This is a genomic window from Actinospongiicola halichondriae (genome assembly GCF_049103745.1).
Taxonomy (GTDB): Bacteria; Actinomycetota; Acidimicrobiia; order Acidimicrobiales; family Salinilacustritrichaceae; genus Salinilacustrithrix; species Salinilacustrithrix halichondriae.
Map to the genome: position 1 here is coordinate 1,126,265 of NZ_CP171622.1, position 57,671 is coordinate 1,183,935.

The following is a 57,671-nucleotide window of genomic DNA, read 5'->3' on the forward strand; positions in this document are numbered from 1 at the left end:
TGCGCACGATCGTGCAGATGGAGCCGGGTCTGCTGCTCCCGCAGTTCGCGTTCCACCGCCTCGACGTCGTCCTCCTCCATGCCGCCGGCTTCGCCGCTCCGCACCTCGAACCCCACGTGGGCTCGTCGGCCGATGCCTGGTCCGCCGCCGAGCACCTGGTGCGCATCATCCTCTCCTACGCCATGCACCCGAGCCCGGCCGTCGACCCGTTCGACGACGCCTCGATCCGGCGCCTGGTCCGCCACCACATCCTCCCCGGTCTGACACCGGGATCCACCGTCACCGACACAGAAGGAACACCATGACCGACACCGCAAGCACCGAGAACGAGGCCATCGTCGGCCGCGAAGACCTCCACGACATCGAGGCCATCCTCTCGGTCGTCGGCACCGACGAGGGCGAGACCATCCGCGCCGTCCAGGACAACGCCGACGCCCTCTTCACCTGGAACTACGAGAAGGGCGAGCGCCCGGCGCTCAACCGCCTCTACGAGAAGTCGAAGACGTCGATGTGGAACGGCGAGACCGACCTCGACTGGTCGATCGACGTCGACCAGGAGCAGGTCGTCATGGCCAACGGTGGCGGCGCCACCGGCCTCGGCCCGGAGATGGACCTGTCCGGCACCCCGTTCGCCAAGTGGGGCGACAAGGAATGGCTGCAGGTCGGCATCGAGTCGCAGAACTGGATGCTGTCGCAGTTCATGCACGGCGAGCAGGGTGCGCTGATCTGCACCGCCAAGATCGTCGAGACCGTCCCGTGGATCGACGCCAAGTACTACGCCGCCACCCAGGTCATGGACGAGGCCCGCCACGTCGAGGTCTTCGCCAAGTACCTCGACACCAAGCTCTCGGGTCACTACCCGCTCAACGCCCACCTCGGCCTGCTCCTCGACGACATCATCGAGGACTCCCGCTGGGACATGACCTACCTGGGCATGCAGATCATGGTCGAGGGTCTCGCCCTCGCCGCCTTCGGCTTCATCCACCAGATGACGACCGAGCCGCTGCTCAAGAAGCTCCTCCGCTACGTCATGTCGGACGAGGCCCGCCACGTGGCCTTCGGTGTGCTGTCGCTCAAGGAGTACTACGAGGAGCTGTCGGACGCCGAGATGAAGGTCCGCCAGGAGTTCGCCTTCGAGGCCGCCGTCCGCATGCGTGACCGCTTCCTCCAGCAAGAGGTCTGGGCCCGCATGGGTCTCGACGTCAAGGAGGTCCTCCCGCTGGTCATGGCCGCTCCCGAGCGTGAGATGTTCCAATCGATGCTGTTCGCCAAGATCGTGCCGAACTGCAAGAAGCTGGGTCTGCTCGACCGCAACGACGGCTGGCTGCGCCAGAAGTTCACCGAGCTCGGCGTGATCCAGTTCGAGGACTGGGCCGACACCGAAGAGGAGATGGCCATCTTCCAGCTGGCCGAGGGCGAGGTCGGCGGCCAGGCCGCCACCAGCTGACCCGACCGCAGTCCAGGAGTCCTGGGCAACGATTCGTCAACGAATCGTTCCCCAGCGTTTCGTCGTGATTTCTGTGACGTGGGGCGCGCCAGAGGTGCGCTTCACGTCACGGGAACGGCGATGGCGGCAGTGATCTCGGCGAGCACGGCTGCCGTCGATCGGATCCACCGCCGGTAGGTCACCCGCAGCACGTCCCACCCGGCGAGGTGTGCGACGTTCTGACGTCGCGTGTCCCGGTCGTGCACACCGCTCCGGTCACGGTGGTCCGCACCCTCGAGTTCGAGCGCGAGCCGACACGTCGGCCAGGCGAGATCGAATTCGATCGGCCCGAAGCCGGGCACGACGATCCGATGGTGGAGCGTCCAACCGCCGACGCCCTCCGCATCGAGCCAGCGACACACGAGTCGCTCGAAGTCCGAGTCCGGCAACTCGTCGATCTCGAGATGGCGACGGAGGCGGTCGATGCCACGGCGACCCGACCGGGCATGGGTGGCGACGATCCACGGGAGCAAGGTGCGCGAAATGTCATGACGTCGTCTGGCCTCGTCGATCAGCAGCTCGATGTCCACGCCCGGTACGCCAGCGCAGTCGAGGATCGTGCGACCGACGTCGGTCACCGGGATGCCACGCACACGCCCGGGGATCACGAGGTCCAGATCCGTCGACGAACGGACCACGATTCCTGCCTTCCTCGGATTGCGGCCGCGGGGGACCGAGACTTCCGGATTCGGTGGGGCGTCGTCGACGAGGTCCCACAGCTTCGCCGCCGAGCGGTGGGAGACCATCGCCCCGTCACCGGCAGCGAGGACCTTGGCGAGCAGCCTCGTGTCGGCGGTGAGCGGGACACCTGGCAACGCGTAGACACCGACCTCGAGTCGGACGAGGCGTCCCGAACCGACGGCCTTGTGGATCGCTGACCGGGACACCCCGTTGGTCAGCAGTTGCCGCCGTGTGACCAAGCCCAGCTGGTCGACGGCGAACCGGGCAGCGACGGGTGTGATCTGCATGAGCTTCCTCCGCGCGGTGGGCGCTGGGGGAAGCAGTGCTCAGGGTAGTGCCGACGGCCGCGCCCCGGATTCCTGCGACGTCACGCGCGCCACAGGAGGTCGATGGGTCGCAGAAATCGCAACGATGGCGCGCCTACGGGGGATTCGGGGGAGTACGGGCCCCGAACGTGCGGTCAGGAGCGCGGGTTGCGGCCGGCGAAGGCGATGAACGCCTCGGCCGGCGTGGCGTCGGCGGGCGCCTCGACCTCGGGACCGAACATGCCCGGGACACGAAGGGCATCACCGGCCTTGGTCAGGTTCCGGCGGACGACGGCGTCGAAGCCGTACACGGCCTTGGTGAAGTCCCGGAGGTTCCTGCTCATGGGTGAACGGTAACCCGCTGCGTTCTCGACCCGCGGTGGGCCACAATCAGGCGATGGCTGTCACGATCCGACGAGCGGAGCTCACCGACCTCGACGCCTTGATCGCTCTCCGTGTCGAGGTCGCCCGTGAGGGGATCTGGATCGGCGCCGAACTCCCGCTCGACGAGGAGCGCGATCGAACGCGGTTCGCCACGACGATCGCCGACGGCGAGACCGCCGTCATGTTCGTCGCCGAGATCGACGGCGAGGCGGTCGGCAACCTGGATCTCGTGAACCCGATGGGGATCGCTCACCTGGGCATGAACGTCGCCGACGGCCACCGCGGCCAGGGAGTCGGCGCGGCCCTGATGGAGGCGGCCGTGGCGTGGGCCCGCTCCGCCGGTGCGCACAAGATGGAGTTGGACCACTGGCCGTGGAATCACCGTGCCCGGGCGTTGTACGAACGGTTCGGGTTCGTCGAGGAGGGCTATCGGCGACGCCACTGGCGCCGCAAGGACGGTTCGCTCTGGGACGCCGTGACGATGGGCCTGGTGCTCGACCACGAGTCGCCCGGACACGACGAGCGAGCGTCGGAGCCTCCGCGTTAGTTGTCACCCCGCATGAGTACCGTCGGTCCTGATGTCCGACGACTCCCCGAACCCCCACGATCCCCTCCCCGCCGGCCGGGTGATCGGGACCGAGGACGCCACCCCGCTCGAGTACTGGGTGGCGATCGCCGACGACCAGTTCCTCCAGTTGGACGACGTCGTGGCGACCGATCGGATCCTCCCCGACGGGCAGAAGGTCGAGCTCTTCGGGATGGTCGAACAGGTCCGGGCCCGCCACGAGGGGGCGCAGTTCGACAGCGACGTGTTCCTGATCGAGGACGGTGTCCTGCCGGCGCAGGTCTCCCGGGCGGCGAAGGTGATGACGACCCGGGTCGAGCCCGAGGTGTTCGTGCCCCCGTTGCCCGGTGCCGCGGTGCGCAAGGCGACGGGAGACGAGCGGGGGAGGGCCCTGCACTTCGACGACATGGCGTCCAAGGTCCCGGCCGGCCTCTCGCGTGACGACGAGCCGTTCTTCCTCGACGCCGAGTTCCTCGACGGCACGCGGGGAGCGCACGTCAACATCAGCGGCGTCTCGGGCGTGGCCACCAAGACGACGTACGCCACCTTCCTCCTCTACTCGCTGTTCCACTCGGGTGTGTTGGGTGCAGCGCAGGCCAACACCAAGGCGCTGATCTTCAACGTCAAGGGCGAGGACCTGCTGTTCCTCGACCATCACAACGCCAACCTCGACGACACACAGCGAGCCCGCTACGGGAAGCTCGGTCTGCCGGTCGGGCCCTTCACCAGCGTGGGGATCGTGGCGCCGCCGCGCCCCGGCGACCCGTCCGCGCAGCCCAACGTCGGTGCACGGTCGACCGGCGTGAAGCCGTTCTTCTGGACGCTCGAGGAGTTCTGCAAGGACCGGCTGTTGCCGTTCCTCTTCGCCGACGCCGAGGACGACCGTCAGCAGTACACGATGGTCGTCCACAACGTCGCCCGCCGCCTCGAGGAGGCGGTGCCGGCCGGGACCGGAGCGGTGTCGATCGAGGGGCAGACCGTCCGGTCGTTCCGCGATCTGGTCGAGTTGATCGACGACCGGCTCAACGACGACCTCACGGTGACCGAGTGGGCGGGTCGGGCCATCGGTGGAGGGACCGTCGGCGCCTTCGTCCGGCGCTTGTTCGGCGCCGTCGACCATCTCGGTGATCTCATCCGTGCCGACGTCGAACGCACCACCTCGCATCCGGTCGACCTCGACGCCAACCAGGTGACGGTCGTCGACATCCACAACCTCAACGACCGCGCCAAGCGGTTCGTGGTCGGCGTGGTCCTGCGGCAGGCGTTCGCGGCCAAGGAGCGGTCGGGGACCGCCGAACCCCTCCAGTTCGTCGTGCTCGACGAGCTCAACAAGTACGCGCCTCGGGAGGGTTCGTCGCCGATCAAGGAACTGCTGCTCGACGTCGCCGAGCGCGGCCGCTCGCTCGGCATCATCCTGATCGGAGCGCAGCAGACCGCCAGCGAGGTCGAGCGACGTGTCGTGGCCAACTCGGCGATCCGCGTCGTCGGCCGTCTCGACTCGGCCGAGGCCTCGCGTGGCGAGTACGGCTGGTTGCCGGCGGTGCAACGCCAGCGGTCGACGATCATCAAGCCGGGAACCATGATCGTGAGCCAGCCGCAGCTCCCGGTGCCGGTGGTGATCGAGTTCCCGTTCCCCGCCTGGGCGACGCGGGTCTCCGAGACCGGCGCCCGTGCCGGCGCCGAGTCCGCCGTTCCCGATGACCCGTTCGCCGGTCTGTAGCCATGCGTCTGTTGCACACCTCTGACTGGCACGTCGGCAAGCTGATCCGCGGGGCGAGTCGGGCGGACGAGCACCGTGCCGTGCTGCGCGAGATCGCATCGATCGCCGAGGCGGAGTCGGTCGACGTGGTCCTCGTCGCGGGCGACCTCTTCGAGACGGCGGCGCCGGGCCCGGGTTCCGAACAGATCGTGTACCAGGCGCTGCTCGACCTCGCCCGCGTGGCCCCGGTCGTGGTGGTCGGCGGCAACCACGACAACCCCCGACGCCTGGCGGCGGTGGCGCCGTTGCTGTCGCTCGGCCGGGTCCATCTCCTCGCGCAGGCAGCCCGACCGGATGACGGCGGCGTGATCGACATCGACGTCGACGGGACCACGTTGCGGCTCGCGCTCGTGCCTTTCGTGTCCAAACGGGGCATCGTCCGGGCCGACGAGTTGATGCGTGACCCAGCGTTCGAGCTCAACCAGACCTACGACGAACGGATGCGGGCGATCATCACCGGTCTGACGTCGGGCTTCGCCGCGGACACGGTCAACGTCGTGTGCGGTCACCTCTTCGCCGCTGGCGGGACGATGGGAGGCGGCGAGCGCTCGGCCCACACGATCATGGACTACAGCGTCGGCTCGCTGGCGTTCCCGGTGACCGCCCAGTACGTGGCCCTGGGTCACCTCCACCGGCCGCAGGAGATTCCGGGGTCGACCAGGATCCGCTACAGCGGCTCGCCCCTGCAGCTCGACTTCGGTGAGACGGGAGACGCCAAGTCGGTCACCGTCGTCGACCTGGAACCCGGCGCGCCGGCCGCCGTCCGCGAGGTCCCGCTGACCGAGGGACGTCGCCTCCGCACGCTCACAGGCACGTTGGCCGAGCTCGAGGCTGCGCGGGGGACGACCGGCGACGACCACCTGCGGATCGTCGTCGCCGACACCCGGCGGGCCGGCCTCGCCGACGAGATCCGATCGTGGTTCGAGCACGTGGTCGACGTGCAGGTCCGCCTGCCAGATGACATCGTCCCGGAGCGCAACCGACGACCGGACAACGCCTCGCCGTCCGAGCTCTTCTCGCTCTATCTCGCGGAGCGGGGCGTGGACGACGACCGTCTCGTGCCCGCCTTCGAGGCCCTTCTCGACGAGGCCACGACCGCCGGCGGTGAGGCATGAGACCGGTACGCATCGAGATCGAAGGATTCGCCGCATTCCGCGAGCGGGCGGTCGTCGATCTCGCCGACATCGATCTCTTCGCGCTGGTCGGCCCCACGGGTGCCGGCAAGTCGACTGTCATCGACGCGATGGTGTTCGCGTTGTACGGCTCGGTTCCCCGCTACGGGAGCAAGGGGCTCGTCTACCCGGTGATCACCCAGGGCGCGCTCGAAGCACGCGTCCGCCTCGACTTCACCGTCGGCCACGACCACTACATCGCCACGAGGGTCGTGCGTCGCACCAAGACGGGAGCCACGACGAAGGAGGCGCGACTCGAGCGCCGCGAGGCCGAGGCGGACACCACGGTGCTGGCCGAGGACGCCGACGGCGTCACCGCAGGGGCGGCCGAACTGCTCGGTCTCGAACTCGAGCAGTTCACCAAGTGCGTGGTCCTCCCGCAGGGTGCATTCGCCACGCTGCTCCACGACACCAAGGCGACGCGACAGGACCTGCTGGTCAAGCTGCTCGATCTGGGTCTCTACGAGCGGCTGGCGACTGCGGCCCGATCCGAGACGAAGCGGGCGGCCCAGCGGATCGAGTTCCTCGACGAACAGCTCGCCCGGTCGGCGCACGCGACCCCGACCGCGGTGGTCGAGTCGACGGGGCGTGTCGACGCCCTCGCAGCGGTGGTCGCCGAACTCGATGCCGCTGCTCCCGAGCTGGCGCGGCTCGACGACGAGATCCGCCTCGCCGACGAGAGCATCACCGAGGCGAACCGAGCGTCGGCGGCATTGGCGACCGTGGCCACGCCGCCCGACCTGCACGAGACCGCGCGACAGGCGGACCAGGCCACAGAGGCCGTGGGCGACGCCGAGACCGTGGAACGAGCGGCAGCCGACGCCGTGGCGGCCGCGTCGATCGCGGTCGAGGCGCTCCCCGATGCCGGTGTGCTCCGGTCGTTCGCCGCAGACCACGAGCGGATGGGCGAGATCGCGGCCAGCATCGACAAGGGCACCCGGTTGGTCGCCGAGGTCGAGGAGTCCCTGAGCGTGGCCCGATCCCGCGTCGACGAGGCGACCCTCGCCGTCCGCGACGCCGAGACACTCCGGGACCAGGCCCGAACCGCGGACGTCGCCGCCGACCTGGCCCGCCACCTGCATCTCGGCGACGACTGCCCGGTGTGCGGGTCGACGATCGACGCACTCCCGTCCGCCGACGGCGGGGCACTCGCCGCTGCCGATCAGCGCCTCGACGTCGCCACGCGGGCACTGCGCGAGGCGACGACCCAGCTCGCCGACGTCGAGAAGACCGAGGTCAGCTACCGAGCGAAGCTCGACGAACGGATCGCCGAACGCGACCAGTTGTCCCGACGACTCGCGGAGGCCCCGTCGCCCGAGGAGATCGCCGAGACGCTGCAGCGCATCGCCGCCGCTGAGGAGTCGCTACGAACGGCCCGGACCGAAGACGAGCGGGCCCGCGCCGACGTCGCACGCTGCCGGTCGGCCGCCGATGCCGCCGCTCGCCAGATGGCCCGTGCCCGCGCCGACTTCGTCACGGCACGAGACAACGTCGCGGCCTTCGGCCCGCCCCCGGTGACCGACGACCTGGCGGCGGACTGGGATGCACTCGTGCAGTGGTCGAACGAGGAGCGCGCGCGTCGTCAGGGCTCGCTCGAAGACCGGACCCGGGCCCGGGCCACGGCGATCGCCGCCCGAGACGAGCGACGCGACGCCCTCGGAGCCCTGGCCGAGACGGCCGGCGTCGCACGGGCGCCGGCCTCGTCGATCCGCGACCGCTGCGTGGCTGCGCTGGCCACCGAGCGAAGCCGTCACGAACAGCTCGAGCGCGAGGTCACGCTCGCGACCCAACTGGGCGACGAGCGTGCGCTGCTCGACGAGCGTCGACAGGTGCACGACCTGCTCGCCGAGCAACTCGGCGCGCGCGGGTTCGAGGCCTGGCTGCTGGACGAGGCATTGGATGCGCTGCTCGCCGGGGCGTCGACGTGGCTCGAACTGCTGTCGTCGGGTCGTTATGCGATGGCGGTCGACGACAAGAAGCAGTTCGCGGTCATCGACCATGCCAACGCCGACGAACGGCGGATCGCTCGGACCCTGTCGGGCGGCGAGACCTTCCTGGCGTCGCTGGCGCTGGCGCTCGCGCTCGCCGAGGGGGTGAGCGAACTGTCGGCCACCGGCGGCAACACGCTCGATGCGATCTTCCTCGACGAGGGATTCGGCACCCTCGATCCCGACACGCTCGACGTCGTGGCCACGGCGATCGAGGAGCTGGGCGCGACCGGACGCATGGTCGGGATCATCTCCCACGTTGCCGACCTCGCCGAACGCGTGCCGGTGCGCTTCGAGGTCTCGAAGTCGCCGGGCACCAGCACGATCGAACGGGTGGACGCATGAAGTACGTCGTCGAGCAGTGGGCGCCCGAGTACGGGGCCTCGGCCGAGGGGGCCGAACTGGCCGAGTCGCAGTCGACCGTCGACGTCAGTCTCGAACTGCCGGCGGACGAGTGGCGGCCGGTCGCCCCGGCCGACGGGACCACGGCCCCGGCGGAGATCGCCTTCGTCGACGGGGTCCGACGGGTCGAGGCCCAGGTCTGGGTGGCCGACGACGAGGGGCCGTCCCGGATGGGGCTCTGCGCCAGCTACGCGGCAGGGGTCGTCCGCTGCAACGGGGCGGCGACGGTGGTCGACGCACAGGTCCGGCGCAGCCTCTTCTGCGACGGTGCCTCGTTGGTCCCGATCGAGACCCGGCACGGACGTTTCGGCGTGCGCCAGGTGTCGGGCGACTCTCCCGACGCGCTGTCGCTCGCCCTGCAGTCGGCCATGGGGGAGCTCGAACACCACGTGTCGACCGACGTGCCCGACGACTGTCTGCTCGTCGTCGACGGCCCGCTTCGCGAGCGGCGGCTGATGGAGCACGCTGTCGGCTTCGTGAAGCGGCAACACGTCGGGTACCTGCCGACCGTCGTCTCCGACATCGTCGGCGAACTGGTCGCCGGCGAGCGCACCCCGGTCTTCTTGATCGGTGAGCCCTTCCCGCGGTGGTCCTGGTATCTCTGCCTCCCGGGCGCTCGCTCGCACACCTGGGCGTCCGTCGTCCGCTGCGAGGCGGGACCTGATCGCTCGGTCGACGAGGTGCGTGCCCTGGCCGACGCCTGCACCCTGGCGCTGCCCCGCTTCGCCTCCGAGCCGCACAAGGACAGCCGAGCTCCCCAGAACCTCTATCCGATCGCTGGTCTCGAGCGTGAGCTCCGACGTCGACTCGGTGATCCACGGCTGCTCTACCGGGCGCTGCGCGCCGCGGCCTGAGCAGCGGAACGATCAGCCGACAGCGAAGGACGTCGGCTGCGGGATGGCGCCGACGGCGTGGAGCCACTGGTAGCCGCCGCCGGTGCTCCGTCGCCAGAACACGTCATCGGTGCCGTCACCGTCGATGTCTCCCACGGCGGGCTCGTACTGGCCACTGACCCCGGTCCGGAAGGACGTCCACCGGTGACCCGGATCGAAGCGCCAGTAGTAGTCGGCCGCGCCGCCGGGCGCGTACCAGAGCAGGTCGTCGCGATCGTCGCCGTTGAAGTCGCCGACGATGGGTCGGTAGACGCCGTTGACCCGCAGCGGCGTGCTCGTGCCGTCGGTCCAGTAGATGCGGTCGCTCTCGGTACCCGGGCGGTAGTGGAAGACGTCGTCGAGTCCGTCGCCGTCGAAGTCGCCGACCAACAACTCGACGTTCGCGGCGTGCCGAATCGCCGACGACACGAACTGGTGCCCCTGCTCGACCCACCGGTAGCTGGCCGCCGGGTTGGCCCAGAAGATCTCGTCGCGACCGTCGGCCACGCGTCGGACCTGGGGGCGGTACTGGCCGTTGACCGAGGTGACGGTGCGGTCGCCGTCGCCCCAGTGCACGACGTCGGGGGCGGATCCCGGGCGGTAGTCGAGCCAGTCCGTCAGTCCGTCCCCGTCGAAGTCGCCGGCGAACGCCTCGGCTCCGTCGGTGGCGAGTGGCGTGGGGCACGGGCCGGTCGCGGTGCCTTCGACGATGCCGACGACGCGGGTCGCGTACTGGCGGTACGAGACGTAGGTGCCCTGGAGCCACACCAGGCTGCGGGCGTCGGAGCCGGGATCGGCGATGACCGGTCGCAGGTTGCTCTCGGTCGACGCGACGGTGATCGGTTGGAACGTCCACGAGGCACCGCCGTCGGCGGTGAAGCCGTCGTAGAGCTCGTGGGCGGCGACCGTGCGTCCCACGGCGGGGACGAGTGGCAGACCGGTGGTGGGGTCGACGTTCGTCGACAGCACCACGTGCGTGGGGTCGGTGGGATCGAGCGCGACGCCGCCCGTGTAGAACTCCTCGGCCTCGTAGAGCGAGTCGCCCGCCCACGCCAGCGGGTTGACCACCCAGTCGTCGCCGTTCCACGTCGCGTACAGGTACCGGTTGCGCTGGTGCGAGAGGACATCGTCGCCGAGGTCGCGGACGCTGAGCACGATCGTCGCGGGTGAGGTCTCGGTCGGTGTGATGACGTCGAGCGTCCAAGCCCGTTCGTCCTCGCCGCGCTCGTACACGAGCGTGAGTTCCTCCGGAGCGATGCCGAAGTCCTCGTCGGCGATGACCGACCCGTCGGACCGTCGGATGGCACCGTCTTCGATGAAGCCGTGGTACACGCTGGTTCCTGGCGCGTACTCGCGGGGATGGCCCTCGGTGGTGGCCACGTCGATACGGGACTCACCGTCGTCGTCGTAGACCGGATAGGGACGTTGGCTCTGCTTCCGAAGCAGCGTGGACGGTGTCGACCAGGTGCGGCCGAGGTCGTCGGAGGTGCTGAAGATGGTGCGGTAGCCGTCACCACGGAAGAAGTTGTAGAGGCGACCGGCGGGTTCCTGGTCGGTCTCCTCGTCGACTCCCGCGCCGGCGAGCCGGACGAGGTTCGAGTAGGTGACACCCTGGGTCGCCAGGACAGACGGTGTCTGGTACCAGTTCCACATCGACGCAGGTCGCTCCACGTTGCGGACCGTGCGGTCCTTGTTGTGGCGACTCCATGCCGCACTGATCCGCCCGTCGGGCAACTCGACCAGCCCGGGGGAGTTGTGGTCGTCGATCTCCACCGGGCCGCCGATGTGGTCGACACGCGTCGAACGAGTGGAGAGATCCATGGTCGAGACGTCGATCATGCCGGTCGCCGACACCGACCCGACCAGGAGCTCGCAGTCGGTGTGGATCGCCCTCGGACCCTCGAACCACGACCACGCGCCCGAGGGGTTGAGCTCGGTGATGGAGCCGCCGGCGAACCCGCTGGGGGCATCGGCAGCGGATCCGTGTTCGGCCACGACGGCCGTGCTCAGGAGCGAGGCGATCACTGCGGCCGCCGCCAGGCGACGGACGGGCCGTGCGCGGCTCACCGGCATCGTTGACCTGTTCATCACTGGACCGCCTTGCCTTCGTCGAAGCACAGGAAATCTACCGGTTTGTCCGCCTCGAAGACAGCCATGCGGGAGCGCACCGCCCCCGGCCGACCTACGATCGGCCGCATGTACGACATCGTGATCCGTGGGGGAACGGTGGTCGACGGGACGGGGACACCCGCTCGTGTGGCCGACGTGGCGATCGACGGGGACCGCATCGCTGCCGTCGGCGTCGGCCTCGGCCTCGGTACGACCGAGATCGACGCCGACGGGCTGCTGGTGACCCCAGGATGGGTCGACATCCACACCCACTACGACGCGCAGGCCACCTGGGACCCGTATCTCACGCCCAGCGGCTTCCACGGCGTGACCACGGTCGTCATGGGCAACTGTGGTGTCGGGTTCGCTCCGGTCGCCGAGGAACGTCGGGACTGGCTGATCGGCCTCATGGAGGGCGTCGAGGACATCCCCGGTGCCGCCATGAGCGACGGCATCGAGTGGGAGTGGGAGAGCTTCGAGCAGTACCTCGACGCACTCGACCGGCGTCCGTTCGTCTGCGACGTCGGAACCCAGGTGCCGCACGGCGCGCTGCGGACGTACGTCATGGGGGAGCGAGGCGCCGACAACCAGCCCGCCACACCCGAGGACATCGAGGCCATGGCCGCGCTCGTCGAGTCGGGGTTGCGCGCCGGGGCGTTGGGCTTCTCGACCAGTCGCACCCCGATCCACAAGTCGATCGACGGCGAGTTGGTGCCGGGGACGTCGGCGTCCGACGACGAGATCCTCGGGATCGGCCGGGCCATCGCTGCGGCGGGGCACGGGGTGTTCGAGTACAGCCCTGATCACGTCAAGGTCGGCGACGAGTTCGGCTGGATGCGGGAGTTGGCGGCGATCACCGGCCGACCCGTGAGCTTCAACCTCAACCAGCCCGACACCGATCCCGACTACTGGAAGACGAGCCTGCGACTGCTCGAGGAGGCGGCGGCGGACGGCCTCCCGATCTACTCGCAGGTGGCCGGACGAGCCATCGGGATCCTGTTCGCGTTCGACCTGACGCTGCACCCGTTCCTGTTCAAGCCGTCGTGGGGCGAGTTGGCCCTGCTCGAACCGGCTGAACGACGCGCCAAGGCGCTGACCGACGAGTACCGGCAACGGTTCATCGACGAGGATCCGATCGAACTCGGCGGCGACTTCGCCCGCTTCGTCACCACGAGCTGGGACAAGATGTTCCCGTTCCGGGGTGACGAGAGCTACGAACCCCGCCCCGAGGACTCCGTCGCCGGCATCGCCGAGGCCACGGGACGTCGTCCCGAAGACATCGCCTACGAGGTGCTCGCGTCCGACGCCGGCGACGGCCCCGGCTCGGGGATGCTCTACTTCCCGCTCTTCAACTACAGCTACGGCGACCTCGAGTTGACCCGCGAGCTGCAACTCCATCCGCAGACGCGCATGGGGCTCTCGGACGGCGGCGCGCACTGCGGCGCGGTGTGCGACGGCGGCATGCCCACGTTCATGTTGAGCTACTGGACCCGAGACCGCGAACAGGGCCAGGGCACGCTGCCCCTCGAGTTCGTGGTCCGGCGCCAGACCCGGGAGACAGCCGAGCTCTATGGCCTGCTCGATCGTGGGCTGCTCGCCCCCGGGATGCGAGCCGACGTGAACGTCATCGACTACGAGGCGCTGGGTGTCGAGGCCCCCCGCATCGTGCACGACCTCCCTTCCGGCGCTCGTCGGCTGCTCCAGAAGGCCCACGGCTACCGCCACACCATCTGTGCCGGTGAGGTGACCGTCACCGACGACGAGTTCACGGGGGCGCTCCCGGGCCGGCTGCTGCGCGGTCCCACCGCCGAAGCGCGATCCGCCAGCGAAGTACGTTGAGCTCGTGGGCCATCCTTCGTCACCTCGGCTGCTCGTCCTCCACACGCTGCGGCTGAAGGGCGTCGCCGAGGCCGAGGCGATCGCAAGCGACGTCGGCCTCGCCCCCGAGGTCGTCGACGGCGAGCTCTCCGCCCTCGAGGTGGCCGACCTCGTCCGGGTTCGACGCGGTCGCATCGGCGGCTACGCGCTGACGCCGGCAGGGAAGACCCTGGACGAACGACTGATCGCCGAGGAACTGGCCGAGGCCGGCGTTCGACCGGTGGTCGAGGCGGCGTACGGCGACTTCCTGGAGTTCAACGGCCAGCTCCTGGCGGTCTGCACGGCGTGGCAGCTCCGCGAGGTCGACGGCGAGACCCACATCAACGATCACAGCGATCCGGAGCACGACCGCGCCGTCCACGATCGGCTCGAGGCCCTCCACGAACGCGTCGTTCCCGTGCTCGACGCCCTCACCGGTGCGCTCGATCGCTTCGCCGGGCACGGCGACCGGTTGGGAACTGCCTTGGCGCACGTCCGGGCGGGGGACCACGATTGGTTCACCAAACCCATGTTCCCCAGCTACCACTCTGTCTGGTTCGAGCTCCACGAAGACCTGCTCGCGACCCTCGGCACCGAACGCGCCACCGAAAGCGAGATCCTCTGATGGGAACCCTGCCAAGCACACGATTCGGCCGGGTGTTGACCGCGATGATCACGCCGTTCGACTCCGACGGCCGCATCGATCTCGACGGCGCACAACAACTCGCTCGTTGGCTGATCGACCACGGGAGCGACGGGTTGGTGGTCAACGGCACCACCGGCGAGTCGCCCACGCTGTCGTCGGCCGAGTCGATCGACCTGTTCCGCGCGGTGCGCCAGGCCGTCGATGCCCCGGTCATCGCCGGTACCGGCTCGAACGACACCGCCCATGCGATCCGCCAGTCCGAGGCGGCGGCCGGCATCGGCGTCGACGGGCTCCTCGTCGTCGCGCCGTACTACAACCGTCCCAGCCAGGCAGGCCTCGATCGCCACTTCCGGATGATCGCCGCCGCCACCGACCTGCCGATCGTGCTCTACGACATCCCGATCCGCACGGGCCGGAAAGTCGACACCGAGACCATCCTGGGCCTGGCACGCGACGTTCCGACGATCGTCGCGCTGAAGGACGCGGCCGGCGACATCGCCGAGACGGCCCGCCTGGTCGCCGATGCTCCGGACGACTTCGACGTCTACTCCGGCGACGACCCGCTCACCCTGCCGTTCCTGTCGGTCGGTGTCGGTGGCGTGATCAGCGTGGCGTCGCACTGGGCCGGCGAGCAGATCCGTGCGATGTTCGACGCCTTCGACGCCGGTGAGGCCGCCGAGGCCTGCCGGATCAACCAGCGTCTCCTGTCGTCGTACGCGTTCCAGTCGACGCCCGAGGCCCCCAACCCGGTGCCCACCAAGGCGATGCTGCGGAGCCTCGGGCTCCCCGCCGGCGAGTGCCGTCCCCCGATGGGTCCGACCCCCGACGGGCTCGAGGTCGCGGCCAAGGAACTGTGGGACTCCCTCCAAGACTGAAAATCCCGTCGCTCGCTCACACCTGCCGTGAGGCGGGGACGAGATTTTGGGGGTGGGGGTCGTAGGGTTGCCGCATGGCCAAACCCGTGAAGATCACGTTCCTCGGCGGTCTCGGGGAGATCGGCCGCAACTGTGCGTGTGTCGAGGTCGACGACCGCATCATGCTCATCGACTGCGGCTTGATGTTCCCGGACCTCGACATGCTCGGTGTCGACCTGGTCCTGCCGGACTTCAGCTACCTGTACGAGAACGCCGACCGGATCGAGGGTGCGATCCTCACCCACGGTCACGAAGACCACACTGGGGGCCTCGCCTTCCTCCTGCGCGACGTCAGCTTCCCGCTCTACGGCTCGGCGCTGACCCTCGGGTTGGCGCGGAACCGCATCGAGGAAGCCGGACTGCTCGACCGGACCGAGTTCATCCCGGTCACCGACGGTGAACGCCGCCAGATCGGCCCCTTCGACTGCGAGTTCATCCCCGTCACCCACTCGGTGCCGCACGGCTTCGCCACGGCGTTCCACACGCCGCAGGGCGTGATCCTGCACTCGGGCGACTTCAAGATCGACCTCACCCCCGTCGACGGCCGGCTCACCGACCTGTCCCGCATGGGCTCACTCGGCCACGACCCCGGCGTCCGCCTCCTCCTCGCCGACTCGACCAACGCCGAAGAGCACGGTCACTCGGCCAGCGAGACCAGCGTCGGCCAGGTCCTCTACGACCTGTTCCACGCCCACGAAGGCCGCCGTATCATCACCGCCTGCTTCGCGAGCCACGTGCACCGCGTCCAGCAGATCGCCGACGCGGCGATCGCGTTCGACCGCAAGATCGCCACGCTCGGCATGTCGATGAAGAAGAACGTGAAGCTGGCCCGCGACATGGGTCTGCTGAACATCCCCGAGCGGAACCTCATCGACATCGAGAAGATCGACGACTACCCGCCCGAGAAGATCTGCATCATCTCGACGGGGAGCCAGGGCGAGCCCATGTCGGCCCTCGCGCTGATGGCCGCGACCGAGAGCCGCTGGCTGACGCTGACGCCCGACGACACCGTGATCTTGAGCTCGCACCCGATCCCCGGCAACGAGATGAACGTCTCGAAGGTGATCGACGGACTGGTCCGCCAGGGCGTCGAGGTCGTGTACTCCGGCATCGCCGACGTGCACGCCACCGGTCACGCAAAGGCCGAAGAGCTCAAGACGTACCACTCGATCGTCAAGCCCGAGTGGTTCATCCCCGTCCACGGCGAGTACCGCCACCTGGTGGCCCACGCCAAGCTCGCCCGCAAGATGGGCATCGCCCCGGACCACGTCTGGGTCTGCGAGGACGGTCACCAACTCGAACTGACCGACGACGGGCTCAAGGCCGTCGGCAAGGTCCCGGCCGGGTACCTCTACGTGGACGGCACGATCGGCGATGTGGGACACGGTGTCCTGCGCGACCGGCGGGTCCTCGCCGAAGAGGGCGTCGTCGTCGTGATCGTGACCGTCGACGTCGAGTCGGGAGCGCTCATCACCTCGCCCGAGATCGTGACCCGAGGCTGGGTCTACGAGAAGGAAGCCGAAGGCCTGCTCGCCGACTGCGCGAACGTGGTCGAGAAGGCGATCGGCGAGGTGAAGGACCCGACCGACATCGAGGCGGTCCAGCGTGCGGCCCGGAAGGCCGCCGGACGCTTCGTCAACAAGGAGACCAAGCGTCGCCCGATGATCGTCCCGGTGGTCATCGAGGCGTAGACGCCCCTGCCACACAGCCTCCCACGAGGCTGGTGTGGCTGGTGTTAGCGTTGTTGGCACTGTGGCTGCCACGCGCTCAACGCCCAAATCGACGTCCAAGACGACGAAATCGACCAAGAAGAAGCCGGCACGCGCCAGCGCGTCCCGCAAGCCGCCCGCCAAGGGCACGCGCAGTCGCAAGAAGGCGCCACCGCCCACCGCGACCCAGCGGATGACGGCGACGGTCGGGACCGCGCTCGACGGCCGCTACGCCGACGTCGCCGGACTGGCGCTCATCGGCGCCGCCATCGTGGCCGGCGCCGGCCTCTACGCCGACGTCGCCGGCCCCATCGGCCGTCTCTTCGCCGACGCTGCCAGCGGCCTCGCCGGCCTCGCCGGGGTGTTCGTCCCCCCGGTCCTGGTGCTCATCGGCATCGCGCTCGTCCGTGACAACGACCCGGAGACCGGCGAGGGCCTCTTCGGTCGCGCTCACCTCGCGGTCGGCGGCACGCTCCTCGGCCTCGCCGTCGCCGGCATGCTCCACGTCACCCGCGGTGCGCCGACGTACGCCGACGGCCTCGACGAGTGGGGGAGTGCCGGTGGACTGATCGGCATGGCCGTCGGGGCGCCGTTGATCAAGATCGCCGCCGAACCCGGAGCGGTCGTCCTGCTCGCCACGGTGATGCTCATCGCCTTCTTCGTGATCACCCGGATCCCGGTGCGCGTTGCCGCAGAGGGTGCCGTCTCGACCGTCCGGCCCCTGAACGAGGCCGTGAAGCGTGCCTTCGGGTCGCTCTTCCACCTGGGCGACGAAGCGGAGGTCGACGACGAGATCATCGACGTGACCATCGGCGGCGAGACCCAGCTCTACGACGGCGGTGACGACCTCGACGAGCCCCTCCCGCCGGAGCCTCCGGTCGAGGACGCCGGACCACCCGAGTTCCTCCTGCCGCCGCCGGAGAACCAGATCGACCCCGAACAACTCGACATGAAGCTCGCCCCCGCGGCGGGCGACTGGACGCTCCCGCCGTCGAAGCTGCTCGTCCGCTCGGGCACCCAGGAGGTCGATCGCAAGGCGGTCGAGGAGGACGGACGTCGCCTCGAGGCGTCGCTCTCACAGCACGGCGTCGAGACCCGCCTCGTCGGCATGGTCGTGGGTCCCACGGTGACCCGCTACGAGCTCGAACTCGGTCCGGGCGTGAAGGTCAACAAGGTCACGAGCCTCGCGAAGGACATCGCCTACTCGATGGCCACCCCCGACGTCCGCATCCTGGCGCCGATCCCCGGCAAGCAGGCCATCGGCATCGAGGTCCCCAACGCCCGTCGCCAGCTCGTCGCCGTCGGCGACATCCTGGCGAGCCAGGAAGCTGCCGACGCCGACCATCCCCTCGAGGTGGCCGTCGGCCGCGACATCGCCGGCAAGTCCAACCTGATGAACCTCGCTGCCATGCCGCACATCCTCATCGCCGGCGCGACCGGTGCCGGCAAGTCGAGTTGCCTCAACTCGATCCTGACCTCGATCCTCATGCGCTCCACCCCCGACCAGGTGCGCATGATCCTCATCGACCCCAAGCGGGTCGAGATGGGCCAGTACGACGGGCTCCCGCACCTGCTCACGCAGGTCGTGACCAACCCCAAGAAGGCCGCCAACGCACTGTCGTGGGCGGTGAAGGAGATGGAGCGTCGCTACGACCTGCTCTCCGAGGTCGGGGTGCGCGACATCACCGGCTACAACGAGGCCTACGACCGCGGCGACCTGAACGACGTCGAGGACGCCTACCAGGAGTCGCTCGTCACCTCGTCGAGTGCGCCTGAGCACGGCGCTCCCGAGCGCTACTCGCGTCTTCCCTTCGTCATCGTCGTGGTCGACGAGCTCGCCGACCTCATGATGGTCGCGGCCCGCGACGTCGAGGAGTCGATCTGCCGCATCGCCCAGATGGCGCGTGCCGTCGGCATCCACCTCATCATCGCCACGCAGCGCCCGTCGGTGAACGTCATCACCGGCGTCATCAAGGCCAACGTCCCCGCACGCCTCGCCTTCGCCGTGTCGAGTGCCACTGACTCGCGGGTCATCCTCGACCAGACCGGTGCCGAGCGGCTGGTGGGCAAGGGCGACATGTTGTTCCTCGGCCCGACCAGCTCGAGCCCGTCTCGCATCCAGGGTTCCTGGGTCACCGAGGACGAGGTCCGTGCGGTCGTGGCGCACTGGAAGCGCCAGTCGCCCGAGACCTCCTACGTGGAAGAGGTCCAGGGTGGCGCCGAGGGCGCGAGCGCTGCAGCGGTCCTTCCCGGTGGCGGCACCGGCGACGAGGACGACGACGACCTCGCCCTCCAGGCGATGGAGCTGATCGTGCGGTCGCAGCTCGGCTCGACGTCGATGCTCCAGCGCAAGCTCAAGGTCGGCTTCGCCCGAGCCGGCCGGCTCATGGACATCCTCGAACAGCGAGGCGTGGTCGGTCCCTCGATCGGCTCGAAGGCACGCGACGTGCTCATGACCGAAGAGGAACTCGACGACCTGTTGTCGAGGACCTGAGGCCCGTCGGCGGTGGGGTTCCTCGATCGGCTGTTGCGTTCCGGCGCCGCCGATGACGACGTCGTGGTCCGTCACGACGCTGGCATGGAGTTCCGCGCCGGCATCCTGCGCGAGGCCCGCGATCGTGAGGAACGCCGCAAGGCGACCGAGCTCCCGCGCCGGGTGAACTCGACGTGGATGTGGACCGGCGACCGCTGGCAGAAGTGGTCGACCGTCTGGAAGACCTACGACGAGATCGACCAGACCGACGTGCCCACCCCCTTGCTCGACCTGCTGGGCGAGCACGGCATCACCCCGACCGCAGGTGACCGCTTCCGCTGGATCGACGACGAGTGGAAGGCGCTCGATCCCGGCGAGTCCGACCAACTCCCGACGGACGACGACCCCGACGAGGCATGACCACGGGCCTCTGGCGATCGCTGGAGCCGACGTTCGACTGGCGACCATCGCAGCGGCACCTGCTCGACCTCGCCACGCGCGTGGCCGACGAGCGATGGCATCTCTGCGCTCCGCCCGGCGCCGGCAAGACGTTGATCGGTCTGGAGCTGGCCCGTCGGCTGGACCGTCCCACGTTGGTGCTCTCGCCGACGTCGGCGATCCGGGAGCAGTGGCGTGAGTCCATCCGGCTCTTCGGCGGCGACCCGGAGACCTTCACCACCGACGATCCCGATGTCGACGCGCCGTTGCTGTCGATCACCTACCAGCTGATCGGGAACCCGGGTCAGGCGACCGCCGAACTGCATGACGCTGCCCGTCGACTGTGGTGCAGCGAACTCGAAGCCGACTTCGGGGTCGACGGCGCCGAAGCACGGGTGGCCGCGGTCGAGGCGGCCGACCCGAGACGCGCGGCCAAGGATCTCCGACGCCACGTGCGGGTGCTCCGCCGAGCGCTGGCCACCGGAGACGATCTCGGCATCCCGGTGGAACAGCTCCTGGGCCCGGCAGCCCACGACGTGGTCGACCGGCTGGCGGTACGGGGCATCGGGTGTGTCGTGCTCGACGAGTGCCACCACCTCCTCGACTGGTGGGCGCTCGTCGTCGCAGCGCTCGTCGAGCGGATCGATCCTGCGGTCGTCGGCCTCACCGCCACGTTGCCGGAACCCGACGGAGCACGCGAGGCCGAGAACTACACCCGGGTGCTGGGCCCGGTCGACGCCGAGCTCCATCTCGCGGCTCTGGTGGCCGAGGGGTCGGTGGCGCCATGGCGCGACGCCGTCCGCCTGACGCCGGTGACACCCGGCGAACAGCAGTTCCTGGACGGATGGGTGGGAGCGTTCACCGATGCGCTCGACGCGATCACCGCGCGGGAGACCTTCGTGACCTGGGCGGTCGAGTCGCTCGGATCGGCCGCGCTGGACCACCGAGCGGAGCTGGTGAACCGCGGCCCGGTGGACGATGGCGATGAGGGAGCGGCGCGGTGGGACGAGTTCTGGGACCGGGATCCGATCGTGGCCGTCGCGATGGCGCGATGGTGGCGAGGCCGGGGGCTCTCGCTGCCGGCCGACTTCTCGCCGCCCGACGGTGCGGACGTGACGGCGGAGCTCCGGCTCGACGACCGGCTTGCCCTGCTCGATGCCTGGATCCACGACGAGACGTCGACCGCGAGCACCGACGATCGGGAGGCCGTCGCGTCGGTCACGCGTCGCCACGGAGTGTCGATCACGACTGCGGGCGTGCGTTGGGGGAGGTCGGTGGCCGACGTCGTGTGCGCCCGGTCCGCTGCCAAGGCCGATGCCGCAGCATCGGTCGTCGCGCTCGAACTCGAATCGCGCGGCGCCCCGGCCAGGGCGCTCGTGGTCGTGGAGCGGGATCGCGCCGGTACGCCGCCGGCGGAGGCACGTGAGGTGCTCGGCGACGACGCGGGGACGGCGGCGACGATGCTCGGACGGCTCTGCGGCGAAGCGACGGTGGTCCATGCCGGGGTGATGGCCGTGACCGGGAGCGGGGCATGGTGTGACGCGGTCCATGCCGCCGAGGTGGCGGTCGTCGCGTCCGGAGACGGCGCCAGCGTGTCGATCGACGGCTGCGACACGCCAGGCGCGGTCGCCCTCACCGTCGATGGCGCGTCATGGAGCCCCGCCGACTGGTTGGATGCCGCGGAGCGGGCGCTCGACGCAGGCATCATCCAGGTGCTCGTCGCGACGCGAGGCCTCGTCGGTGAGGGATGGGATCACCCCGCGCTCGACGTCCTCGTCGACTGTTCCGAGGTGGCCAGCCGGACGGCGGCGACCCAGCTTCGGGGGCGGGCACTGCGGATCGACCCCGCGAAACCCGACAAGGTGGCGTCGCTCTGGGACGTCGCGGTCGCGCATCCCACATCGCACGGTGACTGGCGACGCGTCCGCCGTCGGCACGAGCACTGGTGGGGGCCGGACGCCGACGGGGTCCTCCGCACGGGGCCGGAGAAGCTGCACCCGGTGATGGGTTCGAGCCAACCGCCCGACCTCGATTCCATCGCCGCGATCAACGCGGTCAATCGCTCGAGCGCTCTCGATCGCGACGCCACGAGGGACGCGTGGGGATCGATCGACGCCGGCGGTGTCGCGACCGCCGCCGTGGCCGTCCGTCGGCGGCGTGCCCCGCGTCGGGTGCGCACCCGGACGCGCCGGTGGCGACACTGGATCGCCGGCGCATCCTCGGGCGCTGGACTCTCTGCTGCGTCGGCCGTCGCGTCCGTGGCCGTGACCCCGTTCCTGTGGCCGCTGGCCCTGGGCGCCGCGGCAGCGTCCGGTGCCATGGCCATGCGTGCGCGCGGCGGCATGCGAGCCGACCAGGAGACGTTGGTCGCGCTCGGCGAAGCCGTCGCGGCCGGCTTGCGGGAGGTGGGAGTCCCGGGCCTCGACGGCGCGGTCGTGGACGCCGAGGGATCCGACGAGGGCGTGACGGTCGTCGTGAACGAGGTGGACGACGACGCCGCCGCCGCTTGGAGCGCGGCCATGACCGAGGTCCTGGGGCCGCTCGGCACGCCGCGCTGGTTGGTGGCGGCCGGCGATGAGGCGTGGCGCGTACCTGGGGTCGTCGGTGCAACTCGCGTCGCTGCCGAGGCATTCGCCTCAGCCCTCGCCGAGCGCGTCCCGGACGCAGTGCTGTGTCGGGCTGGCGATCCGGAGGCCACGGTCCACGTCCTGCGTGCGGCATCTCGACGCCCCGACGAGGTGGTTCCCTCGTTGCGCTGGCGCTGATCGTCACCAGGGCTCACGCACCTCTCCACCAGGGCGGTTCCCGATGGGTCGGGGTCGGTGGTTCGTCGCCGACGAGTCGGATGCGACAATCTCTCCACCGTGCCCCTCGCCCTCTTGGCCGTCGTCGTCGGTCTCGTCCTCCTCACGAAGGCGGCGGACCTCTTCGTCGCCGGCGCTGCCCGGCTGTCGTCGGCCCTGAACGTCCCCCCGGTCATCATCGGGGCCGTCGTCGTGGGGTTCGGGACGAGTGCGCCCGAGATGGTGGTCTCGGGCATCGCCTCGACCCAGGGCAAGCTCGACATCGCCGCCGGGAACATCATCGGCTCGAACGTGGCGAACCTGACGTTGGTGCTCGGCGTCTCGGCCCTGTTGTGCACGATGACGGTCACATCGTCGGTGCTGCGGAAGGAGGCGCCGCTCTCGGTCGCCTCGGTGCTGCTCTTCGCGTTCTTCATCCAGGACGGCCTCGAGCGGTGGGAGGGCGTGGTCCTGTTGCTCGCCCTGGTCGCGGCCCTGGCTTTCCTCTTCCTGGGGTCCCGAGACGGCAGCGACGAGCTGGTCAGCGAGGTCGACGAGTACCTCGAGGACGAGGAGTCGATCTCGACCGCTCGCGAGGCCCTCCGCACGCTCGTCGGGCTCGTCGGTGTGATCGGTGGGGCGCAGCTCGCAGTGTGGGGAGCCTCCGACATCGCCGCTCGCCTCGACCTGGCCGAAGGCTTCGTCGGACTCACGCTGATCGCGCTGGGAACGTCGCTCCCCGAGTTGGTCACGGCCGTCGCGGCCGCGCGGAAGAACGAGCACGACCTCATCGTGGGCAACCTGCTCGGGTCGAACATGTTCAACAGCCTCGCCGTCGGCGCCACCGCCGGACTGTTGGGTCCGGGGCAACTCGACAGCGATGTCCTGGCCGGCTCCGGCACCGTGATCATGATCGGGGTGGCCCTCGCGGCCTGGGTGTTCATGTTCACCGGCAAGCGCATCAACCGCAACGAGGCGATCACCCTGCTCGCCGCGTATGCGGTGACCGTGCCGCTGCTCGCCGGCTGACGTCCGCCGACCACGGACACCCGCCCTCTGGCAGGATGCGCGGCATGGCTGACGTGACCGAGATCGCATCCGACCTGCAGTTCCCCGAGGGGCCCATCGCGATGGACGACGGTTCCATCCTGTTGGTGGAGATCAAGCGAGGAACGCTCACGTGGTTGGAAGCCGACGGCGCGGTGCGACAGCGGTTCGACCTCGGCGGAGGCCCCAACGGCGCCGCCGTCGGACCCGACGGGATGGTCTACGTCTGCAACAACGGCGGCTGCTTCGACTGGCAGGAGGTCATGGGGTTCACGTTCCCCGGGCCGGTGCCGAGCACGTGGACCGGCGGATCGATCCAACGCGTCGACCTCGACAGCGGTGCGGTCGAGACCATCTACACGACATCGACCACGCCGGACGGCGAGACGATCCCGCTCCGGGCGCCGAACGACATCGTCTTCGACACCGACGGCGGCTTCTGGTTCACCGATCACGGCGTTCGTCACGACCGCTCGTCCGACATCACCGGACTCCACTACGCGTCGGTCGACGGCTCGTCGTGCGTCGAGAAGATCCATCCCGTCGACGCGCCGAACGGGGTGGGTCTGTCGCCCGACGGATCGACGCTCTACGCCGCCGAGACCCACACCGGTCGCGTCTGGCAGTGGCCGCTCTCGGGTCCCGGCGAGATCGACGCCACCCAGGCGAACCCGCTCGGCCCCGGCGGCGGACACCTGCTGGCCGGGCTCGAGGGGTACCAGCTGTTCGACTCCCTGGGTGTCGACGGCGACGGGTGGGTCTGCGTCGCCACGTTGGCGAACGGCGGCATCACGTCGGTCTCGCCCGACGGCGCCACCGTCGAGCACTTGGCCTTCGACGATCCGCTCGTCACGAACATCTGTTTCGGCGGGGACGACGGCAGCACGGCATACGTGACGCTCTCCGGAACGGGCCGTCTGGTGCGTCTCCCGTGGCCGCGTCCCGGGCTGCAACTGGCGTTCCATCGGTAGTCCGGCGCCGATAGGGGTCGTGCGAGGGTGCCATCGGTACCCTCGCAGTCGTGGCAGAACGTCGATTCTGGGTGGAGACGCTCGGATGCCCCAAGAACGCGGTCGACTCCGACAAGGTGACGGGGTCGCTGCTCGCCGATGGCTACGTGCCGGCGGCGAGTGCTGACGCGGCCGACCTGGTCGTCGTCAACACCTGCGCGTTCGTCGAGGAGGCGCGGCAGGAGTCGATCGACACGATCCTCACCCTGAGCGACGCCCGGAAGGCCGACGCCGAGTTGGTGGTCACCGGCTGCATGGCCGAGCGCTATGGCGCCGAGTTGGCGGCCGAGCTGCCCGAGGTCGATCGCGTGGTCGGCTTCGGCGGGCCCGTGGTGTCGGACCAGACCGGCTGGGTCCCTGTGACGATCGGCGGTCCGCGCGGGTCAGAACCCGCAGTGCCCGAACTCGATCTCCTCAACATGCCGCGACCGCCGGCCACGGCGCCCTGGGCCTACATCAAGGTGGCCGAGGGTTGCGACCGCAAGTGCGGGTTCTGCGCGATCCCGTCGTTCCGCGGCCCGCAGCGATCTCGCGACGCCCTCGACATCGTCGCCGAGGCCGCCACCCTGGCCGACGGCGGCGTCCGCGAGATCGTCCTCGTGGCCCAGGACCTGGCCAGCTACGGCCGTGATCAGGGCGTGGGGGAGCGCGGCCTGGTGCCGTTGATCGACGAGATCGCGTCCATCGTCGACCGTGTCCGGCTGCTGTACCTCTACCCGTCGGAGTTGAATGACGCGCTCATCGACGCCATCTGTCGGACCGGCGTGCCCTACTTCGACCTCTCGCTCCAGCACGTCTCCCGTCCGCTCGTCCGCCGGATGCGCCGATGGGGCGACGGTGACAAGTACCTCGAGCGGATCCACGCCATCCGCCGCAGGGAGCCCGACGCAGCGTTCCGTTCCAACTTCATCGTCGGCTATCCCGGCGAGACCGAGGCCGACCACGACTCGCTCCTCGCGTTCGTCGAGGAGGCGCAACTCGACTGGTGTGGCTTCTTCTCGTACTCGCAGGAGGAGGGCACCTACTCGGCCGACCTCGACGGCGCCGTGCCCGCGGCGTTGATGCGGGACCGCTTGGCCGAACTGCGCGGGATGCAGGACGACATCACGGCGACGCGCCGCGACGCACTGGTCGGTTCGACCGTCTCGGTGTTGGTCGACGAGCCGGGTGTCGGCCGCTCACATCGCGAGGCCCCGGAGATCGACGGCATCATCACTGTGCCCGCCTCGCTCGAAATGGGTACGTTCCACGACGTGGTCGTGACCAGCGCCGAGGGACCCGAAGTCCATGCCGTCCTGCCCGCAGACGCGCCCCAGGAGCCGGTCCGGTGAGCACGGTGCCGGAACGAACGGTCCGTGCGAGCCGCTACGGCGCCTCTGCCCTGGCGACCCCGGCCAACGCGATCACGATCACGCGGATGATCCTCGCCCTCCCGTTGCTGGCGTTCGTCGCCGTCGACGGCGCCTCCTACTGGGCGCTGGCCGCCTGGATCGTCCTCGCCGGCAGCGACGGACTCGACGGTCACCTGGCCCGGAAGCACGGCACCACCCGTTCGGGTGCCTTCCTCGATCCGCTGGCCGACAAGGTCCTGGTGCTCGGCGCCGCGTGGGCCCTGGTCGCCCACGGCACGTTCTGGTGGCTCCCCGTCGTGATCATCACGGCCCGCGAGCTCGGCATCTCGGTGCTGCGGTCGTTCTACGGCCGCCAGGGCATCGCCATCCCGGCCCGGTACGCCGCCAAGGTCAAGACCGTGGTGCAGGAGGTCGCGATCGGCTTCGCGCTGTTGCCGATCACGGCGGACAACGCCTCGTGGGTCGCCACCGCCGTGTTGTGGATCGCGGTCGCGCTCACCGTCTGGACCGGTGTCTCCTACATCACCGACGGGCGCAAGGCCCTCAGCCGCACGGGAGACCGCCGGTAGCCTCAACGCCCATGCGCTGTGAGGTCGTCGCCATCGGAACCGAGTTGCTGCTGGGAACAGTGGTCGACTCGAACTCGGCCTGGATCGGCGGGCAACTCGCCCTGAGCGGCGTCGACTGTCTGCGGTCGGTGCGGGTCGGTGACAACCACGACCGCATGGTCGCCTGCATCCGCGAGTCGCTCGACCGGGCCGACGCCGTCATCTGCTGCGGTGGGCTCGGTCCCACCCAGGACGACGTGACCCGGGAAGCGATCGCCGAGATCATGGGAGTCGACCTCGTACGCGACGACGTCGTCGCCGATGCGATCCGGAAGATGTTCTCGTCGCGTGGACGCCGCATGCCCGACAACAACCTGCGCCAGGCCGACGTTCCGGCCGGCGCGACGGTCATCCACCAGACGCGGGGGACGGCGCCGGGGCTGATCTGTCCCATCGGCGACAAGGTGATCTACGCCGTGCCCGGGGTCCCACACGAGATGAAGGACATGGTCGAGCGGGCGGTCCTGCCCGACCTCCGTACTCGTGCCGGCGAGCCGGCGACCATCGTGTCGCGCACCCTGCGTACGTGGGGTGAGTCCGAGTCGGGCCTGGCCGAACGCCTCGACGACCACCTGCGCGACCTCGACGATCGGGGCGACGTGACCCTCGCGTTCAACGCCTCGGGCATCGAAGGGCTGCGGCTGCGGATCACCGCCAAGGGGAGTGATGCCCGCTCGGTCGACGTGGTGATCGCCGCCGAGGAGGCCGAACTCCGCGCGCTGCTCGGCGACCTCGTGTTCGGGGTCGACGACGAGACGATGGAGCACAGTGTCGGCGCCATGATCCATCGACGGGGACTCACGCTCGGTCTGGCCGAGTCGGTGACCGGTGGTCTGATCGCGTCGCGGATCGTGTCGGTGCCCGGGGCGAGTGCCTGGTTCCGCGGCTCGGTCGTGTCGTATGCGTCGGAGGTGAAGTTCGACGTGCTCGACGTGACCGAGGGTCCTGTCGTCGCCGCGTCGGCGGCCTCGGAGATGGCGACGGGTGCTCGGCGGGTCCTCGGCGCCGACATCGGCCTGGCGGTCACGGGCGTCGCCGGTCCCGACGAACAGGACGGCCAACCCGTGGGCACGGTCTTCTTCGCCACCGACATCGAGGGCGACGTCGAGGTCCGCGAGGTCCGACTCCCGGGCGACCGCGAGCGCGTCCGTCAGTTCGCCTGCATCTCGGCCCTCGACAGCCTCCGGCACCGCCTCCTCGAACGCGAGGGTGCTTGATCGAACGGTTGTTCGGAGTTACGCTGCTGTCATTCGCCACCGGGGTTCTTGTCAGACCCCCTCCGTAAGTTCGACACACGTACTCGCTGCACCCCGCAGCCGAAGACCGAGACGTTCGAAAGGACCACCGAAATGGCCGCAATGGATCGTGAGAAGGCGCTGGACATGGCGCTCGGCAACATCGAGAAGCAGTTCGGCAAGGGCGCCGTCATGAAGATGGGCGACAAGACGTCGATGAACATCGACTCCATCTCCACCGGAGCCCTCGCCCTCGACCTCGCCCTCGGCATCGGGGGCCTCCCTCGAGGTCGTGTCACCGAGATCTACGGGCCCGAGTCCTCGGGCAAGTCGACCCTCGCCATGCACGTCGTGGCCGAGGCCCAGCGCAACGGCGGCATCTGCGCCTACGTCGACGCCGAGCACGCCATGGATCCGGTCTACGCCCGCAACATCGGCGTCGACGTCGACGAGCTGCTCATCTCGCAGCCCGACACCGGCGAACAGGCGCTCGAGATCGTCGACATGTTGGTGCGTTCCGCCGCCATCGACGTGATCGTGGTCGACTCGGTCGCCGCGCTGACGCCCCGTGCCGAGATCGAGGGCGACATGGGCGACACCCACGTCGGCCTCCAGGCCCGACTCATGAGCCAGGCCCTGCGCAAGCTCACCGGCAACCTGTCCAAGTCGCAGACCATCTGCATCTTCATCAACCAGCTGCGCGAGAAGATCGGCGTGATGTTCGGTTCGCCCGAGACCACGCCCGGCGGGCGCGCGCTGAAGTTCTACAGCTCGGTCCGACTCGACATCCGTCGCATCGAAGCGCTGAAGGACGGGGTCGAGGTCGTCGGCAACCGGACCCGGGTGAAGGTCGTCAAGAACAAGGTGGCCCCGCCGTTCAAGCAGGCCGAGTTCGACATCATGTACGGCAAGGGCATCTCCCGTGAGGGCTCGCTGATCGACATCGGTGTCGACCTGGCGCTCGTGAAGAAATCGGGTGCCTGGTACACCTACGACGGCGAGCAACTCGGCCAGGGCCGGGAGAACGCCAAGACGTTCCTCACCGAGAACCCCGAGATCATGGTCGAGCTGTCGGATCGGATCCGCACACAGATGGGGATCGGCGACGACGTCCCCGAGGAAGCGGACGAGGAGATCGATCTCGACGCACCCATCAGCCTCGACGACTAACTCGATCGAGGAGCTCCTGTAGGGGAGCGAACGCGACCCGCCCCGGCTGTCTCCACCACGGAGCCCGGGGCGGCGACGCGCCCGGGGGAGGAGTCGACGACGGGGGTGTCGAAGACAACCGACACCACGCCGCACTCTGCGTCACGACTGCCTGCCTCCCGGAGGCGACCCATGGAACAGCTCAAGGTCTCGACCCGGTCGAACCCGAACTCCGTCGCTGGAGCCATGGCCGGCGTGGTCCGCACCCACGGTGCGGTCGAGGTCCAGGTGGTGGGCGCCGGCGCGCTCAACCAAGCGATCAAGGCCGTGGCCATCGCCCGGGGCTACGTCGCCGCGTCGGGCGTCGACCTGGTGTGCGTCCCGCACTTCGCCGACATCGTCATCGACGGTGAGCGGCGCACGGCGATCCGACTGACGATCGAGGACCGTGCCGCCGTGCCGGCGACGGAGCCGGCGGCCATCGGCCCGGATCCGTCGATCGTCTGAGGAGCCTGCACTGCTCCAGCGGGCGGATGGCCGCGTAGCCTGGGGCGCCGTGGCCCGCACCTACCGAGTCAGCACCTACGGGTGCCAGATGAACGAGCACGACAGCGAGCGCATCGCGGGTCTGCTCGAGGCCGATGGTCTCGAGGCCGCGTCCGACGATGCCGTGCCCGACGTGATGGTGCTCAACACCTGCTGCATCCGGGAGAACGCCGACAACCGTCTCTACGGCAACCTCGGGCACCTGAAGTCGGTCAAGGAAGCCAACCCCGGCATGGAGATCGTCGTGGCTGGCTGCCTGGCCCAGAAGGACCGTGACGACATCCAGGCCCGGGCACCGCACGTCGACGTCGTGGTCGGTACCCACAACGTCGGCCGGACCGTCGACCTGTTGCACCGGTCGCGGACCGAAGGTCCGATCACCGAGATCCTCGACGCCATGTCGGACGACCACGCCTCGTTCCCGAGCGCGCTCCCGACTCGTCGAGAACTCCCGTACGCCGCATGGCTCACGATCCAGGTGGGCTGCGACAACTCGTGTGCCTTCTGCATCGTCCCGTCGGTCCGGGGCGAGGAGATCAGTCGCTCGGTCGACGACATCGTCGACGAGACCCGCCGACTGGCCGCCGACGGCGTCACCGAGGTCACCCTTCTCGGCCAGAACGTCAACTCCTACGGGCGCGACCTCACGCTCGCCGCCCGCCAGGCCGGAGACGACGTGCGTGTCCGCCCGCTCTTCGCCGACCTGTTGCGATCGGTCGCCGCCGTCGAGGGCATCCGGCGGGTGCGGTACACGAGCCCGCACCCCAAGGACCTGCGGACCGAGACGATCGCGGCCATGGCCGAGACCCCCGAGGTGTGCGACCACCTCCATCTCCCACTCCAGTCGGGGTCCGACCGTGTGCTGGCCGCCATGCATCGCGGCTACACCGCCGAGCGATACCTCGAGCGCCTGGCCCGAGCTCGGGCCGAGATGCCCGACCTGGCAGTGACGACCGACATCATCGTCGGCTTCCCCGGCGAGACCGACGAGGACTTCGCCGCGACCCTCGCTGTCGCGGCCGAGGCGGAGTACGACTCGGCCTACACGTTCATCTTCTCGCCCCGTGCCGGCACCGAAGCCGCAGAGATGGTCGACGAGTTCGTCGCCCCCGAGGTCGTCGCCGAGCGCTTCGAACGCCTGCGACAGGTGGTCGAACGCAGCGCCCTCCGACGCCACGAAGCCCGGATCGGGAAGGTCGAGGAGGTTCTGGTCGAGGGGCCGAGCCGCAAGGACCCGAACGTGTTGACCGGGCGCACCGGCCAGAACAAGCTGATCCACTTCGCCTCCGACCCGATCCGAGTCGGCTCGTACGCCACCGTCGAGGTCACCGAGGCGGCGCCACACCACCTCCGGGGCGAACTGCGCGACGTGATCCATGTCGCAGCGCACCGGACGCGGATCCCCGTCGCCGCCGGCTGAGGTGGACCCCGGACGACACGTCGCCCTCGTCGGGTCGACCGCGAGCGGGAAGTCGTCCGTGGCCCTGGCCATCGCCGAGTCGGACGAGTCGTGGGAGATCGTCGTCGTCGACTCCATGCAGGTGTACCGCGGCATGGACCTGGGTACGGCGAAGCCGACGGTGGAGGAACAGGCACGTGTGCCGCACCATGCGCTCGACCTCGCCGACCCGTGGGACGACTTCGACGTCGCCAGCTTCCAGCAGGTCGCGAAGGCGGCGATCGTCGACATCGAGACGCGAGGCAAGCGAGCGCTCCTCGTGGGCGGCACCGCGCTCTACCTGCGGGCGATCGTCGACGACCTGACGTTGCCGGGCCAGTTCCCCGACGTGCGGGCCGAGCTCGAGGCGGAAGTCGACACCGAGGCACTTCACGGTCGGCTGGTCGTCCTCGACCCCGTGGCCGCGGGGCGGATGGAGCCGAGCAACCGCCGCCGGGTCGTCCGCGCGCTCGAGGTCACCATCGGGTCCGGCTCGCCGTTCTCGTCGTTCGGACCGGGTCTGGGGGAACATCCGCCGACGCCGTTCGGCCTCGTCGCCCTCCGGCGCGACCGGGCGGCGCTCGATGCCCGCATCGACGCACGGCTGACGTCGCAGATGGAGGAAGGGTTCCTCGACGAGGTCCGTCGGCTCCTGGACGAACCCCGGGGCCTGTCCCGGTCCGCCGGTCAGGCCTTGGGCTACAAGGAGCTCGCCATGCACGTGGTCGACGGCATGGCCCTGGACGAGGCGGTCGAGTTGGCGGCGCTGCGCACCCGCCGTTTCTCGCGGCGCCAGGAGAAGTGGTTCCGACGCGATCCCCGGATCGTCTGGGTCGATGCCGACGCCGAGTCGACCCCGCAGATCGCGCACGCCGTGGTCGCCGCCGTCACGCCGGGCTGAGCGGGAGGGAACCGGTGCCGGAAGCGGCGGGAGATCCGGGCACAATGGAGGGCACATGCGCGTGACCAAGCACCACGGACTGGGCAACGACTTCCTCGTCCTCCTCGACAGGAATGCCGACACCCCCATCGACGAGGACATCGCGATCGCCATCTGCGATCGTCATCGCGGCGTCGGAGCCGACGGCCTGATCCGGGTGACCAAGCCCGCCGGCCGACCGTTCCGGATGGAGCTGCGCAACGAGGACGGCAGCCGCGCCGAGATGAGCGGCAACGGCATCTCGTGCATGGCGCAGGCGATCGCCATGGCGGGATACGCGCCCGACGGGGTCGTGCCGATCGACACCGATGCCGGCGAGCGGCTGGTGACGGTGGTCGAGGAGACCGCATCACATCAGCATCGGATGCGGGTCGCCATGGGGACGCCGAAGATCGTCGGACGCCTGGCCGAGTGGGAGGGCGACCGGATCCTCCGAGCGGTGCAGGTCGACGTCGGCAACCCCCACGTGGTGTGCCATGTCGCCGATCCCGACGACGCCCCCGACCTGGTGGCCTTCGGCGAGCGGGTCAACGCGTCGACTCCGGGCGGCACCAACGTCGAGTTGGTGACGACGGGCGAGACCGGTGGGATCGTGATGTCGGTGTACGAGCGTGGCGTGGGGCCGACCTTCGCCTGCGGCACCGGAGCCGTCGCCGCCGCCGCTGCCGCCAACGACTGGGGCCTGGCCCCGAGGCACGTCCGGGTGACGCAACCCGGTGGCGATGCCGAGGTCGAGTTGGGCGAGCCGGCCCACCTCACCGTTCCGGTCGTGGCCATCGCCGAGATCGAGTGGCCGCTCTGATGGCGCTGATCGAACGGGCGATCCGGGAGAAGATCGTCCTGGTGGGCGTGACGCTCCCGCCCGACGACCAGGAGGAGACCGAGCGGGGTCTCGACGAGTTGAGCGCGTTGATCGACACCGCCGGTGCCGAGGAGGTCGCCCGATTGACCCAGCGTCGGCAGGCTCCCGATCCGCCCACGTATGTCGGCAAGGGCAAGGCGGAGGAGCTCAAGGAGATCGCGCTCGCGACCGACTGCGACACCGTGGTCTTCGACAACGAGCTCACCCCGGCACAGCAGTTCAACCTCGAGAAGATGCTCGGCCGAACCGCGATCGACCGCACCGCCGTGATCCTCGACATCTTCGCCCAGAACGCGTCGAGCATCGAGGGCAAGACCCAGGTCGAGCTCGCGCAGCTCCGCTACCGACTCCCGCGTCTGCGAAAGCGCAGCGGTTCGTTCTCCCAGCAGGGCGGTGCGATGTCGGCGGGCGGAGGCGCCCGGATCGGCACGCGCGGACCGGGCGAGACCCAGCTCGAGACCGATCGTCGCCGTCTCGTGCGACGGATCCACAAGCTCGAGGCCGATCTCAAGGAGATCGCCAACCACCGCGACACCCAGCGCAAGCAGCGGCACGGGAGTCGGACGCAGCGGGTGGCGATCGTCGGCTACACCAACGCCGGGAAGTCGACCCTGCTCAACCGGCTCACCGACGCGGGTGTCCTGGTCGAGGACCGGCTCTTCGCCACGCTCGACGCGACCACCCGCCGTCTGGACCTCCCCGGCGGCGAGAAGGTGTTGTGCACCGACACCGTGGGATTCGTGCGGAAGTTGCCTCACCAACTGGTGGAGGCGTTCAAGTCGACGATGCAGGTCGCTGCCGACGCGCATCTCCTCGTCCACGTCGTCGACGTCACGGCCCCGGACGTGGCCGGCAACATCGAGGCCGTCCACACCGTCCTGCGAGAGATCGACGCCGGGCAGGTGCCCCAGATCCTCGCGTTCAACAAGATGGACCTCGACCCCGAATCGGCGGCGACGCTCGTGCGCCGACACCCGGGTGCGGTCCCGTTCTCGGCCGCCACCGGCGAGGGCGTCGACGACCTGCTCACCGCGATCGGCACGCAACTCCGCGCGATGCAGCCGGTGATCGAGTTGTTGGTTCCCTACGACCGTGGCGACGCGCTGGCTGCGGTGCACCGCGAGGGTGAGGTCCTCGTCGAGACCCACGGCGAGCACGGCACGACCGTCCACGCTCGGCTCGACGATGCGGCCAGGGCGACCTTCAGCGAGTTCGAGACCGGTGAGGTGGCATAGGCGTGTCCGGCTTCCGACCGCCCCCGTACCCCTACGACCGCCTCGACCCGCTTCGTGAGCGTGCCGACGAGCACCCCGGTGGTGTCGTCGACCTGTCGATCGGGACACCGTTCGATCCGGCACCGGAGATCGCCGTCGACGCCATGGCGTCGGCCGACCCGCGGGGGTACCCGGCGTCGATCGGGACGCCGGCGTTCCGCACCGCCGTGTGCGAGTGGAGCGCTCGGTACCTCGGTGTGGAGCTGACCGGCGACGACGTCGCGGCGACCATCGGCAGCAAGGAGTTCGTCGCTGGCGTCCCGCAGTGGCTCCGTCTGCGCACCCCCGACCGCGACACGGTGCTGTATCCCGCGATCAGCTACCCCAGCTACGAGATGGGCGCCACGCTCGCCGGGTGCCGACCGGTGCCGGTACCGGTCCGGGACGACTGGACGATCGACCTCGACGCCATCGAGCCCGCCGACGCCGAGCGTGCGTTGTGCCTGTGGGTGAACTCGCCGGGCAATCCGGCCGGCGGTCTCGACGACCTCGGAGCAGCGGCGGCCTGGGGTCGTTCGCACGGCGTCCCGGTCCTGTCGGACGAGTGCTACGTCGCATTCACCTGGGACGGCCCGCCGCGTTCGATCCTCCAGCACGGGACCGACGGCGTCATCGCCGTCCACTCGCTGTCGAAGCGGTCCAATCTCGCTGGTGGCCGCGTCGGTTTCTACGCCGGTGACCGTGAGCTGGTCGGCTATCTGCGCGAGGTCCGCAAGCACGCAGGGTTCATGGTGCCGTCGCCGATCCAGGCCGCGGCGGTCGCGGCCCTCGGCGACGAAGCACACGTCGACGTCCAGCGCGAGCGGTACCGCTCGCGCCTCGAGGCACTGCGCCAGGCATTCGCCGACGCACTCGACATCGACGTCGCGATGCCGGGTGGGGCCTTCTACCTCTGGGTTCCGGCGCCCGACGGCGATGCCTGGGCGCTGGCCGAGGACCTCGCGGTCCGCGGGGGAGCGATCGTCGCGCCGGGTGAGTTCTACGGCGAGGCCGGCCGCCACCACGTGCGTGTCGCGGCAGTGCAGCCCGACGAGCGGATCGACCTCGTGGTGGCGCGACTCCGGGCGAGTTGAGGCCTGCGGGGACGCACGGAGCCCCGGGCTAGATTCGCCGTCATGTCGACGCTGCCAGAGACCATCACCGCCCTGTGGGCCCGCCGTGACGAACTCACGCCGGCCGACACCGATGCGATGGCATCGGTGAGCGAGGCGATCGACCTGCTCGACAGCGGCGAGGCCCGCGTGGCCGAGGTCGGCCCCGACGGCGTGACCGTCAACGAGTGGCTGAAGCACGCGATCCTGCTCCTGTTCCGCCTGTCGGCGATGGAGACCGTCGAGCTCGGTCCCTTCGAGTACGCCGACAAGATCCCGCTCAAGTCCGACTTCCAGGCGGCCGGCGTGCGCGTCGTGCCCGGCGCCTCGGCCCGCTGGGGGAGCCACCTCGCCCCGGGCGTCGTGATGATGCCCTCGTACGTGAACATCGGTGCGTACGTCGGCGAGAACACCATGGTCGACACGTGGGCGACGGTCGGATCGTGCGCCCAGATCGGCAAGAACGTGCACCTCTCCGGTGGCGTCGGCATCGGTGGCGTCCTCGAACCGGCCAACGCCGTTCCCGTGGTGATCGGTGACGAATGCATGATCGGAAGTCGTTGCATCGTCGCCGAGGGCGCGCAGGTGGGCGAGGGCACGGTCCTCGGTGCCGGCAGCATCCTCACCGCGTCGATCCCGGTCATCGACGCCGAGACCGGCGACGAGATCAGCCGAGGCTCGGTCCCGGCATGGAGCGTTGCGGTCTCCGCGACACGGCCACGGTCGTTCGCCGGCGGCGAGTTCGGCCTGCCGTGCGTGCTCGTGGTCAAGCGCCTCGAGCCCGGCGAACGTCACGACAAGTCGAAGCTCAACTCGATCCTGCGTGACAACGGCGCCACCGTCTGACGGCCCGGACATGCGCGACGTCGACCTGCTCGCGCTCACGGCAGCGCTCGTCGACATCGCGTCGCCGAGCCTCGACGAGACAGTGTTCGCCGACCACGTCGAACGACGACTCCGGGCCGTCCCCTGGTTGACGGTGGAGCGCGTCGGCGACAACGTCGTGGCCCGCACGGAACTGGGTCGAGACCAGCGGCTCCTCCTCGTCGGCCACCTCGACACGGTGCCGGCCAACGGCAACGAGGTGGCACGGATCGAGGGCGACACCCTCTGGGGTCTGGGCTCCGCCGACATGAAGAGCGGTCTGGCGGTCTTCCTCGAACTGGCCGAGTCGGTCGACGCTCCTGCGGTCGACGTCACCTATGTCTTCTATGCGGCAGAGGAGATCGCAGCCGAACACTCGGGTCTCCTCGAGTTGTACCGCGAACGTCCCGGCCTGCTCGAGGGCGACGCTGCGATCCTCGGCGAGCCGACCGACGGTTGGCTCGAGGCCGGCTGTCAGGGCACCGTCCGCGTGGTGCTCACCTTCCGCGGGGCTCGTGCCCACACGGCGCGGCCGTGGATGGGGCGCAACGCCATCCATCGTCTGGGTGCAGCGATCGCCCGGATCGACGGTTTCGAGGCCCGTTCCCCGGTCATCGACGGCTGCGAGTACCGCGAGGCGATGCAGGCGGTGTTCGTCGACGGTGGGGTCGCAGGCAACGTGGTCCCCGACGAGGCGTCGTTGACGGTGAACCTCCGCGTGGCTCCCGACCGGACGGTCGACGAGGCGCTCGAGGGCCTGCGTGACGTGCTCGGCGACACGCTCGAGACCGACGACCGGTTCGTGGTGGTCGACAGCGCCTCGCCCGCCCCACCGTCGCTCACGCACCCGCTCTTCGCCCGGCTCATCGCCGACGGTGCCCCGGTCCGGGCCAAGCTCGGCTGGACCGACGTGGCTCGCTTCGCCGAACACGACATGCCGGCGGTCAACTTCGGTCCCGGAGACGCGACCGTGGCCCACACGGCCGACGAACACGTCCATCGGGAATCGATCGGGCGCGTGTACGACGCCCTCCTGGCGCTGCTGACCGCCTGAGTCAGAGCAACCGACGCCGGAGCGCGAGCCCGGCGGAGCCGGTGGCGAGGATCGCCGCCACCGCGACCACGACGAGGAGACCGGGCACGTCGTCGCCGTCGTCGATGACGAACGGCTGCGGTGCTGACGTCTCCCCGGGTTGTCCAGGCTCGATCACCGTCGGATCGTCGTCGGCCGTAGGGAGCGTCGTGGCCGAGGCGGGATTGACCGAGGGAGCGACGGCGAGCGCGGCCGCAGCGTCGATCAGGCCGGTGCCGAACGTCGCGTCGACGCCGGGGTCGCCCAGATCGTGGGTGGTGGCGAGCATGGTCTCGATCGCCGACGCCGGGTCGAGTCCTGCGCTGAGTAGGAGCGCGAGGAGCCCGGACACGTGTGGCGCCGCCATCGACGTCCCCGACAGGCAGGCGTACGCGCCGGTGTCTCCCGACGACCAATACGTCGACAAGATGCCGACCGGGTCGCCGTCCTGGGCGCAGCTCTCCGCGGTGTCGCCACCTTCTCCGCCGGGTGCGGCGACGGCCCAGCGGGCGCGGCCCACCCCGTTGGCATAGCTGGGGACGGTGTCGTCGCGGGCGATCGCGGACACGACCACGGCTGGTGCGTCGCCGAAGTCGGCGGTCAGGACGAACTGGTTGCCGGCGGCGACCACGGGGATGGCGCCGCCATCCCAGGCGTAGCGGACGGCATCGACGAATCCGGGTCCGAACACGCTGTTGGTGGTCGATCCCAACGAGAGGTTGATGATGTCCGCGCCGTGGTCGGTGGCCCAACGGACGGCGGCAGCGACGTCGGGAGCGCTCCCGGCGGAGTCGCAGTCGGGGCACGCACGGTGGAGCACCTTGATCGGCATGATCTGCGCCGCCGGCGCCACGCCGGCGATCCCGACCCGGTTGCCGTCGACGGCCGCGGCGATGCCGGCGACGTGTGTGCCGTGGCCGTCGTCGTCCTGGGGCGATCCGGTGCAGAGGTCTGCGTCGCCGGCGGTGTCGTGGCACGCCGTTCCCGGTACCAGGTTCGCCGCGAGGTCCTCGTGGTCCAGCGCGACGCCGGAGTCGACCACGGCGATGACGATGCCGTCGCCCCTCGCCGTGTCCCACGCCTCGACGGCACCGATGCGGTCGAGTCCCCATTGGAGCCCGGCGTCGTGGGCGACGTCGCCGGTGGTGACCCCGCCGGCACCCGCCGACGAGGCGAGCGCGACCAGGGCCGTCGCGGCCGTGGCCGCGGCGGTCCACCACCGACCGGATGCTCGTCGCTCGTGCACTCGTGCATTGTGCAGGACCGCGGCGGTCGGCGGCGGACGCGCCGGGGTCAGAGTTTGCGCATCACCGTGACGACAGCGCCGAAGATCTGGACCTCGTCGGCGTCGAACCGCATCGGCTCGAGCGCCGGGTTGGACGGGATGAGGACGACCTGGTCGCCGTCGGTGTCGAACGTCTTCACCGTCGCCTCCTCGCCGGGGATGCCCGCGATGACGATCTGGCCCTTGCGCGCCGTGGTCTCGGAACGGCAGACGACGTAGTCGCCGTCGAGGATCCCGGCGTCGATCATCGAGTCGCCGCGGACCCGCAGCATGAACAGCTCGCCCTCACCGGTGAGGTCGGACGGGAGCGGCATGGTCTCGGTGATGTTCTCGTGTGCGAGCACGTCGGTACCGGCGGCGACCTCGCCCACGAGCGGGACGTGGCGGACCGGGCGCCGTTCGACGGCGGCGCCGGAGTTCGGGTCCCAGCGGACCTCGATGGCCCGGGGCTTGTCGGGGTCACGGACGAGATAGCCCAGTCGCTGCAGGGTCGCCAGGTGGGCGTGGACGGAGGAGGGCGACGTGAGGCCGACGCTCTCGCCGATCTCGCGGACCGACGGGGGGTAGCCCCGTGTCCGTTGGTGCTCCTCGATGACCTCGAGGATCTGGCGCTGCCGCTTCGTGATGTCCTCGGACATGGTGACTCCCTCGCCGCGCGAACGGTCGTGATCGAACAGGTGTTTGCACCATACGACGTGTCGCAGGGGAAGGCAAACACCCGTTCGATCGAACTTGACTCGAACGACTGTTCGTGTCATGGTGCGAACAGTTGTTCGTGAGAACGGGTGTTCGATCCGTTCGATCGCCCCGAGACCGGCGTGTCTGCGCCGCCGGGAGTTCTTGTCACCCCCGCTCCGGAGAATGGTCCCCATGGTCGCAATCACCACCTCGAGCCCCGTCCGCCACCTCGCCGCCGCCCCGGCCCGCAGCCTGCATGCGGTACCGGACCGGGTCGCTATCGGTCGCCGGTCCTGGATCGGAACCGCCGTACTCGTTGCCGTCCTGGCCCTCGCCATCGGCCTCCTGATCGCCTCGCCGGCGATGTCGGCCGGGACCGCAGCCACCCTCGATCCCCATGTCGTGGTCGAGGGCGAGACGATGTGGTCCATCGCGCAAGACGTCGCTCCGGCCGGCGAGGCCGCGACCTACGTCGAGCGCCTCGTCGAGGCCAACGGTGGTGCCTCGGTGGCGGCCGGGCAGGTGCTCACCGTCCCGGTTCCCTGACTCGACGGCCCCGACGAGCTCTCGTCACCGCGAGCGGCGATTCGGCCGATGGAGCACCAGCAGTATCGTGAGCGCATGCGCTGCCCGGGCTGTGGAAGCCTCCGAGACAAGGTCATCGACTCCCGACAGACCGACGACGGCAGCTCGATCCGGCGTCGCCGGCAGTGCGAGTCGTGCAAGAGCCGATTCACCACGTTCGAACGGCTCGAAGAAGTGCCGCTCCAGGTGCGCAAGCGCACGGGTGAGTGCGAGCCCTTCGACGCATCGAAGGTCGCCGCCGGGGTCAGCGCGGCCTGCAAGTCCCGTCCCGTCGAGCCGGGCCAGATCGCGGTCCTGGTCGGTGAGGTCGAGGACGCCCTCCGGGCGATCGGTCGCGACGTCGACAGCGACCAGGTCGGACTCGCGGTGTTGAGTCGGCTCCGGGTCCTCGACGAGGTCGCCGCCGTGCGGTTCGCGTCCGTCTACAAGGGCTTCGACACGATCAGCGACTTCGAGCGCGAGATCCACCTGCTCCAGCAGGGGGCCGAGGAACTCGGCGCCTGACCGCCGGTGCCCGTCGGTTCAGCGACGGGTCCAGCGTCCGAAGAGCAGCCCGTCCTCGGTGAGCAGCGAGGCGATCTCGAGATCGTCGGTCGTCGGCACCGCGCCATGGACGATGCGGTGGCTGTCGCCACCGGCCACCAGCGGAGCGATGGTCATGCACCACTCGTCGACCACGCCGGCATCGACCAGCGCGCCGTTGAGGGTCGGTCCGCCCTCCGACACCACGACCGAGGCCCCGTCGGAGCGGAGCCGGGCGAGGATGGCAGGGAGATCGACGTGGTCGTCGCCGGCCTGGAAGACTTCGGCCACGCCCTCGAGCGCCGCCACCGCCTCCGCTGGAGCGCCGACGGTGGTGCAGACCAGCGGCGGTACCGGGGCGTCGACGAACACACGGGCCGAGGCGTCGATGCTGAGCCGACCCGACACGATGACGAGTCGGGGTTGCTCGCTCGAGCGGCCGACGGCAGCGCGGGCGCTCCGGACCTCGTCACTGTGGCGCAGCGGCCCGTAGTCCTCGGCCGTGACCGTGCCGGCACCCACGATCACCGCGTCGGCGATGCCCCGCACGGCGCGGAGCATCTGGGCGTCGGCCGGGCCGCCGAGGCCCCCCGAGGTACCCGCCGTCGTCGTCCCGCCGTCCAGCGTGGAGATCATGCCCACCGTGACCCACGGACGGTCGCGCCCCGTCGGCCGTGGCGCCGCGAGGTAGGCCTCGAGGGGATCGACCGTGTCGTCGTGGGGGAGCAGTTGGCGCACGAGGCGACGGTAGCGACCGCGCCGTCGTCGACGGGATGTCACCATGGCGGACATGACCCTCACCGAGGAACCGACGACCGCGGCCGGGACGGAGTCCGATTCCGGGACGGACGAGGACGAACGCACGGTCACCCGTACCTGTCCGTTGTGCGAGGCGGGTTGTGGTCTCGCGGTGACCGTCCGGGGGTCGCAGGTCACTCGGATCCGTGGCGACATGCTCGATGTGTTCAGCCATGGCTACATCTGCCCGAAGGGCTCGACCCTCCGGCAACTGCACGACGACCCCGACCGGTTGCGCCAGCCGTTGATCCGTCGAGGCGACCGCCTCGAGCCGGCGACGTGGCCCGAGGCGTGGGAGGCCATCGCCGCCGGACTCGGCGCGGTCATCGACGAGCACGGCCGAGGGAGCCTCGGGGCCTACGTCGGCAACCCCAACGCCCACAATCTCGGGGCTCTGCTCTACAACCGGGTCCTCCTCAAGGCGTTGGGCACGACCAATGTGTTCTCGGCGTCGACGGTCGACCAACGACCCAAGGAGATCTCCTCGGGGCTGTTGTTCGGTCAGGCGCTGTCGACGCCGGTCCCGGACATCGACCGCACGGATCACCTGCTCATCCTCGGTGCCAATCCCTACGCGTCCAACGGCAGCTTCGCGACCGCGCCGGACTGGCCGGGCCGGATCGAGGCGCTGGTCGCCCGCGGTGGACGTCTGGTCGTGGTCGACCCGCGTCGCACGCGGACGGCCGAGGAGGCCTCGCAGTACGTGCCCATCCGCCCGGGTTCGGACCCGTTGCTCCTGGCCGCGATGGTCCAGGTGCTCTTCGACGACGACCTCGTCGACCTCGGCACGGTGCGCGACTACGTCGCCGGGCTGGACGACGTCGCCGCAGCGGTGGCGCCGTTCACCCCGGAGCGGGTCGAGGACCGCACCGGCATCGCGGCGGCGACCATCCGCCAGATGGCCTGCGAATTGGCCGAGGCGCCGTCGGCCGCCGTCTACGCCCGGATCGGCACCACGACGTCGCCCTTCGGGACCGTCACGTCGTGGCTGGTCGACGTCCTCAACATCTGCACCGGCAACCTCGATCGACCCGGCGGTGCGATGTTCACGCGTGCCGCTGCCGGCGCCAGCAACACCCGGGGCACGCCGCGCGTCGGTCGGGGCATCCGGCTCGGGCGACGGCAGAGCCGGGTCCGCGGACTCGACGAGACCTTCGGCGAGTTCCCCGCCGTGTGCATGGCCGAGGAGATCGAGACGCCGGGGGAGGGGCAGATCAAGGCCATGGTGACCGTGGCCGGCAATCCGATCCTCTCGACCCCCGACTCGGCCCGGCTCGACGCGGCCTTCGCCTCGCTCGACTTCATGGTCGCGATCGACATCTACCTCAATGAGACCACGCGACACGCCGACGTGATCCTCCCGGCCCCCTCGGCGCTCCAGAAGAGCCACTACGACGTCGCACTCCTGCAGCTCGCGATCCGCAACGTGACCAACTACAGCGCGCCGGTCCTGCCGCTCGACGAAGGTCAGCCCGACGAGTGGGAGATCCTGTGCACCCTGGGCATGATCCTCCAGGGCGTCGCTCCCGGCGACGCCGATCCTGCCGTCGTCGACGACATGACGGTCGCCGGCCTGGTCGACTCGGCCGTCGCCGACGAGTCCGGACCCATCGGTGGCCGGGACCGTGACGAGATCCTCGACGCCCTGGCCGAGCGCCGTGGTCCCGAGCGGATGCTCGACTTCATGCTCCGCGTCGGACCCTACGGCGACGCGTTCGGCACGGTTCCTGACGGTCTGACCCTCGCCGTGCTCGAACAGCACCCCCACGGCATCGACCTCGGGGCGCTCCAGCCCCGCATGCCCGACATCCTCCGCACGCCCGACGGGATGATCGACCTCGCGCCCGACGTGCTGGTCGCCGACGTCGCCGACCGTCTCGTGCCGGTCCTGGACGACGACAGCGACGGACTGCTCCTCATCGGCCGCCGGCACCTGCGCTCGAACAACTCGTGGATGCACAACATCAAGGTCCTGGTGAAGGGCAAGGAACGGTGCACGCTCCAGGTCCACCCCGACGACGCCAGCGAGCGGGGACTCGTCGACGGGGGGTCGGCCGAGGTCCGCTCACGGACCGGCGTCGTCATCGCTCCCGTGGAGGTGACCGATCGGGTGATGCCCGGGGTCGTCAGCCTCCCGCACGGTTGGGGCCACGACGCCGACGGTGCCCGTCTGTCGGTCGCCGCAGAGCACGCAGGCGTCAACTCCAACGTCCTCGCCGACACCGAAGCGATCGACCCGATCTCGGGCACCGCGGTCCTCAACGGCATCCCGGTCGAGGTGTCGCCTGCCGCGACCTGACCGAGGCCCCGGCGTCGTTCCTCCCCACGACTGCACACCCCTGTGGAGAACTCGGCCGACAATTCACAGGCTTGTTCCCCTTCCGTTCCACAGGGAGTCATACGTACGTTGACTCTCGTGCTCGGGTACTGCAGTGCGTGACGCGGACGGTGGTTGTTACGTCGTGTCTGTGGTGGGCTGGACGAAACCTTGGGGGTGAACGTGGTTGTGCACTCATGCACGAGTGCAAACGATCGCGAACGCCCTCTGACCTGCTGTTTCGTACTGCGGTACCCGTTGACATCGTTGTAACTACAGTGCTGTAATACTCCCTACATCTTGTGGTGGCCCCGCTCAACGGGGTCGACGACCACAAGACCTAGTGGTCAGACCACGAAACAGCAGTCACGGCGGCAGAGGCCCGACGAGACGACATGGTGCAGGGGGAAGCGTTCAGGGCCTGAGGGTCTGGCGACAGCGACCCACCTCTCAACCGCCCGAACAGCACACACGAGAACTCTGGAGACTTCCCACATGGCCATCGCCCCGGAACGCACGCATCGCAGCGGCATCGGCATCAACCGGTTCTTCACCCGCCCCGGCGTGCACCCGTACGACGAGCTCGAGTGGGAACGGCGCGACGCCCGACTCACCAACTACCAGGACGGATCGGTCGCGTTCGAACAGCTCGGGGTCGAGTTCCCCAAGTCCTGGTCGCTCAACGCCACCAACATCGTCACCCAGAAGTACTTCCGCGGCACCCCGGGGACCACCGAGCGTGAGGACAGCCTCCGCCAGGTCATCGACCGGGTGTGCGACACCATCACCGACTGGGGCATCGACGGCGGCTACTTCGTCGACGAGGCCGAGGCCGAGACCTTCCGTGACGAGCTGAAGTACCTGATGGTCAACCAGAACGCGGCGTTCAACTCGCCGGTGTGGTTCAACATCGGCGTGCCGGGCGTCCCCCAACAGGCCAGCGTGTGCTTCATCCTGCGCGTCGACGACGAGATGGACTCGATCCTCAACTGGTACGTCGAAGAGGGCACGATCTTCAAGGGCGGCTCGGGCGCCGGCATCAACCTCTCCAAGATCCGGTCCTCGAAGGAACTGCTCAAGGGCGGCGGCACCGCCTCCGGCCCGGTCAGCTTCATGCGGGGCGCCGATGCTTCGGCCGGCACCATCAAGTCCGGCGGCAAGACCCGCCGCGCCGCCAAGATGGTCATCCTCGACGTCGACCACCCCGACATCGAGGAGTTCATCTGGGTCAAGGCCCGCGAGGAGCGCAAGATCCGCGTGCTCCAGGAGAACGGCTTCGACATGAGCCTCGACGGCGCCGACATGGCGTCGGTCCAGTACCAGAACGCCAACAACTCGGTTCGCGTCACCGACGAGTTCATGCAGGCCGTGGTCAACGACGACGACTGGCACCTGCGGGCCGTCACCACCGGCGAGGTCGTCAAGACCGTCCGGGCTCGCGACCTCATGCGCCAGTTCGCCCAGAGCACCTGGGAGTGCGCCGACCCCGGCATGCAGTACGACACCACCATCAACCGGTGGCACACCTGCGCCAACACCGACCGGATCAACGGCTCGAACCCGTGCTCGGAGTACATGCACATCGACAATTCGGCCTGCAACCTGGCGTCGATCAACCTGCTCAAGTACCTCCCGGCCGACGAGACGACCATCGACTTCGACGTCGAGGCCTTCAAGCACACCGTCGACGTGGTGTTCACCGCCCAGGAGATCCTGGTCGGACGGGCCGACTACCCGACCGAGCCCATCGCCGAGAACTCCCGGCGCTTCCGCCAGCTCGGCCTCGGCTATGCCAACCTCGGCGCCATGCTCATGGCCATGGGCCTTCCCTACGACTCCGACGAGGGTCAGGCCGTCGCCGCCGGCATCACCGCGCTGATGACCGGTCGTGCCTACGAGACCTCGGCTCGCACCGCCGGGCGCATGGGCCCCTTCGCCGGCTTCGCCGAGAACCGTGAGCCCACGCTGCAGGTCCTCGACCAGCATCGCCAGGCCGCCGCCGACATCGACGAGACCCTCGTCCCCGAGACGCTGCTGTCCGCAGCGCAGGAGGCGTGGGACAACGCCTGCGAGCTCGCCGGCGAGGTCGGCGTGCGCAACTCGCAGGCCTCGGTGCTCGCTCCCACCGGCACCATCGGTCTGATGATGGACTGCGACACCACCGGCATCGAGCCCGACCTCGGTCTGGTCAAGATGAAGAAGCTCGTCGGCGGCGGAACCATGTCGATCGTCAACCAGACGATCCCCCGTGCGCTGCGCCGTCTCGGCTACTCGACCGAGGCGATCGAGCGGATCGTGGCCTACATCGACGAGAACAAGTCGCTGCTCGGCTGCCCCGACCTCGATGCCGCCCATCTGCCGGTCTTCGCCTGCTCGATGGGTGACAACACGATCCACTACACCGGCCACGTGAAGATGATGGCGGCGGTCCAGCCGTTCATCTCCGGTGCCATCTCCAAGACGGTCAACATGCCCGAAGAGGCGACCGTCGAAGACGTCGAGCAGCTCCACATCGACGCCTGGGAGATGGGTGTCAAGGCCATCGCCATCTACCGCGACAACTGCAAGGTGGCCCAGCCGCTCTCGACCGTGAAGAAGGAAGCTGCCGTCGAAGCAGTGACCGAGGTCGTCGAGAAGGTCATCGAGAAGGTCGTCAACGTCCCGACCCGGGTCAAGCTGCCCCGCAACCGCACCAGCCGGACCTTCGAGTTCCGGGTGGCCGACTGCAAGGGCTTCGTGACCGTCGGCGAGTACGAGGACGGCCGCCCGGGCGAGATCTGGATGAACGTCTCCAAGCAGGGCTCCACCCTCGCCGGGATCATGGACGCCTTCGCCATCTCGGTGAGCTACGGCCTCCAGTACGGCGTGCCGCTGCGTGCCTACGTCGAGACCTTCACCAACATGCGCTTCGAGCCCGCCGGCATGACCGACGATCCCGACGTGCGTTTCGCCTCGAGCCTGGTCGACTACATCTTCCGCCGTCTGGCGGTCGACTACCTGACCTACGAGGAGCGGGTGGAGCTGAACATCCTCACCATCGACGAGCGGTCGCAGCCCACGCTGCCCGGTGTCGAGGAGTCGGTGACCGAGACGGTCCAGGGCCACGACGTGGAACCGGACCCCATCTCGATCCCCTCGGCGTCCACGTTGCTCGACGTGCCCGACACCGCCGGCATCCCGGCGCCCGCCTCGTCGAGCCACGATGCGCCGATGTGCATGACCTGCGGCGTCGCCATGATGCGATCCGGAAGCTGCCACGCCTGCCCGAGCTGCGGCTCGACCAGCGGTTGCAGCTGATCTGACGGTCATTCGATGTCACGGAGTTTCGGTCACGAATGTCCGCAACTCGGTCAGGAATGACCGAGAATCGGTCAGCCGGACATTTCCAGACCTGAACGGATCGAGGCCCCGGAACACGAGTTCCGGGGCCTCGATCGCGCGGGCACCGAAGATCCGGCATCCGACGCGGATCGGCGAGAGCCTCTCGTTCCTCGGCGTCTGAGTTGCACCAGCGCAACTCAGGCGCCGAAGAATCGGGGCGACCGGCCGACGCGCCGTTCGCGAGAAGACCTCAGAGCCTCCAACGAACCCAGGGCGTCCTGGCCGAGTACATCTAGGTCGTGGCCGCGCGTGATGCCCGCTGCCTCATATCTGAACGAGGTCAACTCGGTGGCGCGTCCGGACTGCGGTTCGGGTCGCCCCGCGGGCGTCGCCCATCCGGGTACGATCCGCGATCGATGCCGAGTCGGTCACGCGCCGCACTCGCCACCCTGGCGACGCCCCCGTGGCGGCGGGCCCATCGCCTGCTGTTGCGTCGCCCGAGCGCGCTCGCCGCCGTGGCCGGCGCGTGTGCGGTGATGGCGGCGGCCGCGGCCTCGGTGCCGTTGTTCGTGTCGTCCGTGGGGACGGCCGCCAACGAGGTCCAGGCCGAGGAACGCTGTGGCCCGGACACCGGCGCCACGGTCTTGTCCGGCGCGCGGCCGTCCGAGGTCCGAGACCCCGGTGCCGGTCCCTTCCAAGCCGTCTCGGGTCAGTTGGGACCGACGGATCGGTGGGTCCAGGCGCTCGGCGTCGGTCTCGTCGGATCGGACCCTGAACAGGTCACCGAGGTCTCCGTGATGGCTCGGGACGAGGCGATGACGCACGTGGAGGTGCTCGAGGGGCCCCAGGGCGACGGGCTGTGGATCAGCGACCGCGCGGCGGACGAGAGCGGCCTCGCGTTGGGCGACAGCGGGAAGGTCGGCGCCTCCGAGGTGCGGGTGGCGGCGATCTACCGTGACCTCGCAGCGCTCACGGTCGACGACTACTGGTGCTCGAATGCACCCCTGGTCCTGGTCGAGGAGCGGAACGGCGAGCTCGTCCCGCCGCCACCGCTGGTTCTGGTCGACCGTGACACCTTCGCCGACTTCCTGGAGACCAGTCGCCCGGCCAACGTGTTCGCCGCGTGGCAGGCGCCGCTCCGCCCCGACCTCGAGGTCGGCGAGGCCGAGGTCCTGGCCGCCGACCTCGCCTGCCGCGGGGAGCGGAGCGGCGCCCTGCCGTGGTGCACGTCGGGTCAGCCCCTCCTGCGCGGCGGGTCGGCGGCGCGCGACGACGCGCACTTCCTCCGTTCGCATCTCGACTCCTCGCTGCCGTACGTGATCGACCGGACGAAGGCCATCCAGGTCTCGGTCGGCAGCGGTGTGTGGCCGGTGGCCGGCTTCGCGGCCGTTGCCGGAATGGGGCTGGTCGTCGCCTCGTCGTCGTTGTGGTTCGACCGTCGCCGACGCGAGGTGGTCCTGTTGACGGTTCGCGGCGCGTCGCCGGCCGCCCTGGGGCTGAAGGCCGTGCTCGAGCTCGTCCCTGCCCTGGTGGTCGCTCCAGGAATCGGCCTGGGTCTCGCGTTCGGGGCGGTCACGGTGTTGGGCCCGTCCCCGGTCTTCGAGGACTCGGCGATCCGCGACGCGGTGGCCCTCACGGTGGTCGCCGGCGTGGTCTCTGCGGTGACCGTGGCCGTGAGCGTCGCGCTTCGGGCCCGCGGCGGAGGGCACCGGACCGGGCGTTCGATCGTCCGCCTGATCCCGTGGGAGATCGCGGCTGCGGCCGTGACGCTGGCGGCGTACCGGCGGCTGGGGGAGTGGGGGGTGCCCGTCGACCATGGCGGCGAGGTGTCACGCGTCGAGGTGTTCGGGCTGCTGTTCCCGGTGCTGGCCATGTTCACGGCAGTCGCCTTCTTCGTGCGTCTCGTGCTCGCGCTGTCCCGTCCCGCCCGGTTCGTCACCCGCTCGGCGCCGATGGCGGTACGCCTGGCCGTCCGGCGGGTGGCGTTCGGTCGGACAGCGACAGCCGGACTGCTCGCCGCGGCCGCAATCGCTGCCGGCGTGTTGGGCTACGCCGCGACGATGGAACGGTCGATGCACGCCACGCTCGACACCAAGGCGGCGGCGTTCGTGGGCGCCGACACCGCCGTCCGTGTTCCCGCCGGCACCGAAGTGCCGGCGGCATTGACCGAGCGCACGACGAGCCTGATGTTCCTCTCGCGTGCCTGGGTCGAGGTCGACGGCCAACAGGAGTCGGCCGCGGTGCTCGCCGTCGACCCGGCGACGTTTGCGCAGGTCGCGTTCTGGGACACGACCTTCGCCGATCGATCGCTCGACGATCTCGTCACCGAGCTCACCACGCCCGGGCGCGACTCGCGCATCCCTGCCGTGGTGCTGGGAACCGACGTCGGCTCGACCGCGGAGGTCAGCGTCAACGAAGGCCAGAAGCGGCAACTGTCGGTCGCTCCGCTCGAGGGCGTCGAGGCGTTCCCCGGGATGAGGCGGGCCGAGATCACCGTCGTGGTCGCCGCCGAGTCCCTCGCAGATCTCGGCCTCCGCGCTCGGACCGAACTGTGGATCCGTGGCGACCACGACGAGACGTTGCGGCTGCTGGACGGCGCCGGCACCGTCCACGAGGAGATCCGACGGGCATCCGACGTGGCCGACGGGGCGTCGTTCCGGACCGTCACCTGGACGTTCGGGTTCATGCAGGTGCTGGGCGTCTTCGCCGGCCTCCTGGTGGTGGGTGCAGTGTTCGTCCACCTCGATGCACGGCATCGCGAACGTCTCCTGGCCCACGCCTTCCTCCGACGCATGGGGCTGGGTGAGCGCCAACACGCCGCGGCGCTCGCAGTCGAACTGGCTGCCAGCGTCCTGATCGGGTGCTGGACCGGCCTGGTCATCGCCGTGGGTGCTGCTGCTGCCGCGCACGGACGAATGGATCCGGTGCCGCTCTTCGAGCCGGCCCCCGTGCTGCGTCCGGCGGTGACGGTGCTTGCGGCGTCCGCCGTCGTGGCGGTCGTGTTGGTGGCCGCTGGGGCGCTGGTCTCGCAGCGACGACTCGAGCGCGACGATCCGGTGGAGGTGCTCCGTGCCGGCGCCTGAACCCGTGTCCCTGGTCGAGGTGGGCGGCGCCGGTGCCGCAGCATTCGTCGCCGGCCTCGAGGTGTCCTATCGGGCGGTCGCCGGCCTGTCGGTCGCCCTCCACGGCGTCGACGCGTCCTTCGCGCCGGGAGTCCTGTCGGTGGTCGCCGGGCCCTCCGGGTCGGGGAAGTCGTCGCTGCTCCGAGTGCTGGCGGGGCTGCACCGACCCACGGGGGGGACCGTCCACGTCGCCGGCGTCGACCTCGGGAGACTTCGATCCGGGGCCCGACGACGCCATCGCCGGGAGTCCGTCGGGATGGTCCTCCAACGACCTTCCGACAACCTCCTCGACTACCTCACGGCGATCGAGCAGGTCGAGGTCGCCGCACGTTTCCGAGGAACCGACCCTGCCGAGGCCGCATCGGTCCTCGACGCGGTCGGGCTCGCGGCCAAGGCCGACATGGAGCTGTCCGAGTTGTCCGGTGGCGAGCAGCAGCGGGTGGCCTTCGCCGCAGCTGCGGTCGGTTCGCCCGCCGTGCTGCTCGCCGACGAACCGACCGCGCAACTCGACGGACGATCGGCGTCGTCCGTGATCGAGTCCATGCGGTCGCTGGTCGGTCGCGGGACGTCGTTGATCGTGAGCTCGCACGACGCAGCGGTCATCGATGCCGCTGACGACGTGGTGCGGCTCGCGAACGGGCGGGTGGTCAGCGCATGACCGAGAAGGTGCTCGAGTTCCGCCGGGTCTCGCGGTCGTTCGGCGCCGGTGGCGACCGACGAACGGTGCTACGAGACGTCGACCTGTCGGTTGCCGGCGGCGAGGTGGTGGCGCTGTTCGGTCGCTCCGGTTCGGGCAAGTCGGCGCTGCTCACCATCGCCGCGGGTCTCGACGCACCGGACTCGGGGGAGGTGCTGGTCTCGGGGCGGCCGGCGACGACCGACGCCGCCTGGCACCGGATCGCCTTGCTCCCGCAGGCGCTCGGGTTGCTCGACGAGCTCACGGTGGAGGAGAACGTGTCGCTCCCGCTCGTCCTCGCTGGGGAGGCCGACGAGGCCGCCGTCGACGAGACCCTCGAGCGACTCTCGCTCGCGCACCTGTCGAGACGGTTGCCGTCGGAGATCTCGCTGGGAGAGCAGCAGCGCACGGCCCTGGCCCGCGCGGTGATCGTCTCGCCGTCGATCCTGATCGCGGACGAGCCGGTCTCGCATCAGAACCCGGCCTTGGCACAGACCATGATCGAGGCGATCGCACAGCTGGCCGAACACGGAACGGCGTGCCTGATCGCGACCCATGACGACCCGGTGGTCCGGATCGCGCATCGGGTGGTCCAGCTCCGCGACGGGCAGGTGACGGACCGGTCGTCGGGACCCGGAAACAGCGAGGAAACAGTGCCGGTGTAGGAACGGATCGGATGATCGAGCGATGGAGGCGTCGACGACGTCAGGGACGACTGGCGGCCGCTGCTGATCCGTGGCACCGGTTCCGGGTCGGGTTGGCACTGCTCGGAGGGGTCCTCGCTCTCGGAACGGTCGGGTACATGGTGCTCGGGCTGGGACTGTTCGACGCCGTGTACCAGACCGCGATCACCATCACGACAGTGGGCTATGCGGAGGTCGGGGTCGAGAACGTCGACGCCACCGACTATCGGGCGTTCACGCTCGCGTTGGTCCTCCTCGGCGCGGGAACAGCCGTGTTCACGGTCAGCGTGCTCATGGAGACGCTGGTCGAGGGAAGCCTCAACGACGGACTTCGGAGACGACGCATGAGCAAGAACATCGAGGCCATGGCCGACCACGTGATCGTGGTGGGATGGGGACGGGTCGGGAGGTCGATCGCCGCCTACGCCACCCGGCACGGGGCGGAGGTGGTCGTGGTCGATCGCAACGCCGATCTCGACACCGGCGATCTCCCATCGGTCGCCGGCGACGCGCTCGACGACGACACGCTGGTCGCTGCCGGGATCGAGCGCGCCTCGGTGCTGATCGCCGCACTCGAGACCGATGGGGGGAACCTCGCACTCACGCTCACCGCTCGGTCGCTGCAGTCGGAGCTGTTCCTCGTGGCCAGGACAGCCGACCAGCGCAACGAGCGGAAGTTCTTCCAGGCCGGCGCCGATCGGGTGGTGAATCCACACGAGATCGGCGGTTCTCGCATGGGCGCGCTGGCCATGCACCCGACGGTGGCGGAGTTCCTCGACGAGGTGCTCCACGACGACGGCCACGACGTCGAGATCATCGAGGTGCCGGTTCCGGCCGATTCGCCGCTCATCGGGACACCGATCGGGGACCTCAGCGGCAGCGGCGCCCGTGCGCTGGTGCTCGCCGTGCGCAGCGATGGTGGGAGCTATCTGGCGAATCCCGGGGCCGATGTGCGGGTCGGTGCCGGCGACGTGCTGATCGCGCTCGGCTCGCACGCCCAGGTCCGGGATCTCCGCTCGGCGACCCTGCGACGACGGGCACTCCGCTTCCGGGGGAGCGACGTCGAGGTCTGAACCATCAGCGACGTCAGGGTCGGTCGATGACCCGCCAGAGTTCCGGGAAGACCCTGGCCACGCGTTCGGTCAGGTAGTCGCCGTAGGTTCCGTCGAAGTCGAACACGGACCGCCCGTCCCACCGGGCGGGTGCCGACGCTCCGGTGTCGCCGAGACCGGGTACCGGGACGATCTCGGCATCCCATGACGGGTCGAAGAAGAACGGGAACGAAAGGCGACTGCGTGACGGCTGGCGTACCCGGTGCGCCGTCGACCGGTACACGCCGCCGGTCATGCGCTCGAGCATGTCGCCGATGTTGCACACGAAGCTGTCCTCGACCGGTGGGGCCGCACTCCAACCGTCGGGCCCGCGGACCTCCAACCCGCCGACCTCGTCCTGGCGCAGGATGGTCAGCAAGCCGTAGTCCGTGTGCTCCTGGACTCCCCACTCGGCTCCACCGACGGTGCCTGCCTTCGGATAGTGGAAGATTCGGAACAGGATCGTCGGGTCAGCGGTCAGTGATTCGGCGAACCACGACGGGTCGAGGCCCAGTCCCTGGGCGATCAGCGAGCAGAGCCGGTGTCCCAGGTCGGTGAGCACGTCGAGGACCTCGAGCACGATGGCGTCGAGGTCGGAGTCGGGGGGAAAGAGGTTCCGGCCGTGGAGCGGGGTGCCACTGCGGACTCGCGGATGGTCGGGCCCGTCTTCGCGTCCGAAGTAGATGCCCTCCTTGCCGTCGGGTACGCCCGAGGTCAACTCTCCTCCGGGAGGGAACCACCCACGCCACGAGGTGCCGCCCAGCGACATGTCGATGGCGGACTTCTCGTCGGAGGGGCGTGCGAAGAACTCGCGAGCGGAGGCGTCGAGGCGATCGAAGAGACGCCGGTCCACGCCGTGGCCGACGATGACGAAGAACCCGTGCTGACGGCAGGCTCCATCGAGGAGACTCGCTGCGTCGCGTGCTCGCAGATCGATGATCGGCAGGTCTTCCACGACCGCAGTCTCGCGGACCAGGTTCGGCACGACGAGCGACTCCCCATGGACCGATTGCTGCGCACAAGCTACGATTCGTAGCCAATTGGACGCTTTGTGCGTTTGGTGCGATTGGGCGAGCAGGGGCAGAGGGACCGCAACCAACGAGCACGTAGGGGCAGGCATGGAAGCACGCGACGCGATCACCGATTTCGTGGGATCGGTGCGGCCTCGGTCGAACGTGGCCCAGGAACCGTCCGATGTCGCTGCCGTCGTTGCCGCGCTGGTGGTCGCGTGTGCGGTGTTCGCGTCGGTGGTCGTCGGCGCAGGCTCGTACCACCCCGATCCGCCCGGTGGATGGGTGGTGGTCGCGCTCGGCTTCCTGGTGGCGACGACGCTGTGGATGGCCGTCGACAACACGTCCGGCCGGCTGGCGTCGGCGACGCGCGCCATCCCGCTCGTCGTCGGTGTCGTCCATCTCGCACCGTCCACCATGTTGATGGTGACGGCGGCCGCATCGGGACTCGTGCTCCTGTGGTTGCAGCACGAGCATCCGTTGCGGGTCATCACCGACACTGCGCTGTGGACACTCGAGGCTGGCGTGGCCGTCGTGGTCTTCCGACTGTTGGTCGAGGGGGGACTCGGGAATGTCGAGACGTGGGGCGTCATCGCGCTCGCTGTCGCGCTCGGTGTCATCGTCCGCGGGGTGGCCGCGTGGGGCGTCGAACGGCTGAGTGACCGCTCACCGGAACCGGCCGACATTGCAGCAGTCCTGGCCGATGTCGGCGCGATCACGACGGGCACGGCGATCGGCATCGGCAGCGTCGGCCTCGCCGCCGTGGCGCCATGGGGTTCCGTCGTGGGCGGGGCCGGCATGGTCTCTCTCGCAGCGATGGAGCTCATGGAGATCCGCGCCTGCCGACGTCTCACGGAAGCGAACCAACTGGCCGACGCGCAGGAGTCGGTCGTGTCGGGCATCGCCAGCGGGATGGTCCTCGCAGATGCTGCCGTTGCCGTTCGCTCGATGATGCAGGCCGATGTCGCCGCAGTGGGCCTCGACTCCGGAACGGTCGTCGTCACCACGTCGGGCGGGGTCGTCGACGCCTCCTCGGCTGCGCTCGCCCCCATCGTCTCCCAGTGCAAGTCGGGAGCGGGTTCGTTCTTCGTCTCGTCCGACGAGCTCGAGCGATTGCGCACACTGTGTGACCTGGGCGATGACCCCTTGTTCGTGTTGTGCTCGACCGTCACGGGGCGAGGCGGCGACGTGTCCCTCGTCGCCGTCAGGAAGACGACCGACCGCCATTCGTTCGCGCTGTCCGACCGGCGCCGACTCGAACGACTGGCGCCGATGGTCGCCGCCTCGGTCGACGCGAGCGACCGACTCGCCAGCTACCAGCGGCAGGCCCGATTCGACGAGCTCACGGGGCTGCCGAGTCGGATCAGCATCGAGGCATCGATCGAGAACACGATGGCCGACGTCCGGGCCATGGATCGCTGGATGGCGGTCATGTTGGTCGACCTGAACGGCTTCAAGGCCGTCAATGACACGCTGGGGCACCAGACGGGCGACGTGGTGCTGGCAGAGATCGGACGCCGGATCGGGACGATCGCCGACTCGGTGGATGCCGTCGGACGTCTCGGTGGCGACGAATTCGTGGTGGTCATCGCTGCCGACGACCGCGACGAACTCGTCGCCAAGGGCACCGAGGTCGCCACCGGGCTGGCGTCGGTCATCGGCGAGCAGATCGTGCACGGCGACCTGGTGCTCGACATCGGGATCAGTGTGGGCATGGCGGTGTTCCCCGACCATGGAGAGACGCCGGGCGAACTCCTCCGTACCGCCGATGTGGCCATGTACGCGGCGAAGTCGCGCGGCGTCTTGATGTTGGCCTACGAGGGGCGACTCGACCGGCACCGCAGCCGCCGCCTCGGCCTGGCGACCGACCTGCGAGCTGCGCTCGCGGCCGAACAACTCGAGGTGTACTACCAGCCGAAGGTGGCGTTCTTCGACGGCGCGCTGGTCGGGGCCGAGGCGTTGATCCGATGGACGCATCCGACGCTGAACGATGTCCCGGCGAGCGAGATCATCGACGTCGCCGAGCATGCCGGGCTGCTGTGTGACCTCACCGACTTCGTGCTCGAGCGTGCTGCCCGTCAGGTCGTGGCGCTCACGGAGGTCGGATGCGCGGTGCCGATCGCCGTCAACCTCACCGAGCGGGACATCGCAGACCCGGACCTCCCCGATCGCTATCGCTCCGTGTTGGCCGGCCATGGTCTCGACCCCGGGGCCATCACGCTCGAGGTCACCGAGACAGCGCTGCTGACCCGCGAGGTCGAGTCACTCGGGGTGCTCCCGCAGATGTCCGAGATGGGCGTGACGCTCGCGATCGACGACTTCGGCACCGGGTTCTCGTCGTTGTCACACCTGCGACGCTTCCCCCTCGACGAGATCAAGATCGACATGTCGTTCGTCGAGCGCATGGTGATCCGTCCGAACGACGCGGTCATCGTGCGATCGATCGTCGAGCTCGGCCACAGCCTCGGCCTCCGCGTCGTGGCGGAAGGGGTCGAGACGAACGAGGCGTGGAATCTGCTCGAGGAGTTCGGCGTGGACGTCGCACAGGGCAACCACGTCATGAAGGCGATCGACGCCGATTCGTTCGTCGTCTGGGCGCCCTTCTGGGATCAGCACCGCACGGCACGCGGCTTCATGGCGCAACGGGCGCTCCCGGAGCCCCAGGACGAACCCAGCGCGTCGGGCGCCGAGGTGACCGCCCTCCGAGTCCAAAACTGACCCTCTCCCCCCCCACACACACACACCCAAAAGTTCGGTTCTGGGTGCGCGATCGGGACTCGTGACGTCCCGATCGCGCACCCAGAACATCAGGTGGTGTGGAATTTGGTGAGGTCGACGGTGCGGAGGCGCTTGCGGAACTCGGTGGTGAGTCCAGGCCACAGGGTGGAGTTGCGGCCGTCCTTGTCGAGGTACCAGGACGAGCAACCGGAGTTCCAGACCGTCGGCTCGGTCTTGGCGTCCATGAGGTCACACCAGCCGTCGTGGACGGACTGTTTGACGGCCACGCTCGACAGGTTCCGTCGGTCCATCTCCTCGAGGAGTGCGATCGTCCAGCCGACCTGCGCCTCGATCATGACGATCAGTGAGGTGTGGCCGATCCCGGTGTTGGGGCCCGGGATGATGAACAGGTTCGGGAACGTCGGGATCACGGTGCCGTTGTAGGCCCCGAGGCGGCTCTTGGCGCAGATCTCGGTGATCGAGTGCCCGTCGCCGTTGCGGAACCGCTCCATCATCGGGGAGTCGGTGACGTGGAATCCGGTTCCGAGGACGATGGTGTCGACCTCGATCTCGTCGCCCGCCTGGGTCACGACCGAGTGGGGACGGATCTCGGCGATGCCGTCGACGTTCAGGTCGACGTTCGGGGAGTCGAGGGCGGTGTAGTAGTCGTCGGACAGCAGGATCCGCTTGCAGAAGGGTTCGAACTCCGGGGTCACCTTGGCGCGCAATGCGGGGTCGCTGATCGACTTCTCGATGTGGCGCAGGCCCTGCTTCTTGGCCCCCTCGGTCACGCCCTTGTTGCGGATCATCCCGGCGGCGACCAGTTCACGGCTGTAGTAGACGCCGTTGCGGACGAGGCGCTGGAGCGTCGGGAACCGACGGTACAGCGCCCGCTCGATCCGAGAGATCCGTCGGTTGCGATGGGGGAGGACCCACGGAGCGGTGCGCTGGAAGACGGTCATGTGGCCCACGGTGGGTTGGATGCCGGGCACGAACTGGATCGCAGAGGCGCCGGTGCCGATGACGGCCACCCGTTCGCCTCGGAGATCGTGGTCGTGGTTCCACCGGGCCGAGTGCATGATCTCGCCGGCGAACGACTCGATGCCGGGGATGTCGGGCGTCACGGGCTCGGCGAGGAGACCGAACGCGCCGACCACCACGTCGGCGGTCCAATTGCCGTGGTTGGTCTCGACCCGCCAGAGCCGTGCGTCGTCGTCCCAGTCGGCGCCGAGCACCTCGTGGTCGAACCGGATGAACGGCAACAGACCCTTCTCTTCGGCGACCCGGCGCTGGTAGGCGTGGATCTCGCCGGCGGGAGAGTAGGTCTCGGGCCAGTCGGGGTTGGGGGCGAAGCTGAACGAGTAGAGGTGCGAGGGCACGTCGCATCGGCAGTTGGGGTAGCTGTTGTCGCGCCAGGTCCCGCCGACCGATGCCGCGCGTTCGAAGATCACGAAGTCACGTCGTCCGGCCTCGAGCAGGCCGACGGCCATCCCCATGCCGGAGAACCCGGCTCCGACGATGACGACGCTCGCGTGAGTGGTCCCCTTGTCCTGCATGCCTACCAGTAGTAACCTACTTTGAGTAGGTCCACAAGAGGTTTGCACCGTGACTCCCGCCACATCGGCTGCCGAGGAATCGCTCGACGCCATCGAACGAGCGATCGACGAACACGGACACGGCCGGGTTCCCCGCGCCCTGCGCCGCCGTCAGATCGTCGCGGTGGCCGAACAACTCTTCGTCGAGCGGGGCTACACGGCGACGTCGATGGACGACCTGGCAACACGCGTCGGCGTGTCGAAGCCGGTCATCTACGAGACCGTGGGTGCCAAGGACG

The 57,671-nt window shown here is 69.4% G+C and carries 46 protein-coding genes (2 of these 46 running past the window's edge); 38 read left to right on the forward strand and 8 right to left on the reverse strand.

The window, feature by feature from the left end; translation table 11 throughout:
- Together AB8619_RS05700 and AB8619_RS05705 are read left to right on the forward strand one after the other, a co-directional pair.
- Positions 1-305 carry the final stretch of a TetR/AcrR family transcriptional regulator gene (locus tag AB8619_RS05700; RefSeq protein WP_436795494.1) on the forward strand. 355 nt of this gene lie to the left of the window's left edge, so 305 of the gene's 660 nt are visible here — the last part of the coding sequence; the start codon falls outside the window, past its left edge; its stop codon occupies positions 303-305.
- Positions 302-1,447 (forward strand): ferritin-like domain-containing protein, encoded by a 1,146-nt coding sequence (locus AB8619_RS05705; protein ID WP_436795495.1) that lies wholly within the window; start codon positions 302-304, stop codon positions 1,445-1,447. The genes AB8619_RS05700 and AB8619_RS05705 overlap by 4 nt, the downstream gene beginning before the upstream one ends.
- A 101-nt stretch (positions 1,448-1,548) precedes the next feature.
- Here the strand turns inward: AB8619_RS05705 and AB8619_RS05710 are convergent, their stop codons facing one another.
- Both AB8619_RS05710 and AB8619_RS05715 read right to left on the reverse strand, forming a co-directional pair.
- Positions 1,549-2,454, reverse strand: a complete 906-nt coding sequence (locus AB8619_RS05710) for a type IV toxin-antitoxin system AbiEi family antitoxin domain-containing protein (RefSeq protein ID WP_436795496.1) — start codon at positions 2,452-2,454, stop codon at positions 1,549-1,551.
- 173 nt (positions 2,455-2,627) lie between these two features.
- Complete coding sequence (locus tag AB8619_RS05715; protein ID WP_436795497.1) at positions 2,628-2,816, reverse strand: hypothetical protein; 189 nt, start codon at positions 2,814-2,816, stop codon at positions 2,628-2,630.
- 53 nt (positions 2,817-2,869) lie between these two features.
- Here AB8619_RS05715 and AB8619_RS05720 point away from each other — a divergent pair, with 53 nt between their 5' ends.
- Genes AB8619_RS05720 through AB8619_RS05740 form a run of 5 tightly spaced genes read left to right on the forward strand, consistent with a single transcriptional unit; the run spans position 2,870 to position 9,596 of the window.
- Positions 2,870-3,403, forward strand: a complete 534-nt coding sequence (locus AB8619_RS05720) for an N-acetyltransferase family protein (protein WP_436795498.1) — start codon at positions 2,870-2,872, stop codon at positions 3,401-3,403.
- Positions 3,404-3,434: 31 nt separating this feature from the next.
- A complete protein-coding gene (locus AB8619_RS05725; RefSeq protein WP_436795499.1) occupies positions 3,435-5,141 on the forward strand; it encodes an ATP-binding protein in 1,707 nt (568 codons plus the stop codon).
- Between the two features lie 11 nt (positions 5,142-5,152).
- Entirely contained in the window at positions 5,153-6,295 is a 1,143-nt protein-coding gene (locus AB8619_RS05730; RefSeq protein WP_436795500.1) for an exonuclease SbcCD subunit D, read from the forward strand.
- Positions 6,292-8,685 carry an AAA family ATPase gene (locus AB8619_RS05735; protein WP_436795501.1) on the forward strand — a complete coding sequence of 798 codons (2,394 nt, stop codon included), beginning with the start codon at positions 6,292-6,294 and terminating at the stop codon, positions 8,683-8,685. Before AB8619_RS05730 ends, AB8619_RS05735 begins: the two co-directional genes overlap by 4 nt.
- A complete protein-coding gene (locus AB8619_RS05740; protein WP_436795502.1) occupies positions 8,682-9,596 on the forward strand; it encodes a hypothetical protein in 915 nt (304 codons plus the stop codon). The genes AB8619_RS05735 and AB8619_RS05740 overlap by 4 nt, the downstream gene beginning before the upstream one ends.
- Before the next feature lie 12 nt (positions 9,597-9,608).
- Here the strand turns inward: AB8619_RS05740 and AB8619_RS05745 are convergent, their stop codons facing one another.
- Entirely contained in the window at positions 9,609-11,681 is a 2,073-nt protein-coding gene (locus AB8619_RS05745; protein ID WP_436795503.1) for a BNR-4 repeat-containing protein, read from the reverse strand.
- Between the two features lie 129 nt (positions 11,682-11,810).
- Here AB8619_RS05745 and AB8619_RS05750 point away from each other — a divergent pair, with 129 nt between their 5' ends.
- The 21 genes from AB8619_RS05750 to dapE all read left to right on the forward strand — a co-directional run bounded on the left by AB8619_RS05750 (position 11,811) and on the right by dapE (position 37,013).
- The gene (locus AB8619_RS05750; protein WP_436795504.1) at positions 11,811-13,562 is read left to right on the forward strand and encodes an N-acyl-D-amino-acid deacylase family protein; all 1,752 of its coding nucleotides are present in this window, start codon (positions 11,811-11,813) and stop codon (positions 13,560-13,562) included.
- A 4-nt stretch (positions 13,563-13,566) separates the two neighbouring features.
- Positions 13,567-14,205: a transcriptional regulator gene (locus AB8619_RS05755; RefSeq protein WP_436795505.1), complete on the forward strand. Its 639-nt coding sequence runs from the start codon at positions 13,567-13,569 to the stop codon at positions 14,203-14,205.
- Positions 14,206-14,237: 32 nt separating this feature from the next.
- The gene (dapA, locus tag AB8619_RS05760) at positions 14,238-15,101 is read left to right on the forward strand and encodes a 4-hydroxy-tetrahydrodipicolinate synthase (RefSeq protein WP_436795506.1); all 864 of its coding nucleotides are present in this window, start codon (positions 14,238-14,240) and stop codon (positions 15,099-15,101) included.
- A 74-nt stretch (positions 15,102-15,175) separates the two neighbouring features.
- The gene (locus AB8619_RS05765) at positions 15,176-16,831 is read left to right on the forward strand and encodes a ribonuclease J (RefSeq protein WP_436795507.1); all 1,656 of its coding nucleotides are present in this window, start codon (positions 15,176-15,178) and stop codon (positions 16,829-16,831) included.
- A 61-nt stretch (positions 16,832-16,892) separates the two neighbouring features.
- On the forward strand, positions 16,893-19,343 hold the full coding sequence (locus AB8619_RS05770; RefSeq protein WP_436795508.1) for a DNA translocase FtsK 4TM domain-containing protein: 2,451 nt from the start codon (positions 16,893-16,895) through the stop codon (positions 19,341-19,343).
- Positions 19,344-19,355: 12 nt separating this feature from the next.
- A complete protein-coding gene (locus AB8619_RS05775; protein WP_436795509.1) occupies positions 19,356-19,742 on the forward strand; it encodes a hypothetical protein in 387 nt (128 codons plus the stop codon).
- Positions 19,739-22,525, forward strand: coding sequence for a DEAD/DEAH box helicase family protein (locus AB8619_RS05780; RefSeq protein WP_436795510.1), 2,787 nt, complete (start codon positions 19,739-19,741; stop codon positions 22,523-22,525). The genes AB8619_RS05775 and AB8619_RS05780 overlap by 4 nt, the downstream gene beginning before the upstream one ends.
- A 99-nt stretch (positions 22,526-22,624) precedes the next feature.
- Positions 22,625-23,572 carry a calcium/sodium antiporter gene (locus tag AB8619_RS05785; protein ID WP_436795511.1) on the forward strand — a complete coding sequence of 316 codons (948 nt, stop codon included), beginning with the start codon at positions 22,625-22,627 and terminating at the stop codon, positions 23,570-23,572.
- A 44-nt stretch (positions 23,573-23,616) separates the two neighbouring features.
- Positions 23,617-24,561: an SMP-30/gluconolactonase/LRE family protein gene (locus AB8619_RS05790; RefSeq protein ID WP_436795512.1), complete on the forward strand. Its 945-nt coding sequence runs from the start codon at positions 23,617-23,619 to the stop codon at positions 24,559-24,561.
- A gap of 50 nt (positions 24,562-24,611) precedes the next feature.
- Positions 24,612-25,931: a 30S ribosomal protein S12 methylthiotransferase RimO gene (rimO, locus tag AB8619_RS05795; RefSeq protein ID WP_436795513.1), complete on the forward strand. Its 1,320-nt coding sequence runs from the start codon at positions 24,612-24,614 to the stop codon at positions 25,929-25,931.
- Complete coding sequence (locus AB8619_RS05800; RefSeq protein WP_436795514.1) at positions 25,928-26,521, forward strand: CDP-alcohol phosphatidyltransferase family protein; 594 nt, start codon at positions 25,928-25,930, stop codon at positions 26,519-26,521. The genes rimO and AB8619_RS05800 overlap by 4 nt, the downstream gene beginning before the upstream one ends.
- An 11-nt stretch (positions 26,522-26,532) precedes the next feature.
- Entirely contained in the window at positions 26,533-27,777 is a 1,245-nt protein-coding gene (locus AB8619_RS05805) for a competence/damage-inducible protein A (protein ID WP_436795515.1), read from the forward strand.
- Positions 27,778-27,909: 132 nt separating this feature from the next.
- Entirely contained in the window at positions 27,910-28,965 is a 1,056-nt protein-coding gene (gene recA / locus AB8619_RS05810; RefSeq protein ID WP_436795516.1) for a recombinase RecA, read from the forward strand.
- A gap of 171 nt (positions 28,966-29,136) precedes the next feature.
- Positions 29,137-29,451 (forward strand): stage V sporulation protein S, encoded by a 315-nt coding sequence (locus tag AB8619_RS05815; RefSeq protein ID WP_436795517.1) that lies wholly within the window; start codon positions 29,137-29,139, stop codon positions 29,449-29,451.
- Between the two features lie 49 nt (positions 29,452-29,500).
- A complete protein-coding gene (miaB, locus tag AB8619_RS05820; RefSeq protein WP_436795518.1) occupies positions 29,501-30,910 on the forward strand; it encodes a tRNA (N6-isopentenyl adenosine(37)-C2)-methylthiotransferase MiaB in 1,410 nt (469 codons plus the stop codon).
- Between the two features lies 1 nt (position 30,911).
- Positions 30,912-31,829, forward strand: coding sequence for a tRNA (adenosine(37)-N6)-dimethylallyltransferase MiaA (miaA, locus tag AB8619_RS05825; protein WP_436795519.1), 918 nt, complete (start codon positions 30,912-30,914; stop codon positions 31,827-31,829).
- A gap of 55 nt (positions 31,830-31,884) precedes the next feature.
- Positions 31,885-32,670 (forward strand): diaminopimelate epimerase, encoded by a 786-nt coding sequence (gene dapF, locus AB8619_RS05830; protein ID WP_436795520.1) that lies wholly within the window; start codon positions 31,885-31,887, stop codon positions 32,668-32,670.
- Positions 32,670-33,965: a GTPase HflX gene (hflX, locus tag AB8619_RS05835; RefSeq protein ID WP_436795521.1), complete on the forward strand. Its 1,296-nt coding sequence runs from the start codon at positions 32,670-32,672 to the stop codon at positions 33,963-33,965. The genes dapF and hflX overlap by 1 nt, the downstream gene beginning before the upstream one ends.
- A gap of 2 nt (positions 33,966-33,967) precedes the next feature.
- On the forward strand, positions 33,968-35,077 hold the full coding sequence (locus AB8619_RS05840) for a pyridoxal phosphate-dependent aminotransferase (RefSeq protein WP_436795522.1): 1,110 nt from the start codon (positions 33,968-33,970) through the stop codon (positions 35,075-35,077).
- Between the two features lie 42 nt (positions 35,078-35,119).
- Entirely contained in the window at positions 35,120-35,941 is an 822-nt protein-coding gene (locus AB8619_RS05845; RefSeq protein WP_436795523.1) for a 2,3,4,5-tetrahydropyridine-2,6-dicarboxylate N-succinyltransferase, read from the forward strand.
- A gap of 10 nt (positions 35,942-35,951) precedes the next feature.
- Entirely contained in the window at positions 35,952-37,013 is a 1,062-nt protein-coding gene (gene dapE, locus AB8619_RS05850; RefSeq protein ID WP_436795524.1) for a succinyl-diaminopimelate desuccinylase, read from the forward strand.
- A 1-nt stretch (position 37,014) separates the two neighbouring features.
- On the opposite strand, the gene AB8619_RS05855 is transcribed toward dapE, so the two are convergent.
- Together AB8619_RS05855 and lexA are read right to left on the reverse strand one after the other, a co-directional pair.
- Positions 37,015-38,277, reverse strand: coding sequence for a S8 family serine peptidase (locus tag AB8619_RS05855; RefSeq protein WP_436795525.1), 1,263 nt, complete (start codon positions 38,275-38,277; stop codon positions 37,015-37,017).
- 47 nt (positions 38,278-38,324) lie between these two features.
- Complete coding sequence (gene lexA, locus AB8619_RS05860) at positions 38,325-38,954, reverse strand: transcriptional repressor LexA (RefSeq protein WP_436795526.1); 630 nt, start codon at positions 38,952-38,954, stop codon at positions 38,325-38,327.
- A 232-nt stretch (positions 38,955-39,186) separates the two neighbouring features.
- Here lexA and AB8619_RS05865 point away from each other — a divergent pair, with 232 nt between their 5' ends.
- Positions 39,187-39,540, forward strand: coding sequence for a LysM peptidoglycan-binding domain-containing protein (locus AB8619_RS05865; protein WP_436795527.1), 354 nt, complete (start codon positions 39,187-39,189; stop codon positions 39,538-39,540).
- A 75-nt stretch (positions 39,541-39,615) separates the two neighbouring features.
- Positions 39,616-40,083, forward strand: coding sequence for a transcriptional regulator NrdR (gene nrdR / locus AB8619_RS05870; RefSeq protein WP_436795528.1), 468 nt, complete (start codon positions 39,616-39,618; stop codon positions 40,081-40,083).
- 18 nt (positions 40,084-40,101) lie between these two features.
- On the opposite strand, the gene AB8619_RS05875 is transcribed toward nrdR, so the two are convergent.
- A complete protein-coding gene (locus tag AB8619_RS05875) occupies positions 40,102-40,839 on the reverse strand; it encodes a dihydrofolate reductase family protein (protein ID WP_436795529.1) in 738 nt (245 codons plus the stop codon).
- 52 nt (positions 40,840-40,891) lie between these two features.
- On the opposite strand from AB8619_RS05875, the gene AB8619_RS05880 reads away from it, so the two are divergent.
- The 6 genes from AB8619_RS05880 (at position 40,892) to AB8619_RS05905 (ending at position 52,091) form a co-directional block, all read left to right on the forward strand.
- Positions 40,892-43,198, forward strand: coding sequence for a molybdopterin-dependent oxidoreductase (locus tag AB8619_RS05880; RefSeq protein ID WP_436795530.1), 2,307 nt, complete (start codon positions 40,892-40,894; stop codon positions 43,196-43,198).
- Between the two features lie 513 nt (positions 43,199-43,711).
- A complete protein-coding gene (locus tag AB8619_RS05885) occupies positions 43,712-46,513 on the forward strand; it encodes a vitamin B12-dependent ribonucleotide reductase (protein WP_436795531.1) in 2,802 nt (933 codons plus the stop codon).
- A 440-nt stretch (positions 46,514-46,953) separates the two neighbouring features.
- Positions 46,954-49,620: a hypothetical protein gene (locus tag AB8619_RS05890; RefSeq protein WP_436795532.1), complete on the forward strand. Its 2,667-nt coding sequence runs from the start codon at positions 46,954-46,956 to the stop codon at positions 49,618-49,620.
- Complete coding sequence (locus tag AB8619_RS05895) at positions 49,607-50,317, forward strand: ABC transporter ATP-binding protein (protein ID WP_436795533.1); 711 nt, start codon at positions 49,607-49,609, stop codon at positions 50,315-50,317. Before AB8619_RS05890 ends, AB8619_RS05895 begins: the two co-directional genes overlap by 14 nt.
- Positions 50,314-51,000, forward strand: a complete 687-nt coding sequence (locus tag AB8619_RS05900; protein ID WP_436795534.1) for an ABC transporter ATP-binding protein — start codon at positions 50,314-50,316, stop codon at positions 50,998-51,000. Before AB8619_RS05895 ends, AB8619_RS05900 begins: the two co-directional genes overlap by 4 nt.
- 11 nt (positions 51,001-51,011) lie before the next feature.
- Entirely contained in the window at positions 51,012-52,091 is a 1,080-nt protein-coding gene (locus AB8619_RS05905; RefSeq protein WP_436795535.1) for a potassium channel family protein, read from the forward strand.
- 13 nt (positions 52,092-52,104) lie between these two features.
- Here AB8619_RS05905 and AB8619_RS05910 read toward each other — a convergent pair whose 3' ends face one another.
- A complete protein-coding gene (locus tag AB8619_RS05910; protein WP_436795536.1) occupies positions 52,105-53,064 on the reverse strand; it encodes an isopenicillin N synthase family dioxygenase in 960 nt (319 codons plus the stop codon).
- Positions 53,065-53,227: 163 nt separating this feature from the next.
- Here AB8619_RS05910 and AB8619_RS05915 point away from each other — a divergent pair, with 163 nt between their 5' ends.
- The gene (locus tag AB8619_RS05915; protein ID WP_436795537.1) at positions 53,228-55,837 is read left to right on the forward strand and encodes a putative bifunctional diguanylate cyclase/phosphodiesterase; all 2,610 of its coding nucleotides are present in this window, start codon (positions 53,228-53,230) and stop codon (positions 55,835-55,837) included.
- Between the two features lie 89 nt (positions 55,838-55,926).
- Here AB8619_RS05915 and AB8619_RS05920 read toward each other — a convergent pair whose 3' ends face one another.
- Complete coding sequence (locus tag AB8619_RS05920; RefSeq protein ID WP_436795538.1) at positions 55,927-57,393, reverse strand: flavin-containing monooxygenase; 1,467 nt, start codon at positions 57,391-57,393, stop codon at positions 55,927-55,929.
- Positions 57,394-57,442: 49 nt separating this feature from the next.
- Between AB8619_RS05920 and AB8619_RS05925 the strand changes: the two genes are divergently transcribed.
- Positions 57,443-57,671, forward strand: the 5' portion of a protein-coding gene (locus tag AB8619_RS05925; protein ID WP_436795539.1) for a TetR/AcrR family transcriptional regulator. The gene runs 446 nt beyond the window's last position; 229 of the gene's 675 nt are visible here — the first part of the coding sequence; the start codon lies at positions 57,443-57,445; the stop codon falls past the right edge of the window.

Coding starts and splice junctions, on each gene's coding strand:
- AB8619_RS05880 (WP_436795530.1), top strand. CDS start 40,892: ATGACCCTCACCGAGGAACCGACGACCGCGGCCGGGACGGAGTCCGAT.
- hflX (WP_436795521.1), top strand. CDS start 32,670: ATGGCGCTGATCGAACGGGCGATCCGGGAGAAGATCGTCCTGGTGGGC.
- AB8619_RS05750 (WP_436795504.1), top strand. CDS start 11,811: ATGTACGACATCGTGATCCGTGGGGGAACGGTGGTCGACGGGACGGGG.
- AB8619_RS05735 (WP_436795501.1), top strand. CDS start 6,292: ATGAGACCGGTACGCATCGAGATCGAAGGATTCGCCGCATTCCGCGAG.
- AB8619_RS05845 (WP_436795523.1), top strand. CDS start 35,120: ATGTCGACGCTGCCAGAGACCATCACCGCCCTGTGGGCCCGCCGTGAC.
- AB8619_RS05905 (WP_436795535.1), top strand. CDS start 51,012: ATGATCGAGCGATGGAGGCGTCGACGACGTCAGGGACGACTGGCGGCC.
- AB8619_RS05725 (WP_436795499.1), top strand. CDS start 3,435: ATGTCCGACGACTCCCCGAACCCCCACGATCCCCTCCCCGCCGGCCGG.
- AB8619_RS05720 (WP_436795498.1), top strand. CDS start 2,870: ATGGCTGTCACGATCCGACGAGCGGAGCTCACCGACCTCGACGCCTTG.
- AB8619_RS05865 (WP_436795527.1), top strand. CDS start 39,187: ATGGTCGCAATCACCACCTCGAGCCCCGTCCGCCACCTCGCCGCCGCC.
- AB8619_RS05920 (WP_436795538.1), bottom strand. CDS start 57,393: ATGCAGGACAAGGGGACCACTCACGCGAGCGTCGTCATCGTCGGAGCC.
- lexA (WP_436795526.1), bottom strand. CDS start 38,954: ATGTCCGAGGACATCACGAAGCGGCAGCGCCAGATCCTCGAGGTCATC.
- AB8619_RS05900 (WP_436795534.1), top strand. CDS start 50,314: ATGACCGAGAAGGTGCTCGAGTTCCGCCGGGTCTCGCGGTCGTTCGGC.
- AB8619_RS05740 (WP_436795502.1), top strand. CDS start 8,682: ATGAAGTACGTCGTCGAGCAGTGGGCGCCCGAGTACGGGGCCTCGGCC.
- AB8619_RS05790 (WP_436795512.1), top strand. CDS start 23,617: ATGGCTGACGTGACCGAGATCGCATCCGACCTGCAGTTCCCCGAGGGG.
- recA (WP_436795516.1), top strand. CDS start 27,910: ATGGCCGCAATGGATCGTGAGAAGGCGCTGGACATGGCGCTCGGCAAC.
- AB8619_RS05765 (WP_436795507.1), top strand. CDS start 15,176: ATGGCCAAACCCGTGAAGATCACGTTCCTCGGCGGTCTCGGGGAGATC.
- AB8619_RS05705 (WP_436795495.1), top strand. CDS start 302: ATGACCGACACCGCAAGCACCGAGAACGAGGCCATCGTCGGCCGCGAA.
- AB8619_RS05780 (WP_436795510.1), top strand. CDS start 19,739: ATGACCACGGGCCTCTGGCGATCGCTGGAGCCGACGTTCGACTGGCGA.
- AB8619_RS05885 (WP_436795531.1), top strand. CDS start 43,712: ATGGCCATCGCCCCGGAACGCACGCATCGCAGCGGCATCGGCATCAAC.
- nrdR (WP_436795528.1), top strand. CDS start 39,616: ATGCGCTGCCCGGGCTGTGGAAGCCTCCGAGACAAGGTCATCGACTCC.
- AB8619_RS05815 (WP_436795517.1), top strand. CDS start 29,137: ATGGAACAGCTCAAGGTCTCGACCCGGTCGAACCCGAACTCCGTCGCT.
- AB8619_RS05715 (WP_436795497.1), bottom strand. CDS start 2,816: ATGAGCAGGAACCTCCGGGACTTCACCAAGGCCGTGTACGGCTTCGAC.
- dapE (WP_436795524.1), top strand. CDS start 35,952: ATGCGCGACGTCGACCTGCTCGCGCTCACGGCAGCGCTCGTCGACATC.
- AB8619_RS05890 (WP_436795532.1), top strand. CDS start 46,954: ATGCCGAGTCGGTCACGCGCCGCACTCGCCACCCTGGCGACGCCCCCG.
- AB8619_RS05915 (WP_436795537.1), top strand. CDS start 53,228: ATGGAAGCACGCGACGCGATCACCGATTTCGTGGGATCGGTGCGGCCT.
- AB8619_RS05710 (WP_436795496.1), bottom strand. CDS start 2,454: ATGCAGATCACACCCGTCGCTGCCCGGTTCGCCGTCGACCAGCTGGGC.
- AB8619_RS05805 (WP_436795515.1), top strand. CDS start 26,533: ATGCGCTGTGAGGTCGTCGCCATCGGAACCGAGTTGCTGCTGGGAACA.
- dapF (WP_436795520.1), top strand. CDS start 31,885: ATGCGCGTGACCAAGCACCACGGACTGGGCAACGACTTCCTCGTCCTC.